60 protein-coding genes (2 of these 60 only partly in view) are annotated in these 57671 nt (G+C 38.2%); 22 read left to right on the forward strand and 38 right to left on the reverse strand.

The features are described from left to right. On the reverse strand, window positions 1-449 hold the 5' portion of the coding sequence (locus RM541_RS10935; RefSeq protein ID WP_311500188.1) for an RNA polymerase sigma factor. It extends 97 nt beyond the left edge of the window; only the first 449 of its 546 coding nucleotides appear in the window; its start codon is at window positions 447-449; the stop codon falls past the left edge of the window. Window positions 450-640: 191 nt separating this feature from the next. On the opposite strand from RM541_RS10935, the gene RM541_RS10940 reads away from it, so the two are divergent. After that, on the forward strand, window positions 641-1228 hold the full coding sequence (locus RM541_RS10940; protein WP_311500189.1) for a DUF2911 domain-containing protein: 588 nt from the start codon (window positions 641-643) through the stop codon (window positions 1226-1228). 543 nt (window positions 1229-1771) lie between these two features. On the opposite strand, the gene RM541_RS10945 is transcribed toward RM541_RS10940, so the two are convergent. Continuing rightward, complete coding sequence (locus tag RM541_RS10945; protein ID WP_311500190.1) at window positions 1772-2197, reverse strand: organic hydroperoxide resistance protein; 426 nt, start codon at window positions 2195-2197, stop codon at window positions 1772-1774. Window positions 2198-2291: 94 nt separating this feature from the next. Here RM541_RS10945 and meaB point away from each other — a divergent pair, with 94 nt between their 5' ends. Continuing rightward, on the forward strand, window positions 2292-3368 hold the full coding sequence (gene meaB / locus RM541_RS10950; protein WP_311500191.1) for a methylmalonyl Co-A mutase-associated GTPase MeaB: 1077 nt from the start codon (window positions 2292-2294) through the stop codon (window positions 3366-3368). On the opposite strand, the gene RM541_RS10955 is transcribed toward meaB, so the two are convergent. The 5 genes from RM541_RS10955 to RM541_RS10975 all read right to left on the reverse strand — a co-directional run bounded on the left by RM541_RS10955 (window position 3354) and on the right by RM541_RS10975 (window position 8565). After that, window positions 3354-3926: a phosphatase PAP2 family protein gene (locus tag RM541_RS10955; RefSeq protein WP_311500192.1), complete on the reverse strand. Its 573-nt coding sequence runs from the start codon at window positions 3924-3926 to the stop codon at window positions 3354-3356. The genes meaB and RM541_RS10955 overlap by 15 nt on opposite strands. A 1-nt stretch (window position 3927) precedes the next feature. Next, window positions 3928-4155 (reverse strand): DUF8828 family protein, encoded by a 228-nt coding sequence (locus RM541_RS10960; protein WP_311494979.1) that lies wholly within the window; start codon window positions 4153-4155, stop codon window positions 3928-3930. A 193-nt stretch (window positions 4156-4348) separates the two neighbouring features. Beyond that, the gene (locus RM541_RS10965) at window positions 4349-5710 is read right to left on the reverse strand and encodes an MATE family efflux transporter (protein WP_311500193.1); all 1362 of its coding nucleotides are present in this window, start codon (window positions 5708-5710) and stop codon (window positions 4349-4351) included. A 516-nt stretch (window positions 5711-6226) separates the two neighbouring features. Beyond that, a complete protein-coding gene (locus RM541_RS10970; protein WP_311500194.1) occupies window positions 6227-7648 on the reverse strand; it encodes a M20/M25/M40 family metallo-hydrolase in 1422 nt (473 codons plus the stop codon). 38 nt (window positions 7649-7686) lie between these two features. Then, complete coding sequence (locus RM541_RS10975) at window positions 7687-8565, reverse strand: PPK2 family polyphosphate kinase (RefSeq protein ID WP_311500195.1); 879 nt, start codon at window positions 8563-8565, stop codon at window positions 7687-7689. A 79-nt stretch (window positions 8566-8644) separates the two neighbouring features. Between RM541_RS10975 and RM541_RS10980 the strand changes: the two genes are divergently transcribed. Continuing rightward, the gene (locus RM541_RS10980; protein WP_311500196.1) at window positions 8645-9259 is read left to right on the forward strand and encodes a hypothetical protein; all 615 of its coding nucleotides are present in this window, start codon (window positions 8645-8647) and stop codon (window positions 9257-9259) included. Here RM541_RS10980 and RM541_RS10985 read toward each other — a convergent pair. The 7 genes from RM541_RS10985 to RM541_RS11015 form a co-directional block, all read right to left on the reverse strand. Next, window positions 9256-10422, reverse strand: coding sequence for a sigma-54-dependent transcriptional regulator (locus RM541_RS10985; protein ID WP_311494973.1), 1167 nt, complete (start codon window positions 10420-10422; stop codon window positions 9256-9258). The genes RM541_RS10980 and RM541_RS10985 overlap by 4 nt on opposite strands. Further along, on the reverse strand, window positions 10422-11327 hold the full coding sequence (locus RM541_RS10990; RefSeq protein ID WP_311500197.1) for a DUF6268 family outer membrane beta-barrel protein: 906 nt from the start codon (window positions 11325-11327) through the stop codon (window positions 10422-10424). The genes RM541_RS10985 and RM541_RS10990 overlap by 1 nt, the downstream gene beginning before the upstream one ends. Beyond that, window positions 11311-12234: a mechanosensitive ion channel family protein gene (locus tag RM541_RS10995; RefSeq protein ID WP_311500198.1), complete on the reverse strand. Its 924-nt coding sequence runs from the start codon at window positions 12232-12234 to the stop codon at window positions 11311-11313. The genes RM541_RS10990 and RM541_RS10995 overlap by 17 nt, the downstream gene beginning before the upstream one ends. 2 nt (window positions 12235-12236) lie before the next feature. Further along, window positions 12237-13535 carry an ABC transporter permease gene (locus RM541_RS11000; protein WP_311500199.1) on the reverse strand — a complete coding sequence of 433 codons (1299 nt, stop codon included), beginning with the start codon at window positions 13533-13535 and terminating at the stop codon, window positions 12237-12239. Continuing rightward, on the reverse strand, window positions 13528-14457 hold the full coding sequence (locus RM541_RS11005) for an ABC transporter ATP-binding protein (protein ID WP_311500266.1): 930 nt from the start codon (window positions 14455-14457) through the stop codon (window positions 13528-13530). Before RM541_RS11005 ends, RM541_RS11000 begins: the two co-directional genes overlap by 8 nt. Window positions 14458-14665: 208 nt before the next feature. Beyond that, a complete protein-coding gene (dnaJ, locus tag RM541_RS11010) occupies window positions 14666-15790 on the reverse strand; it encodes a molecular chaperone DnaJ (protein WP_311500200.1) in 1125 nt (374 codons plus the stop codon). A 31-nt stretch (window positions 15791-15821) separates the two neighbouring features. Beyond that, complete coding sequence (locus RM541_RS11015) at window positions 15822-16418, reverse strand: nucleotide exchange factor GrpE (RefSeq protein WP_311500201.1); 597 nt, start codon at window positions 16416-16418, stop codon at window positions 15822-15824. A gap of 156 nt (window positions 16419-16574) precedes the next feature. Here RM541_RS11015 and RM541_RS11020 point away from each other — a divergent pair, with 156 nt between their 5' ends. Next, window positions 16575-17246, forward strand: coding sequence for a YceI family protein (locus tag RM541_RS11020; protein ID WP_311500202.1), 672 nt, complete (start codon window positions 16575-16577; stop codon window positions 17244-17246). 152 nt (window positions 17247-17398) lie between these two features. Here the strand turns inward: RM541_RS11020 and RM541_RS11025 are convergent, their stop codons facing one another. Beyond that, window positions 17399-18301, reverse strand: coding sequence for a TIGR01777 family oxidoreductase (locus RM541_RS11025; RefSeq protein ID WP_311500203.1), 903 nt, complete (start codon window positions 18299-18301; stop codon window positions 17399-17401). A 64-nt stretch (window positions 18302-18365) separates the two neighbouring features. Then, window positions 18366-19046 carry a tRNA (5-methylaminomethyl-2-thiouridine)(34)-methyltransferase MnmC2 gene (gene mnmC2, locus RM541_RS11030; RefSeq protein ID WP_311500204.1) on the reverse strand — a complete coding sequence of 227 codons (681 nt, stop codon included), beginning with the start codon at window positions 19044-19046 and terminating at the stop codon, window positions 18366-18368. A gap of 173 nt (window positions 19047-19219) precedes the next feature. On the opposite strand from mnmC2, the gene RM541_RS11035 reads away from it, so the two are divergent. After that, a complete protein-coding gene (locus RM541_RS11035) occupies window positions 19220-20287 on the forward strand; it encodes a branched-chain amino acid aminotransferase (protein WP_311500205.1) in 1068 nt (355 codons plus the stop codon). A 134-nt stretch (window positions 20288-20421) separates the two neighbouring features. Here RM541_RS11035 and RM541_RS11040 read toward each other — a convergent pair whose 3' ends face one another. Continuing rightward, complete coding sequence (locus tag RM541_RS11040) at window positions 20422-20958, reverse strand: Gmad2 immunoglobulin-like domain-containing protein (protein ID WP_311500206.1); 537 nt, start codon at window positions 20956-20958, stop codon at window positions 20422-20424. Between the two features lie 11 nt (window positions 20959-20969). Continuing rightward, the gene (locus RM541_RS11045; RefSeq protein WP_311500207.1) at window positions 20970-21356 is read right to left on the reverse strand and encodes a pyrophosphohydrolase domain-containing protein; all 387 of its coding nucleotides are present in this window, start codon (window positions 21354-21356) and stop codon (window positions 20970-20972) included. A gap of 134 nt (window positions 21357-21490) precedes the next feature. Between RM541_RS11045 and RM541_RS11050 the strand changes: the two genes are divergently transcribed. The 6 genes from RM541_RS11050 to RM541_RS11075 all read left to right on the forward strand — a co-directional run bounded on the left by RM541_RS11050 (window position 21491) and on the right by RM541_RS11075 (window position 26401). Beyond that, a complete protein-coding gene (locus RM541_RS11050) occupies window positions 21491-21679 on the forward strand; it encodes a hypothetical protein (RefSeq protein WP_311500208.1) in 189 nt (62 codons plus the stop codon). Between the two features lie 65 nt (window positions 21680-21744). Further along, window positions 21745-22782, forward strand: a complete 1038-nt coding sequence (locus tag RM541_RS11055; protein WP_311500209.1) for an SRPBCC family protein — start codon at window positions 21745-21747, stop codon at window positions 22780-22782. A gap of 6 nt (window positions 22783-22788) precedes the next feature. Then, on the forward strand, window positions 22789-23163 hold the full coding sequence (gene crcB / locus RM541_RS11060) for a fluoride efflux transporter CrcB (protein WP_311500210.1): 375 nt from the start codon (window positions 22789-22791) through the stop codon (window positions 23161-23163). A 394-nt stretch (window positions 23164-23557) separates the two neighbouring features. Beyond that, window positions 23558-23896 carry a P-II family nitrogen regulator gene (locus RM541_RS11065; RefSeq protein WP_311500211.1) on the forward strand — a complete coding sequence of 113 codons (339 nt, stop codon included), beginning with the start codon at window positions 23558-23560 and terminating at the stop codon, window positions 23894-23896. Window positions 23897-23927: 31 nt separating this feature from the next. Beyond that, window positions 23928-25154: an ammonium transporter gene (locus RM541_RS11070; protein ID WP_311500212.1), complete on the forward strand. Its 1227-nt coding sequence runs from the start codon at window positions 23928-23930 to the stop codon at window positions 25152-25154. Window positions 25155-25294: 140 nt separating this feature from the next. Beyond that, the gene (locus RM541_RS11075; RefSeq protein ID WP_311500213.1) at window positions 25295-26401 is read left to right on the forward strand and encodes an outer membrane beta-barrel protein; all 1107 of its coding nucleotides are present in this window, start codon (window positions 25295-25297) and stop codon (window positions 26399-26401) included. A gap of 201 nt (window positions 26402-26602) precedes the next feature. On the opposite strand, the gene RM541_RS11080 is transcribed toward RM541_RS11075, so the two are convergent. Beyond that, window positions 26603-26761: a hypothetical protein gene (locus tag RM541_RS11080; RefSeq protein WP_311500214.1), complete on the reverse strand. Its 159-nt coding sequence runs from the start codon at window positions 26759-26761 to the stop codon at window positions 26603-26605. A gap of 166 nt (window positions 26762-26927) precedes the next feature. On the opposite strand from RM541_RS11080, the gene RM541_RS11085 reads away from it, so the two are divergent. Further along, window positions 26928-28139 carry an MDR family MFS transporter gene (locus RM541_RS11085; RefSeq protein ID WP_311500215.1) on the forward strand — a complete coding sequence of 404 codons (1212 nt, stop codon included), beginning with the start codon at window positions 26928-26930 and terminating at the stop codon, window positions 28137-28139. On the opposite strand, the gene RM541_RS11090 is transcribed toward RM541_RS11085, so the two are convergent. Together RM541_RS11090 and RM541_RS11095 are read right to left on the reverse strand one after the other, a co-directional pair. Then, window positions 28136-29560, reverse strand: a complete 1425-nt coding sequence (locus RM541_RS11090) for a hypothetical protein (protein WP_311500216.1) — start codon at window positions 29558-29560, stop codon at window positions 28136-28138. The genes RM541_RS11085 and RM541_RS11090 overlap by 4 nt on opposite strands. An 82-nt stretch (window positions 29561-29642) precedes the next feature. Then, a complete protein-coding gene (locus RM541_RS11095; RefSeq protein ID WP_311494951.1) occupies window positions 29643-29846 on the reverse strand; it encodes a DUF1328 domain-containing protein in 204 nt (67 codons plus the stop codon). Between the two features lie 204 nt (window positions 29847-30050). Between RM541_RS11095 and RM541_RS11100 the strand changes: the two genes are divergently transcribed. Continuing rightward, complete coding sequence (locus RM541_RS11100; RefSeq protein ID WP_311500217.1) at window positions 30051-30959, forward strand: class I SAM-dependent methyltransferase; 909 nt, start codon at window positions 30051-30053, stop codon at window positions 30957-30959. 22 nt (window positions 30960-30981) lie between these two features. Here the strand turns inward: RM541_RS11100 and RM541_RS11105 are convergent, their stop codons facing one another. Then, a complete protein-coding gene (locus tag RM541_RS11105) occupies window positions 30982-31443 on the reverse strand; it encodes an Lrp/AsnC family transcriptional regulator (protein ID WP_311500218.1) in 462 nt (153 codons plus the stop codon). A 130-nt stretch (window positions 31444-31573) separates the two neighbouring features. Here RM541_RS11105 and RM541_RS11110 point away from each other — a divergent pair, with 130 nt between their 5' ends. Then, window positions 31574-31969 carry a hypothetical protein gene (locus RM541_RS11110; RefSeq protein ID WP_311500219.1) on the forward strand — a complete coding sequence of 132 codons (396 nt, stop codon included), beginning with the start codon at window positions 31574-31576 and terminating at the stop codon, window positions 31967-31969. Window positions 31970-32016: 47 nt separating this feature from the next. On the opposite strand, the gene RM541_RS11115 is transcribed toward RM541_RS11110, so the two are convergent. Further along, on the reverse strand, window positions 32017-32637 hold the full coding sequence (locus RM541_RS11115; RefSeq protein ID WP_311500220.1) for a MarC family protein: 621 nt from the start codon (window positions 32635-32637) through the stop codon (window positions 32017-32019). 190 nt (window positions 32638-32827) lie between these two features. Then, window positions 32828-36259 (reverse strand): methylmalonyl-CoA mutase family protein, encoded by a 3432-nt coding sequence (locus RM541_RS11120; RefSeq protein WP_311500221.1) that lies wholly within the window; start codon window positions 36257-36259, stop codon window positions 32828-32830. A gap of 142 nt (window positions 36260-36401) precedes the next feature. Here RM541_RS11120 and purU point away from each other — a divergent pair, with 142 nt between their 5' ends. The 3 genes from purU to RM541_RS11135 all read left to right on the forward strand — a co-directional run bounded on the left by purU (window position 36402) and on the right by RM541_RS11135 (window position 38374). Further along, window positions 36402-37253 carry a formyltetrahydrofolate deformylase gene (gene purU, locus RM541_RS11125; RefSeq protein WP_311500222.1) on the forward strand — a complete coding sequence of 284 codons (852 nt, stop codon included), beginning with the start codon at window positions 36402-36404 and terminating at the stop codon, window positions 37251-37253. 93 nt (window positions 37254-37346) lie between these two features. Then, window positions 37347-38051, forward strand: a complete 705-nt coding sequence (locus RM541_RS11130; protein ID WP_311500223.1) for a DUF4197 domain-containing protein — start codon at window positions 37347-37349, stop codon at window positions 38049-38051. A gap of 134 nt (window positions 38052-38185) precedes the next feature. Next, complete coding sequence (locus tag RM541_RS11135) at window positions 38186-38374, forward strand: Lacal_2735 family protein (RefSeq protein ID WP_311500224.1); 189 nt, start codon at window positions 38186-38188, stop codon at window positions 38372-38374. On the opposite strand, the gene RM541_RS11140 is transcribed toward RM541_RS11135, so the two are convergent. The 7 genes from RM541_RS11140 to RM541_RS11170 form a co-directional block, all read right to left on the reverse strand. Further along, window positions 38347-39135 (reverse strand): ABC transporter substrate-binding protein, encoded by a 789-nt coding sequence (locus RM541_RS11140; RefSeq protein ID WP_311500225.1) that lies wholly within the window; start codon window positions 39133-39135, stop codon window positions 38347-38349. The two genes, RM541_RS11135 and RM541_RS11140, sit on opposite strands and share 28 nt — an antisense overlap. Window positions 39136-39141: 6 nt before the next feature. Then, window positions 39142-39960, reverse strand: a complete 819-nt coding sequence (pyrF, locus tag RM541_RS11145) for an orotidine-5'-phosphate decarboxylase (protein ID WP_311500226.1) — start codon at window positions 39958-39960, stop codon at window positions 39142-39144. A gap of 149 nt (window positions 39961-40109) precedes the next feature. Next, window positions 40110-41186 (reverse strand): peptide chain release factor 1, encoded by a 1077-nt coding sequence (prfA, locus tag RM541_RS11150; protein ID WP_311500227.1) that lies wholly within the window; start codon window positions 41184-41186, stop codon window positions 40110-40112. A gap of 189 nt (window positions 41187-41375) precedes the next feature. Then, entirely contained in the window at window positions 41376-41765 is a 390-nt protein-coding gene (locus tag RM541_RS11155; RefSeq protein WP_311500228.1) for a hypothetical protein, read from the reverse strand. Window positions 41766-42167: 402 nt separating this feature from the next. After that, the gene (locus RM541_RS11160) at window positions 42168-43346 is read right to left on the reverse strand and encodes an AIR synthase related protein (RefSeq protein WP_311500229.1); all 1179 of its coding nucleotides are present in this window, start codon (window positions 43344-43346) and stop codon (window positions 42168-42170) included. A gap of 183 nt (window positions 43347-43529) precedes the next feature. Beyond that, the gene (locus RM541_RS11165; protein ID WP_311500230.1) at window positions 43530-45716 is read right to left on the reverse strand and encodes a glutamine synthetase III family protein; all 2187 of its coding nucleotides are present in this window, start codon (window positions 45714-45716) and stop codon (window positions 43530-43532) included. Between the two features lie 122 nt (window positions 45717-45838). Further along, a complete protein-coding gene (locus RM541_RS11170; protein ID WP_311500231.1) occupies window positions 45839-46786 on the reverse strand; it encodes a calcium/sodium antiporter in 948 nt (315 codons plus the stop codon). Between the two features lie 249 nt (window positions 46787-47035). Here RM541_RS11170 and RM541_RS11175 point away from each other — a divergent pair, with 249 nt between their 5' ends. The 3 genes from RM541_RS11175 (at window position 47036) to RM541_RS11185 (ending at window position 49482) form a co-directional block, all read left to right on the forward strand. Then, the gene (locus tag RM541_RS11175; protein WP_311500232.1) at window positions 47036-47398 is read left to right on the forward strand and encodes a BlaI/MecI/CopY family transcriptional regulator; all 363 of its coding nucleotides are present in this window, start codon (window positions 47036-47038) and stop codon (window positions 47396-47398) included. Then, window positions 47395-49065: a TonB-dependent receptor plug domain-containing protein gene (locus RM541_RS11180; protein WP_311500233.1), complete on the forward strand. Its 1671-nt coding sequence runs from the start codon at window positions 47395-47397 to the stop codon at window positions 49063-49065. The genes RM541_RS11175 and RM541_RS11180 overlap by 4 nt, the downstream gene beginning before the upstream one ends. Before the next feature lie 264 nt (window positions 49066-49329). Continuing rightward, window positions 49330-49482: an SsrA-binding protein gene (locus RM541_RS11185; protein ID WP_311494927.1), complete on the forward strand. Its 153-nt coding sequence runs from the start codon at window positions 49330-49332 to the stop codon at window positions 49480-49482. A gap of 26 nt (window positions 49483-49508) precedes the next feature. Here the strand turns inward: RM541_RS11185 and RM541_RS11190 are convergent, their stop codons facing one another. The 3 genes from RM541_RS11190 to RM541_RS11200 all read right to left on the reverse strand — a co-directional run bounded on the left by RM541_RS11190 (window position 49509) and on the right by RM541_RS11200 (window position 51173). Continuing rightward, the gene (locus tag RM541_RS11190; protein ID WP_311500267.1) at window positions 49509-50021 is read right to left on the reverse strand and encodes an adenine phosphoribosyltransferase; all 513 of its coding nucleotides are present in this window, start codon (window positions 50019-50021) and stop codon (window positions 49509-49511) included. 41 nt (window positions 50022-50062) lie between these two features. Further along, window positions 50063-50713, reverse strand: a complete 651-nt coding sequence (locus tag RM541_RS11195) for a flavodoxin family protein (protein ID WP_311500234.1) — start codon at window positions 50711-50713, stop codon at window positions 50063-50065. 298 nt (window positions 50714-51011) lie between these two features. Further along, complete coding sequence (locus tag RM541_RS11200; protein ID WP_311500235.1) at window positions 51012-51173, reverse strand: hypothetical protein; 162 nt, start codon at window positions 51171-51173, stop codon at window positions 51012-51014. 662 nt (window positions 51174-51835) lie between these two features. On the opposite strand from RM541_RS11200, the gene RM541_RS11205 reads away from it, so the two are divergent. Further along, entirely contained in the window at window positions 51836-53182 is a 1347-nt protein-coding gene (locus tag RM541_RS11205) for a serine hydrolase domain-containing protein (protein ID WP_311500236.1), read from the forward strand. Window positions 53183-53524: 342 nt separating this feature from the next. On the opposite strand, the gene RM541_RS11210 is transcribed toward RM541_RS11205, so the two are convergent. Then, window positions 53525-54400 (reverse strand): DUF808 domain-containing protein, encoded by an 876-nt coding sequence (locus RM541_RS11210; RefSeq protein WP_311500237.1) that lies wholly within the window; start codon window positions 54398-54400, stop codon window positions 53525-53527. A 144-nt stretch (window positions 54401-54544) separates the two neighbouring features. Next, the gene (locus RM541_RS11215) at window positions 54545-55153 is read right to left on the reverse strand and encodes a phosphatase PAP2 family protein (RefSeq protein ID WP_311500238.1); all 609 of its coding nucleotides are present in this window, start codon (window positions 55151-55153) and stop codon (window positions 54545-54547) included. Between the two features lie 332 nt (window positions 55154-55485). Here RM541_RS11215 and RM541_RS11220 point away from each other — a divergent pair, with 332 nt between their 5' ends. After that, the gene (locus tag RM541_RS11220; RefSeq protein WP_311500239.1) at window positions 55486-55710 is read left to right on the forward strand and encodes a CDGSH iron-sulfur domain-containing protein; all 225 of its coding nucleotides are present in this window, start codon (window positions 55486-55488) and stop codon (window positions 55708-55710) included. A gap of 680 nt (window positions 55711-56390) precedes the next feature. On the opposite strand, the gene RM541_RS11225 is transcribed toward RM541_RS11220, so the two are convergent. Next, window positions 56391-56825: a transmembrane 220 family protein gene (locus RM541_RS11225; protein WP_311500240.1), complete on the reverse strand. Its 435-nt coding sequence runs from the start codon at window positions 56823-56825 to the stop codon at window positions 56391-56393. Window positions 56826-56883: 58 nt separating this feature from the next. Next, window positions 56884-57671, reverse strand: partial view of a c-type cytochrome gene (locus RM541_RS11230; RefSeq protein WP_311500241.1) — the 3' portion only. Its footprint extends 1171 nt past the window's final position; the window shows 788 of its 1959 coding nt (coding positions 1172-1959); the start codon falls outside the window, past its right edge — the gene reads right to left on this strand; its stop codon occupies window positions 56884-56886.

Genomic DNA, 57671 nt, shown 5'->3' on the forward strand with positions numbered 1-57671 from the left:
AAAATTTCTGCGATTTCCTCATGATCGTAACCTTCTATAAGGAACAACATAAGGGGATATTTGTATTTTTCCGGCAATCGCTCAATTTCGGCTTTTACCTCTTCAACTCCTATCCCGTCCTGTACCTGCCAGTTGTCGTCCTCTTCTACTGTGGTCATTGTTCGTTCATTTATGGCGACCATTTCCATTTTTTTCGCTTTAAGCTTATCCAGGCATTTATTGATCACAATCCGCTTTAACCAGGCCCCGAACGTAACTTCACCATTAAATTGATGAAGTTTTGAAAAAGCCTTTATAAAAGCTTCCTGCATCGCATCTTCAGCTTCAAAAGAATCCTGAATAAACCTTAAGGCTACGAAGTACATCCCCTGGCTATACTTATTGTATAGCTTCAGTTGCGCACGGCGATCATTTTGCCTGCAAGCTTCTATTAATTCATTTTGTAACAAACTCTTATTGGTTTTGGTTGGTGTTCACTTTAAAGACGATTTTATTTTTCACATGTTGCAAAATCATATAATTTTTTCAAAAACGAACTTAAGCGCAGCAAATATCATTACTTTCACCTGCTTCCGGAAGAAGTTTTTCTTCTGAATCACATATTTGCACATTTTTTGAACCTCTAGTACCAAAGGTATATATGAATCCTACTCTAAAGAAATCTTTAAAAATAATTGGCGCCATTACTGCCGTAATTCTGGCTATTGCATTCGTCCTGCGTTACGACACAAAGGCGCATAGCCCTCAGGACACGGTTCATTTTAAAAGTAACGGAATAACACTCGAAGTTTTCTACAACCGGCCGTATAAAAAAGACCGGGAGATTTTTGGGGGACTCGTTCCCTATGATGAAGTGTGGCGGACCGGAGCTAACGAAGCTACCACTTTTCAAACCGACAAAGATATTCTGGTAGATGGCTCCCTCTTAAAAGCAGGAAAATACACGTTATGGACTATTCCGGGTAAAGAAACCTGGAAGGTGATTTTCAATTCTCAGATGTATCCCTGGGGAATTGACCTAGAAAAAAAAGCCTATCGCGACCCTCAATATGATGTACTGGTTATAGAAACAGCAGTAAATAAAATTGATAATAACGTAGAACAATTTACTATATCCTTTGAAGAAAGAAATGATCTCATTTTTCTTTTTCTAAGCTGGGATGATACCAGAATTTCACTGCCAATTAAAGAAGCTGAAGGTGTAGAGGTCGCTGAATCCTCTATTTGATGTTCCTTTTTAAAAAGAGAACTGCAGGTCGAAAATTGCCGTTTTGAAGCATTAACTTTTATAGAGGAGAGAGGAAAGAGAAAAGCAAAAATTGAACTCTCCACTTTCTCTGCTGAAAATTATTCGGGAATTCGTCGTAAAAAGGAATACAGGCCGATAATTGGCATCTTGGAGCGTCCATCATATACTGAATCAGGAAACAGTAGACAAGAATAGAAAGATTGCTAAAAGGACTTCTGCGAAAGCATTGTGTATTCGTGGTAAAAAGAAATACAGGCCGATAATTGACATTTTGGAACATTAACTTTTAATGAGAAGAGAGGAGAACAAATATGAACTCTCCACTTTCCACTTTTTCTGCTGGAATTTATTGGTGTATTCGTGGCAAGAAAATCTGTAAGTCGAAAACTGGCATTTTTGAGGCTTGCCTTTAGAAAGAAAAGGTTTGAACTCCGCTAAACCGGATCTCTGAAATACAAAAACCTGTAAAAACAGAAAGGAGCGCTATTTGACGCTCCTTTTGCTGACATCTACTTCTAAAAGCTACTCGTCGAGTAAAAGATTTAAAGTAACATCAATATTATCCATAGTTGCTCTCGAATAAGGGCAAATTTCATGAGCCTCATTCACGAGCTCCTCACCTTTTTCAACATCCACCCCCGGAATATAACAATCAAGAATAACCGAAAGCTCCAAATCTTCTTCTTCAGTTTTCCCTAATTCCACCGTGGCGTTAACGCTGTAATCTCCGAGTTCTACTTTGTGCTTTTTTGCTACCACTTCCAAAGTGCTTCCAAAACAAGCTGAATAACCCGCTGCAAATAGTTGTTCAGGATTAGAATATTCACCACCTTCTCCCCCAAGTTCTTTCGGCATGGCTAATTCCATATCCAAAACTCCATCTTCACTAGTCGTTCGGCCATTCCTACCTCCTGTTGTAGTCACATTGGTCGTATATAATGTTTTCATTTTGATTCAGTTTTTATATTTATTTCTCAGCTTCAATATACAAATAATATTGCCACTCAGAATGAATTCCTAACTTTGTAACAAACCAACTTCCGTGAGCAATAATCCAGAAAAATCAGCTTTAAGTGAATCCGGAAGCACTCCGGGCTCTCGTAATATCAATCCAAATTCGGCTGAACGGATAAAGGCTTTCAGAAAAAATAAATCTTCGGAAAAAGAGCTGCTGAAGCAATTGCTCGGGGGAAATAAAACTGCCCTCGGAAGAAGCATTACACTTGTAGAAAGTAACCAGCAAACACATCAGAAACAAGCGGAATTTCTCGTGGAAGGAGCACTCCCTTATGCTCATAAATCTATTCGCATTGGAATTACCGGAGTTCCGGGCGTGGGAAAAAGTACTTTTATTGAGAGTCTTGGAAGCTTTCTTATAAAAAAAGGAAAAAAAATAGCCGTACTTGCCGTAGATCCTACCAGCAGTGTTTCCGGAGGCAGTATTCTTGGCGATAAAACCCGGATGGAAGAACTGGTGAAAGAGGAAAATGCTTTTATAAGACCTTCTCCCAGCGGAGATTCTCTTGGTGGCGTGGCCAGAAAAACCCGGGAAAGTATTGTTTTATGCGAAGCCGCAGGGTTTGATGTGCTTCTTATAGAAACCGTGGGCGTGGGCCAGAGCGAAACGACCGTCCATAGTATGACAGACTTTTTTTTACTACTGAAACTTGCCGGAGCCGGGGATGAACTGCAGGGCATAAAACGCGGAATCATAGAAATGGCAGATGCTATCGTGATCAACAAAGCTGACGGTGAAAATGAAAAGGCCGCACGGGAAGCGCGGCTGGAATTTAAGAGAGCTCTGCACCTTTATCCGCCAAAAGAAAGCACCTGGACCCCAAAAGTTCTTTTAAGCAGCGCTCTGTATAACACCGGAGTTAGCGAAGTTTGGGAAATGATAAGTGAATATGAGAGTTTAGCCAGAGAGACCGGATACTTTAACCATAACCGACAGGAACAAAATAAATTTTGGCTGCTGCAAACAATCAATGAACATTTAAAGAGCCGCTTTTACAACCATTCTGAAATAAAAACTGCACTTAAAGAGCAACTTAAAGCCATTGAAGAAAATAAAACTACCCCTTTTGCCGCTGCAAAGTATCTCTTAAGCCTGGGATAGATTAAGCTTCAGAAAAATATACTGAAGTAATTTATAAAATAAATACCCCAAAATAGCACCAATTAGTAAACCTGTAATCACATCTGCCGGATAATGAACTCCAAGATAAATTCGGCTATACGAAGATAAAAGCGGCCATATAAGAACCAAATAAATCCATTTAGGATAAATTTTCCGGAAAAGAAGGACTAAAAAAACGGCTACTCCCATAGAATTGGAAGCATGAGCAGAAAAATATCCAAACCGGCCACATCTTACCGCCACAAAACGTGCCTGTTCCATTACTCCTTCCTGCCTGCAGGGCCTTAACCTTTCAAATCCATCTTTAAAGACATTAGCCAATTGATCTGTAGCAGTGATTAGCAGTGTAATTATAACCATACTGGCAAGAGTCCCCTTCCATCCAAAATTTCTGAAAATTAAATACAGAAATAATATGTAAAGCGGAATTCCTGTAAACTTATCGGTAATGGCAAGCCAAAAACAATCCCATGCCGGGTCTCCCAGATTGTTAAGAAACAAAAACAGCTCGTGATCCAGTTCGATTAGTTCCTGCATATTAGTCTTCGTATCGGCTTACTTCGCGGTCATAGAATTTATTTGCCTGGTCAATTAAACCTTCAGCTTCAGTAGTGAGCTCTTCTTCATCACTGGCATCAAAATCTTCCAGCCACTCTACCTCATCATCTTCAAGATTTATAATGAAACGCGGAAATTCAGTATGAATTACAAAAATTGCGTCGGGATAATCTGTATTATCACCTAAAAGGAATTTAGGAAAGTCCATGTTCTTTTTATTTTTTTCAGTTTATGATTTTATATTACTTCACAAGTGCTTTAAATTAACAGTTTGTAGCTCCTGAAAGGTTTCACACTTTTTTGGGTCATCAATCTCACACCTACAAGGTTTTTAAAACCTTGCAGGAGGTACAACGCCGACGATTAATTATTTCATTTAAAAAAACTCAGCTCCAACTTTTTTACTGATGTTTTAATTTCTTATTCAGAATTAGTTTTTTACTTAGAAAATCAAAGCGAATATACAACATTAAGGCCGAAGCCGTTAAGCCGGCGAGCAATCCCAGCCAGATTCCCATGCTTCCCAGCTGATCCTCTTTTCCGAAGTACCAGGAAACCGGAAAGCCGATAATCCAATAGGCTATAAAGCAGATAATTGTAGGAATGCGCACATCCTGAAGTCCCCGCAAAGCTCCTAAAATCACCACCTGCAGCCCGTCGCTTAGCTGAAACAAAGCAGCGACAATGAGTAATTGTGCGGCGAGTAAAACAACTTCAGTATTTTCAATATAAAATTCCGGCAGGATATCTTTAAGTGCAATAAAGCCAATGGCAAAAACTGCTTCAATTAAAAATACGAGCAGGAAAGTAGAAAGTGCTATTCTCCGCAATTCCTTAAACTGACTCAATCCCTTCTGATTACCGACTCTAATTGTTGCCGTCACTCCAAGACCTACCGCCACCATAAACGTCATAGAAGCGAGGTTTAAAGCAATTTGATTGGCTGCCTGAGGATTTGTACCTAAAGTCCCGGCAAGAAAAACCGTTGCTGTAAAAATGGCAACTTCAAACAACATCTGCAAAGCTGTGGGAAATCCCAGTCCAAGCAGACGTTTGAAAATGGCAGTTTTCAGGAACTCTTTTTTTGTCCATTTAAAATATTCAGCGAACTTCTTCTTTTTCCGAAGAATTACCCAGATAAACCACAGCATAAAGAAGCGTGAAATGAGCGTTCCTATTGCGGCGCCTTCCAGCTCCAGCCTTGGAAAAATCCAGATTCCGTAGATAAGAAAATAGTTGAAAATAATATTTACGACGTTGGCCAATAAAGTGGCATACATGGCATATTTTGTTTGCGAAAGCCCATCGGCAAACTGTTTAAAAGCCTGAAAAATCATTAAAGGCAGCATCGAAAAAGCCACAATTTCGAGGTAAGGAATTGCCAAATCCACTACTTCCGGCGGCTGATCCAGGTAGTATAGAATGGGTTTCGACAGGAGCAGTAACAAAAAGAGCAGAATTCCGTTAATGCCGCATAAAATGATTCCGTGATGGAAATAATTTCGGCCTTTTTCAATATCTCCGGCACCATCTGCCTCTGCAATTAACGGAGTAATGGCAAAGGAAAAGCCAATACCCAGCGAAAGTGCAATAAATACGAGGCTATTACCCAAAGAAACTGCTGCCAACGGCGCGGGGCCCAGTTGCCCGATCATTAAATTATCCACCAGGCCTACCATCACATGCCCCAATTGCCCCAACATTACCGGAAAGGCAATCTGCAGGTTTTTACTGAATTCTTTGGTGTAATCTGAAAGGTTCAAATCGAAAAATTTGTGTGCAAAGATAGCAGCTTTTTCAAGCTGAAAAATTTAGAAGCCGTTTATATTTTGGTTACCTTAAATCCTGAAGGAGCAGAAAAAGTGGAGAGTGGAAAGTTCAGTGAATGGTGATTGGTGATTAGTGATTCGTTTCCCTATCTCTAAAAAGTTAAGGCTTCAAAATGGCAATTATCGACCTGTAGTATGTGTCAAGGATACACGAAAAAGTTTTTCAGCAGAAAAAGTGGAGAGTGGAAAGTTCATTTTTCTTTTCTCTTTGCTCTCTCCTCTCTTCTCTCTCTTCTAAAAAATTATGCTTCAAAAATGGCAATTATCGACCTCTAGTATGTGTCACGAATACACGAAAAAATTTCCCAGCAGAAAAAGTGGAGAGTGGAAAGTTTAATTTTCTTTTCTCTTTGCTCTCTCCTCTCTTCTCTCTTCTCTCTCTTCTTAAAAGTTATGCTTCAAAAATGGCAATTATCAACCCCTAGTCCTAAACAAGTGTATTTCTGCGATTTACAATTTTTCTTCTACGTCTGTATTAATTCTTTTTATTCCGTAGTTATCGACAAGATAAACCAGCGAAGCCATTGTTGCCGCTCCAAGTTCAAGTTCCCTCTTATTAACGTGCTCAAAGGTATCGTTGGCAGCATGATGATGATCAAAATAGCGTTGAGAATCGGGACGCAGACCGGCCAGAACAACATCACCCTGCTTTAATGGCCCAACATCTGCTCCACTTCCGCCTAATTCGAAATAATGAATAAGATATGGCTTAAAAAGCTCTTTCCAGCTCTGAATTTGTGCGAATTGTGCTTTATCTGCATCAAAAGAGAAACCTCTGGGTGTAAATCCGCCGGCGTCACTTTCTAATGCAAAAATGTGCTTTTCATTTTTGGATTTAGCTACTTCAGCATATTTATTACCTCCACGAAGCCCGTTTTCTTCATTCATAAAGAGCACCACTCTAATGGTTCTTTTCGGCTTATACCCAATTTCCTTGAAAAGCCTAAGCACTTCCATAGATTGCACCACACCGGCGCCATCATCATGAGCGCCATCTCCAATGTCCCAGGAATCCAGGTGGCCTCCCACAACCAAAATTTCTTCAGGATACTCACTTCCTGTAATTTCGCCAATCACATTGTAAGACTGCACATCTTCATGCTGCTCAGAATTCTGTTTGAAATACAATTGCAGATCCTTATTCATTTTAAGGATTCCGCTTAAATAAGCCGCATCATTTGTACTGATTGCCGCGGCAGGGATCCTTTCTGAAACCGGGGTACTGCCATAACTCATTGATCCTGTATGCGGATAATCGTCCATTCTCAAATTCATCGAACGGACAATTACTCCTGCGGCTCCATACTTCCCAGCTTCTGCTGCTCCGGAATACCGCTGATCCACACAACCGCCATAGGCTTCAAAAGTGCTAATCAAATCCGGACGCATAGGACGATTAAAAAAAACAATTTTGCCTTCAATTTGCTCCCTTCCGTAATGTTCAAGATCTTCTATTCCCTGTACTTCTATCACCTGCGCTTTTGTCCCACCGGCAGGAGTTGCCACCGAACCTCCAAGAGCTGTGATGTTAACAGTCCTGGTAGTACCGGGAGAAGTTTCTACATAAGCAAATTCTTTAGAACCACGGGTCCATTTTGGAACCATCACCGGTTGGAGCCAGACCTTGTCCAGGCCAAGGCTTTCCAGTTCTTCCTTAGTATATTCTACTGCCTGCTGCGCCTGATACGAACCGGATAATCTTCCTCCAATTTTATTGGAAAGATGATCCAGCCAGTCGTAGCTTTTGCCCTGCATTAAAGACATGTCATAAATCTTCCGGAGCATAAGGGAATCTGACTGCTCCTGAGAATTTTGAGCGGTAACCGTATTTATGATAAGTAAACCTAAGACAGTAAAAAATATTTTCTTCATTTCAATTTCTGATTTGGTTGCGTGACGAAAATAGCGAATTATTCCTTTTCCAGCTGCTTCCTGTAATCTTCCAAATTTTTCAGGATTTCTGGTGCAAGACTGGGCTCCTGTACATCTTTGTACTTCTGAAGTTCGTCCAGCATAATCTTTGCAACCAAATAACGTGCCGTTGGTTTATTATCTGCAGGAATCACAAACCAGGGTGCCTTTTCTTTTGAAGTTTTATTTATGGCCTCTTCATAACAATTACGGTAATTATTCCACAATTTTCTCTCTTCAAGGTCGCCAGGAGAAAACTTCCAGTTTTTATCTGGTTTACGCAGTCTTCTTAAAAGTCTTTGCCGTTGTTCCTCTTTTGAAATATTCAGAAAAAACTTAAAGATAATTGTTCCGTTTTGGGATATATGTTTTTCAAAATTACGAATTGCTTCATAACGTTCTTCCCAAAAATCCCGGTTGATATCATAAACAGAATTTACTCCCGGCAGCCGCTCTTTTAAAATATATTCGGGGTGTACTTTTGTTACCAATACATTTTCGTAATGTGTACGGTTAAAAACACCAAATTTCCCTCTTTCGGGTAGTGCGCAATAATGCCGCCATAAAAAATCATGTTTTAACTCTTTGGAAGTTGGAGTTTTAAAACTATGCACCACCACTCCCCTACTGTTAAAGCCTTTAAAAACCTCCCGAATTAGACTATCCTTTCCTGAAGTATCCATTCCCTGAAGGCATACCAGCACTGAATATTTATTGTGGGCATAAAGTTTATCCTGCCAGTCTGCCAGTTCTTTCCTTGTTTGCTTAAGCTCTTTTTCAACCTCCTTCTCACTGGCCCCCATATCTAATGATGTTGGAATTGATTCCAGCTTAATTGGTTCTGATATCTTTAAGTCTTGCGGGTCTACTTCTTTCATAATTCAAATTTTGGATTACCTAAATATACAATCTTTGAAAGACTAATTTTTTTTATCTTCGCTGCTAAACTATAGCAGCTTGAACAAGGAAGAAAAAGAAGAGATCATTGAGAAGGTTAGTACTCTTTTAAAAGAGATTCCATCTTCTATGGACATTGTAAAAAAAGGTCCTGGCAGAGATAAACGATTCCGGTATCTTGCCACTCACATGGTGGAAAAAGCAATAGAAAAAGATGCCCTGGTAATTTCTGAAAACCGCAAGGGCATTGCTATTCTCTTTAAAACAAGTAAGAAAGAAGATTCCTTCTGGAAAGATCTCCTTTCAGAAATAAAGCTTGTATGGCATGTTACAGGAATTACAAATGCTTTTCAAATTGTAAAAAACCAAAGTTACATTAAGAAGCAACGGCCACAGGAGGGCGAATATTTGTATTGCTGGTTTTGGGGAATTCTTTCTGATTCACGAGGCGCAGATACGCAGGTAGGAAAATCTATGAAAGATGAATTTTACCGGCGTGCACGGGAATATAAAATTCCGTTATACGCAGAAACGCGACACAGAAAGAATTCTTTGGTCTACCAGAGATTCGGCTTTGAACTTTTTCACACCTGGGATCATCCCAGTGGCGACACAATGTATTTCTTAAGATATGTTCCTGATAACGCAGAGAGTCCTGCAACCTCAGGTTCTTAAAATTTACTGGCAAACAGCTTTACATCTTCTGCGGTTACTTTTTCACCACCAAGGATAATTAGTCGTTCCACAACATTTCTAAGCTCCCGCACATTTCCACGCCAGTCATATTCTTTAAGAATTTTCAATGCTTCGTCTGTAAACTCTTTTTTATTACTTCCGTGATCACTGGCAATTTTTGCGGTAAAGTGATCTACCAGTAAAGGAATATCTTCTTTACGCTCATTAAGGGATGGCACCTGAATTAAAATTACAGCAAGCCGGTGGTACAAATCTTCCCTAAAATTGTTCTTCTCTATTTCTTCTTTAAGATCTTTATTAGTAGCAGCTACCACACGCACATCTACTTTTATGTCTTTGTCACTACCCACCCGGGAAATTCTGTTTTCCTGAAGCGCTCTCAAAACCTTAGCCTGGGCAGATAGACTCATATCTCCAATTTCATCCAGAAAAATAGTACCGCCATTGGCAGCTTCAAATTTACCGGCGCGATCTTTATTTGCTGAAGTAAAAGCTCCCTTTACATGCCCAAAGAGTTCACTTTCTATTAATTCTGAAGGAATTGCAGCACAGTTCACTTCTACCATAGGGCTCTTTGAGCGATCACTTTTTTGATGCAGCCAATGCGCAACCAGTTCCTTTCCTGTACCATTTGGTCCGGTAATTAAAACACGGGCATCTGTATGTGCCACTTTTTCTATAAGTTCTTTTATACGAACAATAGATTCTGACTCCCCGATCATTTCGTAATTTTTACTGACCTTCTTTTTTAGACGGGAATTCTCGACTACCAGTTCCTTTCTGTCCAGTGCATTTCGCACCGTATTAAGAAGCCGGTTTAGATCTGGTGGCTTCGAAATATAGTCAAAAGCTCCCATTCTCATCGTATTTACTGCTGTATCCAGGTCTCCGTGACCGGAAATCATCACAAAAGGGACCTCAGGTTTTATTTTTTTTGTGGCTTCCAATACTTCAACACCATCCATTTTCGGCATTTTAATATCACAGAGAACAAGGTCGTAATCTTCATCTTTAATTTTCTCCATTCCCTCTAATCCATCTACAGCCTCTTCTACGGAATAAGTTTTATTTTCTTCAGAAAGTATTTTTACAAGAACCCTTCTTATTGCTGCTTCGTCTTCTATTAATAATATTTTTGCCATTACAGTATACTGAATTTAAGTCCACCCCGTGAATAAAAGGTATTGGTATCGTTGATCGTAAGGACATCATCCTTATTTTTATCACGAAAGCGTATGTCGTTAATTAATGTATATCCGGCATAAACATAAAATGATAAATGCTCGGTAAAATTGTATTCGTAACCTAAACCACTAAGCAGAATCGTCATGGAAATATTTTCTGCAATAGCGCTTTGCCCGTTATTGGTTGGAATTACATCAAAATTATCCTGCACATTTGCGAAGAAGCCGTCCAAAGTGACAAATGCCTGCAGCGTACTTTTTTTACTTACGGCATAACGCAAATTACTTTTTGGAACACCTACGGAAAATGACCAGTCGGGACTAAATTCCCTGAAATAATTGATCACCGGCAGCGGAAAAGGGAAACCTCTTGTAGTAGAGTAATTAACACCTAAAATTAACCGCCAGGATTTATCGCCCTCTTCTTCGTCCTTAACTTTAATAAAAAAAATGGCGCCATCATAAATTAAATCATCATTAATGATGTCACTACGCGAAAAATTTGAAGCTATTTTAATTCCTGTTTGAGCTCCAAACCTCCAGTCATTTTTCATCTTAAAGGTATAAGCCAGGGATGCCGTAATGGACTGAAATCTATCAAGATTTGAAGTTTCAAAAAATTCAGGATCTTCATACTTAAAATTCACATTCCTGTACTCTATCCCCGGCACCAGATAAGAACCTTCTTTTTTTAGTTCTATGGGATAATTAAAAAAGGTTCTAAACCTTCTAAAGGAGTTATCAGATTGTCTTTGTGGGAAATAAGTATATTCCACTCTAGCCAGATCTGTTACCTGTGCGTTTGTTTGTTCGAAAAATAAGAAACCAAATATTAAAAAAAGTGACTTAACTGCTTTCTTCATTATCTGCAGGTTTATTTTGTGAATAAAACATATGTACATCCCGCTGCGGAAACGGAATAGTAATATTATTTATCCTAAATTTCTTATCTATATTGAACCTTAACTCACTTTTAACTTTAGGATCTACAAAACTATCAGTAATATAAAAATGCAGACCGAACATTAAAGCAGAATCACCAAAGTCCTCGAAAAGCACGAAAGGCTCCGGTTTTTTTAAAATGCCCTTTTGCTCCTTTGCACATTCCAGGAGAACCTGCCTTACTTTTTCTGTATCGCTCCCATAAGCCACCCCTACTTTTACTGCTTCCCTGGTAGTTTTATGATTTTGTGTATAATTGTAAAGGGTATCACTAATAAATTTATGGTTAGGAATTATCATTACTTTATCATCCCTTGTTAAAGCACGGGTGGTCCTGAGCTTTATTTGAAAGACGCGGCCAACTCTGCCGTCCATCTCTATAACATCTCCAACCAACAGGGATTTATCTATAATTATAAATATACCTCCTATTATATCCTGGAATAATTCCTGAAGGGCAAGACCAAGACCAACAAACAATACGGCAGAAGCAGTAAGGAGGAGGGTTATGTCGATTCCCGCAGTACTTAAAGTAATCAGGATTACCGTAAGGTAAACAAAGTACTTAATAAATTTGAAGACGCTTACAAACTTCATTTGGTCCTCAACGATCAACTTGCTGCTAATAAAAGATCGCAGTAACCGTAGTACAATACTGGTGACAATAAAAACAAAGATTACAAGAAGGACGAGACCTATAGTAATTTCTATAAGAGAACCGTCTTTTACCTCGTAGGAAATAATTACATAGTTCCATATATCCTTTATAGCCCCCCAGATATCCTGCTCAATTATTTCTGATATTTGCTCCCTTGTTCCTTCCTGCATTTTTAATATTTAAGCCATTTGTAAAGCTCCTTGTAACTTGCTTTTTTACCGTACATAAGAATTCCCACTCTATAAATTTTAGCTGCAATCCAAACCACAGCAAAATTTGTAGCAAGAAGAATTGCTATTGATATTACCAATTCCCACCACGGCACATCAAAAGGAATGCGCATAAGCATAACAATAGGTGAAGTTAACGGAATCATAGAAAAAATAGTGGAAACTGTACCGTGAGGATTTTCAATAACTGCAAAGAATCCCACATAAATACCCAACATAAGTGGCAGGATAACAGGAAACATAAACTGCTGTGTATCGGTTTCGCTATCTACAGCTGCTCCTATAGCTGCATATATTGCACTGTATAAGAAATAGCCGGAAATAAAATAGATTAGGAAAAATATGAGAAGACTCAGGATTGGAAGGTTAATAATATCCACCAGCAATTGCTGAATTTCAGGCTGAACCATTTGCTCCATTTGAGCCTGTGCAGGAGTTTCTATTGTGAAAGGGTCGATTCCAAAAAACAAGGAAAGAACAGCCAGCAATAATCCACCTACAACCACCCAAATAGAAAACTGAGTAATACCCGCCAGAGAAGTCCCAATAACCTTCCCTAGCATTAGGTGTATAGGTTTTACTGAAGAAACTATAATTTCAATAATTCTATTTGTTTTTTCCTCAATCACACTTCGCATTACCATGTTGCCGTAGATAATAATAAACATCATAAGCAAATAACCCGCTGCTCCCCCAAAAAACATCTTAATATAATTCGACATTTTTGAACTTCTTTCACCAGAAAAATTCTGAATCTGAACATTCACCTGTGCCCGGGCAGCTTCTATCTGGGAAGTATCAATCCCACGATTCAGTAACTCCTGATCTGTAAGCTTATCTGCTATTATTTTTTCGATGTTTTGCAGCATTCCCATTCCCGGGGATTCCTTCCCATAAAAGCGAACTGCCCCCGCAAGATCATTATCATCAATATTGTCCGGAATATAAATGAGACCGTAATATTCCTGATCCAGGATCATGTTTTTGGCTACCTCCAGGTCTTTTGAAGAATAATCAAGATATTGAACCTGCTCATCATCCTGAAATTCCTGAATAAATTCACCGCTTTTATCATGAATCCCTATAATGCGCTGTTCACTGCTATTAAGCATACTTAGATAAGCTATCAACAGGATCATTCCCACCAGGATAAGCGGACTAAGAAAAGTCATTACTATAAAAGTCCTGTTCCTGACCCGTGCCAGATATTCACGCTGAATGATTAGCTTCAGATTACGCATTTTGAGTAACTGTTTTTATAAAAATATCGTTTACTGAAGGAATTACCTCTACAAAATGGTTAATCTTTCCTTTGGTAAGCAGGTATTCCAGTAAATAATTAGAGGATTCCCCTTCTTTTAATTGTACACTCAGTTTAAGGTCATTATTAATACTTTTAAACTGTGCATTCCCAAGGGTGAATTTGTCCTGAAGCTCTGCCAGTAAGGCCTCTTCATTAGAAGTTTCTACGCCAATTTCGTAGGTGTTGGACTTATATTTCTTCTTTATATCCCGAACTTTACCATCGAGCAGTTTATTGGATTTATGAATTAAAGCCATATAATCACAAAGTTCCTCTACACTCTCCATCCTGTGTGTTGAGAAAAGAATAGTGGCTCCTTCTTCTTTTAACTGAAGAATTTCCCTTTTTATTATGCCGGCATTTACAGGATCAAATCCACTAAAAGGTTCATCAAAAATCAACAATTTCGGGTTGTGCAAAACAGTAATTACAAACTGTACTTTTTGTGCCATGCCTTTTGATAATTCCTGAATCTTCTTATCCCACCACGAGGTTATCTCAAGTTTTTCAAACCAATAGTCAAGTCTTTTCTTTGCTTCAGCTTTGGATAAGCCTTTTAGCCTGGCCAAATAAAGTGCCTGCTCCCCCACCTTCATCGATTTATAAAGTCCCCGTTCTTCCGGAAGATAACCAATATGAACAATATCATCTGGATGTAGGGGCTGTCCATCCAGGAAAACCTTTCCTTCATCTGGCATTGTAATCTGGTTAATGATTCTGAGAAGGGTTGTTTTCCCAGCTCCATTAGGCCCCAGAAGACCAAAAACACTTCCCCTGGGTATACTTATTGAAACATTATTAAGAGCAGTGAATTTCCCGAAACGCTTGTAGATATTTTCGGCCACTAAAAGATTATCCATAGAGAAAAATTCCAGATTAAGTAAATATATATAAAATTGCCAGAGAGTTCGTTGCATCAAGAACTTTTTATAACCACGCTAGGGCTATAAAAACAAAACCCACCCCTAATAAATTAAGGATGGGAAAAAAATTGCTATGAAAAAGAAAAATTATCACTAAAGACTTAGTGATACTCAAATATATAAAAATTTTCTTAAAAATTACTTATTATGAAAACATATCTTTAACTTTTTCAAAAAATGATTTATCGCTCTTCTCTGGATTTGGCTGGAAATTCTCATCATTAGCCATTCTTTCGAAAAACTCTCTCTGTTCTTTATTAAGAGTTTTAGGAGTCCATACGTTAACATGTACTAAAAGATCTCCTTTGCCGTAGCCGTTTAGATTTGATATCCCTTTGCCCCTTAGACGAAGAATCTTTCCCGATTGCACTCCTTCTTCTACTTTGATCCTGACTTTGCCTGAAACTGTATCAATTTCTCTGGAACTGCCAAGTACAGCTTCAGAATAACTTATATAAAGATCGTAATGCAGGTTATCGCCTTCCCTTTGTAAGCTGGGATGCTCCTTCTCTTCAATAGCAACAAGAAGATCTCCCGGTATACCATTGCCTGGTGCATCGTTCCCTTTTCCAGCTACTTTTAACTGCATTCCATCCTCAACACCTGCCGGTATTTTTATAGAAACAGTTTCTTCTTTTGTAATAAGTCCATGTGCATCGGCATCTGCAGGCTTTTGATCAATAATCTGCCCACTACCGCCACACGTGGTACACGGGGAAGCGGTTTGCATTCTCCCTAAAATCGTGTTGGTTACACGTGTAACCTGTCCTGTACCGCTACAAGTGCTACAGGTTTTATATGTAGTTCCAGGTGCCTGTAATTTTCTTTTTACTTTTATCTTTTTCTCTGCTCCATTGGCAATTTCTTCCAGAGTAAGAGCTACACGAATTCTCAAATTACTTCCTTTGGCACGTCGCTGGCCTCCGCCAAAGCCACCTCCAAAGCCGGAGAAACCTCCGCCCCCGAAGCCGCCACCACCGAAAATGTCTCCAAACTGGCTAAAAATGTCATCCATGTTCATTCCGCCACCGCCGCCAAAGCCGCCGCCTTCGAAAGCCTGGTGACCAAACCTGTCATATCGCGCTTTTTTCTCTTCGTTTCCTAAAACTTCATATGCTTCAGCTGCTTTTTTAAACATATCTTCAGCTTTTGTATCCCCCGGATTTTTATCTGGGTGGTACTTTATAGCCATCTTTCGATATGCTTTCTTTATTTCAGCAGATGAAGCTCCTTTGCTTATTCCTAATATCTCGTAATAATCCTCTTTCATGGTTTATTTTTGCGGTTCAAAAAAAGTTGCTCTATTTACCGGTTACTACTTTTGGGTAACGAATAATACGCTCACCAAGTTTATAGCCCCTTTCTACAACGTCAACAATTTTCCCTTTTAAATCCTCAGAAGGCGCGGGAATTTGTGTAATAGCTTCATGAATATCTGCATCAAAGATCTCTCCTTCTTCAACATTCATAGGTTCAAGACCTTTGTTCTTAAGAGTTTCCCTGAATTTATTATTAATAAGTTCAACTCCCTGAAGCAGGTTCTTATCCTCTGTTTTCCGGATTTCATTTAAAGCCCGGTCAAAATCGTCCAGTACAGGCAACATAGCTGTCATTACTTCCTGGTTGGCAGTTTTAAATAATTCCAGCCGTTCTTTGGAAGTACGTCTTTTATAATTTTCAAATTCAGCGAAAAGACGAAGAAATTTATCCTTTTCCTTCTGCACTTCTTCCTTCAATAATTCCGTCTCAGAAAGTCCGAAATCTGAGTCATCCTCTGCATCTTCATTCTTTTTCTCGCTCTCTTCCACCTCTTCTATTGCCTCGTCAATGGCATCCTCTATTTTATCTTTAACAGAACTTTCTTCTGCCTTTATTTTATTATCGTTCTTCTTACTCATTGTTTCGCATTTTTACTAAGCATAAGGGGTCAAAAGTATTGCCAATATTTCCTGAATGTCAAAATGTCACCAGTTAGATTTTAATAATTTATTATGACGCACGTATTCATCTTATTTATACTTTCGCGGCTTAACAAAAATTAAATAGGTATTAGTATGAAAACTAATTTTTTAAACACATTCCTTTTCGCATTCCTTGCAGTTTCGATAGTAGGATGTAAAAATGAAAAAAACAACGAAGTCGAAGTTACAGAAGCTAAAGATGCTGCTGTTGCTCAAGGTGAAGTTGTAGAATATAAAGTAGATACTTCCGCTACAGTTATTGAATGGTCAGGATCGAAACCAACAGGAACTCATACGGGAACGATTAAAGTTTCTGACGGAACATTTTCTGCAAATGACTCTATCGTAGAAAGCGGAAGTTTTACCATCGATATGGTAACTATTGATGTTACAGATCTTGAAGGAGAAGATAAAGAAAATCTTGAAGCACACCTAAAAGGTACTGTAGAAGGAAAAGAAGGAGACTTCTTTAATATTCTTAAGTATCCTGAAGCGACATTTGAAGTAACAGGTATTTCTGACAAAGACGGTCAAAAAATGATGGAAGGTAATCTTACCATTAAGGAAGAAACTAAAAATATTTCTTTCCCGGTAAATATCAACCGTTCTGGAGATGAAATTGAAATTTCAAGTGAAACTTTCACTATTGACAGGACTGACTGGAACGTGAACTATGGATCAAAATCTGTATTTGACAATTTGGGTGACAACTTTGTAAGTGATGACATCGAACTTAAAATTGATCTTAAAGCTACAAAAGCTTAATTAATACCAATTCTTTTTAAGAAGTACAAGAAAAGCTGCCAATGGCAGCTTTTTTTTATAATAGCGTCAAAACGGAAGTCAAATACTAGCTTACATGCCTCCGGAAGAAAATCTACTTTTTTTGAGAGCACGAATTTCAGCTTGATTATCTCCTATAACAAATCTTCGAGGGCTTTAGAAAGGTGGGTGTATTTAAAAACATAACCCGTACTTTCAATTTTTTTATTACTAACCAACTGACTCGAAAGAACGATTGTAGACATTTCCCCTAACACCGTCTTTAAAACAAAAGCAGGCACGTTCGGCAACCAAACAGATTTCCCCATGTGGTTTGCTACACATTTTACGAGCTCTTTGTTAGTAACAGGACTGGGTGCGACAGCATTATAAGTACCGGAAAGTTCCTTCTCCAGGGTGTGGACAAAGATATTAGCCAAATCCTCAATGTGTATCCATGACTGCCATTGTTGACCGCTTCCTAAAGGAGCGCCAACATTAAAACCAACAGGGTCCTTTAACTTTTTAAGAAGTCCGCCGTTGGGAGCAAGCACAAGACCTATTCTTATTTTTGTGACATCTATTCCTATATCCTGAAAATTATTAACTGCACTTTCCCATTTCACCACAACCTTTCCTACAAAAGAATCATCCACTCCATCATCTTCTTCAAAATAAAGTTTCTCAAGCGAACTTGGGTAAATCCCTATTGCACTTGCTGAAATAAATTGTTCTACCGAATGGTCGTTTTGCGATAAAGTATCAAAAAGTAATTTAGCAGTCTCTGTTCTACTTTCTATAATTTCCCGCTTATAATCTTTGGTCCACCGTTCAGCAATACTTGCACCCACAAGATTTATAACCGCATCTACGCCCTTGATGCTGTCAAGATCGACTTCCTGTGTCTTTGGATTCCAGTAAAAACCTTTATAGTTCTCCTTTTTCTCTATTTTTGACCTGCTCGTGGTAAGGTAATGCACGTCAATCCCCTTCTCATGGCATAAGCTGGTTACATGCGAACCAATTAGCCCCGTTGCTCCTGTAATTAAAACTCGCATTTTTTTCTTTTAAGGTACATACTGTAAACTACTGTAGCTAAATTTAATGGCGGTTTAACAAAGACTATGTATGTTTTTTAACTGCCCTTAACATTTCACGTTTTCCAGGTGGGCCGGGCAGTCTTTCCACAGTAAAACCAACTGCCTGCATAGCTCTTCTTACACTACCTTTGGCTGCATAAGTCACCAGGACTCCTCCTTCAATTAAAGCTTCAAACATTTTTTGAAATACATCTTCTGTCCACAGTTCCGGTTGTACTCTAGCACCAAAAGCATCAAAATAAATAATGTGAAACGCCTTTTTCTCCTCTATATCTTCAAATTTTTTCTTTTGCTTTATAAGAACAAAATCTTCTGAAATTACTGTTTTTTCCTCCCACGGAATAGTGTGCATATCCAGGAAAACAGCTGCGCTTTCCTCTGCAGATAGCACCTCAGGATAATTAAGTTTTTCTACCTCTAAAAGATCTACGGGATAGGCTTCTACCCCCGTGTACGCTATTCTTTTCTGAATCCGGTTTAACTGAAGAAAGGTGATAAAAGCATTTAACCCGGTACCAAACCCGATTTCCAGAATTTTCACATCTTCTGTATTGCTGTTTTTCACAAAATAATTCAGCCCCATTTCAATAAATACATGTTGCGCTTCCTGAACAGCCCCATGTTTAGAATGATATTGTTCATCCCATTGTGGTAAATGAATAGTAACCGAACCGTCGCCGGTTCTAATGATCTTCCTTTCCAAATTATTATTTTTCTATTAAAGCACCATCTGCAAGAAACGTCAATTTTCGCCCTGCTTGGTTAGTTGTTCAATTTCGATTTCAAATTTCTAAGTAAAGCTACCAAAATTACCAAAAGTTTAGATTTTGATTCTGTTTTAATTTGGGTAAATTTGCTGGTCAAAATAAACATGATATGAAAACCAGCACCACCCCTGTGGATATTCAAAAAGCCGCAACTTCTAAGATTGAAAATACAGATTTTAATAATCTCGCTTTTGGACAGGTCTTTACAGATCATATGATGATTTGTGATTATAAAGATGGTGCATGGCAAACTCCTAAAATCCAGCCTTACGGACCTTTAGAAATGGATCCTTCTGCCCGGGTGTTTCATTATGGACAGGCCGTTTTTGAAGGAATGAAAGCTTTTAAGGATGAAGAAGATCAAATATGGCTTTTTAGACCAGAAGATAATTTTGAGCGTATTAATAAATCCAGTGAACGCCTCGCTATTCCTGCTTTTCCGAAAGAATTCTTTTTTGCCGGATTAGAAGAGTTGCTAAAACTGGACAAAGACTGGATAAAAAAAGGTTTTGGAAATTCTCTTTATATACGTCCGTTTGTTATTGCTACTGAAGCTGGCGTATCTGCCGCACCCGCAAAGGAATATAAATTTATGATCATTTGCTCTCCCGCACAAGCTTACTACAGCGGGGAAGTAAGAGTTAAATTCTCTGAAGAATACAGCCGTGCAGCAGATGGAGGTGTAGGTTTTGCAAAAGCTGCAGGGAATTATGCTGCCCAGTTTTACCCTACTAACCTTGCAAAAGACGAAGGCTTTCAGCAAATCATCTGGACAGATGCCAACACTCACGAATACCTGGAAGAGGCAGGTACCATGAACATCTTTTTTAGAGTTGGAGATAAATTAATAACGGCTCCAACGAGTGACAGGATTCTTGACGGTGTGACAAGAAAAAGTATCATCGCCCTTGCCAAAGAATTCAATATAGACCTTGAGGTAAGGAGAGTATCTGTTAAAGAAATTGTGGAAGCTGCAAAAAGTGGCGATTTGAAGGAAATTTTTGGTTCGGGTACTGCTACTGTGATAAATCCAATAGTTGGTTTTGGTCACGCAGGTAAAAAATATGATTTGCCAAAACTGGAAGATTCTTATGCCGGTTTCTTTAAGGATAAACTTACAAAAATCCAGTACAACCAGGCCGCAGATAAATTCAACTGGAGATATCAGGTTAAATAGGAGTTTGAAACTAATAGCAATATAAATAGAGCAATTCTCGTAAGGGAATTGCTCTTTTTTCTTTTTCTTCGGAATAAATAAATCTGAAGCATCTCTAAAATTTCACTATTTTTCAACTTCGGAAGAATAAAAAGCTAAATCCCCTCGTTAGTTGAGAAATCTATCGGAATTGTAAGATTTTTATCATACTCTGGCTTGCCTGAAGGGTTTGCGCGATGAAGAATCAAGAATCCATTTTCAAAATTTTGAGCATCAAACTCCAAACTTCCCTGAAACGGAACAAAATCCTCTGTCATCCACTCTCCTTTCGCCTCAATAGTACCGGTGGCAAGCTCTTTTTGGCCATTATCGACTAAAGTGACCGGTGCTGTACCTTCAAAGAACCAGGTTCCTCTTGCTTTTCCCTTTATTTGTAACGGAGAATATACCTTCTCTTCTTTTTTAGGCTGCTCTACAACAATGAGGTTCGAAATTTGCCAATTTTCATCCTCCTCTTTAATGGAATGTCGAAAATTGCCATTTTCAGCATCACTACTTTCCTGTACTGTGTCTTCAATTAGGGCATTATCCTCTGAAGTTTCAGAAGAATTTTCATCCTTCCGGTTTTCACCACAGGAAGTGCAAAGAGGGATCACTATCAATAGGATAAAGAAGTATTTTATGGTGTTCATTATCAGTGTTATTATTTTTTTAGAATCATATCAATATTTGGTTTAAAATAATTTGGACCCTTTAGCACTTTACCATCCTCCCGATAAATTGGTTTCCCATCTGCGCCAAGCTTACTCATGTTGCTTAATTGAATTTCATCAAAAACCTCTTCAATTTTATGCTGCATACCGTGCTCCAATATCGTTCCACACAGGATATAGAGCATATCGCCCAGGGCATCTGCAACTTCAGCCAGATTATTATTATTGGCAGCCTCCAGGTATTCCTCATTCTCTTCCTTCATAAGCTCAAAACGCAGTTTATTTTTATGCTTCCCGAGATCTGCAATAGGTTCTTCATTAAAACCAAGTCCAAAAGCAGTATGAAATTGTTTTACCGCCGCAATTCTTTTCTTCATATTATTTTTGTTCTTTGATGCTCAAATTGAGCTGTGGCCAATTGACCTATTGTGTTCTTATTTGAAATTTACTCCTGTTGCTTTTGCAGCCAGAATCTGCATGAAAAGCTTAACTTTGCTTAAAAATAACAAAAATGTTTAGTACAGGACAGCTAATTTTTGCAGGCTTTTTTGTGGTAGCCTTTGTGGCAGCCATAATTTTTAGCTATCGCAAGGATATTGCACTGCATAGAAAATATTACAAAGGAAGTATATATGTGCTTATTGGCTTTCTCGCCTTTATTGGTATACTTTTTTTGATAAAATTATTTATGAACCGCTAGTAAACACGGGAATTTCTACATAGCAAAGGATTTTATTTATCTTAGCACTAAATAAACGGAATAAAATGAAAATTATTAAATACCTCCTGTTTCTTATTCTTATCCTTATTATAGGTTCCTCTATTTACATTGCCACAAAAGATGGTGATTACCAACTGGAAGAAACGAGGATAGTTGCGGCTCCACAGGAGATGATTTTTAATGAAGTTAATGAATTCCGAAACTGGGAAGAGTGGTTTGCCTGGTTACAGAGTGAAAATAATCCTATTATTACCTACACCGAAGAAAGCAGTGGCGAAGGCGCTGTTCTTTCCTGGAAAAGTGATGAAGTTGGTAATGGAAAAATCACGACTACCGCGGCACGGCCTTTTTCTTCTATAAATCAGGACATGGAATATACCATACCTTTTGGAGAATCCAGCAGTGAAGTATATTGGAACTTTGAACAAACAGAGAACGGAACCCAGATCACCTGGGGAGTGCAGGGAAAACACAGTTTTATGGAAAAACTTGGTTTTTTACTTCAGACTGATGATTTCAGCGATATATGGCGAACCAGGATGCAACAGAGCCTGGATGATCTTGAAAGAATTACGAATGAAAAAATGGCAGAGTACTCCATTAATGTTGATGGTGTGACACAGCATGGTGGAGGATATTATATGTATAGTACAACTGCAAGTAAACTTAGTCAGGTAAATGACCGGATGTCTACTATGATTACGGATATTTCTTCATATATGGAGAAAAACAATATCGAGAAGCTGGGAAACCCTTTTGTTCTCTATAACGAATGGAACAATGGGAATACTACCGCAATCTTCTCTGCAGGATATTTTACTCCCAGCGAAATAATAACTCCGGAAGAGAGTCCGGTTCTCACCGGATTTATGTCTAATCAAAAAGTTGTAAAAACCACTTTAAAAGGAAGTTATGATAACCTGCCCGAAGCCTGGGACAGAGCTCATGCCTATATTCAGGAAAATAACCTGGTGCCGCTGGAAGAATCAGATTCTTTTGAAGTATATAACATCAGGCCTCAGGACACCAAAAATCCTGCGAACTGGATTACTACCATTTATATTCCCATACAAGAACCATAATCTCTTATGAAAAGTGCTTTCCTGGTTTTTTTAGGCGGTGGGCTGGGCAGTGTTTTGCGTTATCAGTTAAGCAAACACCTAAATAATACAGTCATAACCTCTATCCCTTACGGCACCTTGACCGTAAATATCCTAGGTAGCCTTCTGTTGGGTTTTCTTATGGGCATTAGCTTTAAGTACAATAATTTACCTACGGCCTTCAGCCTTTTTTTCGCTGTGGGCTTCTGCGGTGGATTTACGACATTTTCCACTTTTGCTTATGAAAATCAGATTTTTTTAAAATCTGGTGATTATTACAATTTTCTGCTTTACACTTTGGGCAGTCTCTTTTTGGGTGTTTCTGCCGTTATCATAGGGGTATTCCTGTCCAGGTTTTCTTAGAAATCTGTAAGAGATAAGAAAAGCGGTAGCAATTACACATTCACCAATATCCATAATATTTTAAGATTCTCTAATCTTAAACATATAATTCTCCTTATCACCCCCCATAAAACCATACCCTTACTTCAAAAAAGAGATTAAAAGTCATTTTTTATATATATAATACCTCTTTTTTATACTAAATCAACCCATATTTTAAAAGTTTTCTGTCCAGTCTTACCTCAACTATCAACTTTATAGGTAAATATTCCGCATATTTATAGTTTCAAAATATGTACCCCTAAATTTTGGGGGTAATAAATTCTCAATGCCATAAAAGTTACACTATACCCCTATTTTTTAGCGGGGGTTTGTGATATTTTTATAACTTTATCAAAAGTTTTAATTAGAAATTATGAAAAAAATTGAAGCAATTATTCGAAAATCTAAGTTCGATGAAACAAAAGTGGCTCTTCACGATATGGGGGTCACCTTTTTTAGCTATTGGGACGTTACCGGTGTCGGTAACGAAAAAGAGGGGCATGTTTACCGTGGGGTAAGCTACAGCACGGCAGATATCCAAAGAAGATATCTTTCTATAGTAGTAAAGGACTCTTTTGTTCAAAAAACCGTAGACGTAATTTGTAAGACTGCTCATACTGGAAACGTAGGAGACGGTAAAATTTTCGTTTCTCCAATAGATGAAGCTTACCGAATAAGAACTAAGGAAAAAGGAGAGGATTCTCTGAAATAAAATTACTAACTCTATTTAAGCCAAAGAAATTATGGAAGGATTATTAACAGTTAATAACGTATGGATGATGATCTGTACAGGGCTGGTATTTTTTATGCACCTTGGTTTCGCTTTTCTCGAAATCGGTCTTACCAGACAAAAAAACACCATCAACATATTATTTAAAAATATTTTTATTATCACAATGGGCTTGCTCCTATATTGCCTTTTAGGATTCAATCTTATGTATCCGGGAGAATTTAATGGATTTATAGGTTTTGCAGGTTTTGGACTTAGCAGCCCACTGGTAGACGGTTCTCTGGATCTTGCCTACAGTGAAGGATATACTTACTGGACAGACTTTCTCTTCCAGGGAATGTTTGCCGCGACTGCCGCAACCATTGTCTCTGGTGCTGTTGCTGAAAGAATGAAACTGAGTGCTTTTATGATCTTTGTCCTTATATACGTAGGATTGGTTTATCCTATTGCAGGATCATGGAAATGGGGTGGTGGATTCCTTGATGAAATGGGCTTTTATGATTTTGCAGGTTCCACATTAGTACATTCCGTTGGTGGCTGGGCAGCTTTAGTGGCTATTTGGTTGCTTGGTGCGAGAATCGGAAAATTCAAAGATGGTAAAATCGGAGTTTTTCCCGGGCACAGTATGCCTTTTGCAACAGCCGGAGTTCTGATTCTATGGTTAGGATGGTTTGGATTTAACGGGGGATCAGTTCTGTCTGCAGACCCGGAGCTAACTTCCTTAACCCTTGTTACTACCTGTCTTGCAGCTGCAGCTGGTGGAGTTGCCTCTTTTATCTTCTCCACAATGATGTATAAAAACTATGACATCACCATGTTTTTAAACGGAATATTGGGGGGACTCGTAGGTATAACTGCCGGAGCAGATCAAATGTCTCCTACAGATGCTGTATTAATTGGTGCCATCGCAGGGGTTATCATTGTTCTGGGAGTAGCATTAATAGACAAAATGAGACTGGATGATCCTGTAGGAGCAGTAGCCGTACACTTAATCTGCGGAATTTGGGGAACATTGGCCGTTGGAATCTTCGGAAACCTGGCAAGCTTTGACCAGTTTATTACACAGCTTATTGGTGTGGGATGCTATGCAGCTATTTGTATTGTAGGCGCCTTTCTAATATTCTATATCATGAAAGTTACAATTGGTATAAGAGTCTCAAAAGTTGAAGAAACGGAAGGTCTAGATCAACATGAACATGGCATGGACGCTTATGCCGACTTTGGATTAAGACAACATTAGGAAAACAATAGAGAAATGAAAACGGAGCGTTTTGCCGAACGCTCCGTCAATGATCACTCTACATATTTTTCGATTGACTAAACATGATCAATCGAGCCTGGAAGCTAAATCAAATCAAAAAAAATTTAAACAATCTTATTATGAAAGTAATTAAAAATTCAAAATTAACAAAATTCCTGCTTATAGCAGCAGTAGTTCTATCAAGTTCCTATACTTATGCTCAGGAAGACATGGAAATGGAAGCAGAAGAAGAAGTTTCCAACTGGACTCTTAGTGGTACTGTAGATGCATACTTCAGAACTAATTTCAACGGCTTGAACAAAATAGAGTATGATGCAGATGGTGACCCTATAGCAGGACCACAGGCACCTGCCTCTTCTTTTGCCAATGCTCCCGGTTTCGCTTTAGGAATGGCAAACGTAATTTTGGGCTATGAAGGCAGTAAAGTAGGTTTTGTTGCCGATCTTGTTTTTGGACCTCGTGGTGAAGAAGCAGTTTTTAATTCTATTGGTTCAAGCAATATTGTGAACCAGCTTTATGTATACTATAACGTGAACGACGCGTTAACGCTTACCCTGGGTAACTGGAATACGTATCTGGGCTATGAGGTTATTTCTCCAGCTGCCAACTTTAACTATTCTACCTCCTATATGTTCTCATACGGACCATTTTCTCATACCGGTTTAAAAGCTGATTTTAGTTTTGACGATAACTGGACAGGGATGTTAGCGATCATGAACCCTACAGACTTTACAGAGTTTAACCCTTATGGAAAATACTCCTTTGGAGGACAATTGGGATATTCAAACGCATCCGGTAGTGCATTTTTGAACTTACTGTACGGTGAACAATCACCGGTTTCTGATGATGCCACGTTCCAGATAGACTTAACCACAGGTTGGGATCTTTCTGATGCTTTTTACCTTGGCTTTAATACCACATATCAAGACACAGATGGTTTCGGTTTTTACGGAGCGGCAATTTATCCGCAGATTCAAACTTCCGATAGTTTCGCAATAGGTTTAAGAGCTGAATATTTTAAAGAACTGGAAGACGGTGGTCCGGTTTACGGAGCAGATGTAGAAGCACTGGATTTCACTTTAACAGGAAGTTATACAGTTGGTAATTTAATCATTAAGCCGGAGTTAAGACTGGATAGTATTTCTGAAGATGCATTCTTGGATTCAGATTTAAATATGAATGATAACCTTTCTTCATTCCTTATTGCTGCTATCTATGCGTTCTAATTTCTTAAATTCTTAAATACACGGAAATATTTCTGGTACCTAAGCTTAGGAACAGAAATATTTTCGGTTTTAATATTAAATCTTTTTGGGAAATCACCACTCTGGCATTCATATCCAAAACCGTCCGCCGGAGTAGGTGATTTTTTATATTACAATTCATTCTTATAGAATTTTCTTCGAAAATAACTCCTCTCTTTATTTTCAAGAAAACAGTTTTCTAAGCAAATAGTAACACTCAGGATCGATAATTGGCATTTTCAGCATATCACCTTTTATAACAGATTTATTCTGAAGTTGCTCCGTTTCATTTTGATAATATGAAATAACGACTTCTTTATAATCACCTCCTCTTCCATTCATTTCGCACAAAGCTGTTATCTAAAAGTTCACATTTCTAATATCTATTTGCACAATTCGTGCAACAAGACAAGAAATTTTTGGATGCCATCAACTATAAAGACGAATTTAGATTCCTAAACAATAAGCTAAGGGAATTTACCATAATTTAGGCCTCTATTTTCATCCTATGCTTCATCAACTTTATCGTTCCTATACAAATTCTTTTAGTGGCCTGCGTAAAGAAGTCTGGCTTCTGGCTTTAATTACGCTTATTAATCGGGCGGGAACCATGGTTATTCCGTTCCTGTCACTATATCTTACAAAGAGCCGCGGATTTTCACTGGAGGAAGTTGGCTGGATTCTTACATTTTTCGGATTGGGTTCTGTAACAGGATCCTGGCTGGGAGGAAAATTAACTGACAAAATTGGCCATTATAAGACCATGGCCGCAAGTTTGATTCTTTCTTCCTTTCTCTTTGTCTTGCTTCAATTTCCGCAGTCTTTTTGGGGAATATGTACTGGAATATTTCTGGTAATGACGATGGCAGATATGTTTCGTCCAGCTGTTTTTGTGGCTATAAGTGCCTATAGCAAGCCCGAAAACAGAACGCGCTCTGTCACCTTAATTCGGTTGGCGATCAATCTTGGATTTTCTGCCGGACCTGCGATTGGCGGCTTAATTATTATAGGAATCGGCTACAGCGGACTCTTCTGGGTTGACGGAATTACCTGTCTAATTGCAGGAATTCTGTTGCTTAAACTACTTCATCCCAAACGTGCATTAGAAAACGCAAAAGAAATTAACCTGAAGCCACAATCGGTATTAAAAGATAAGCCTTATCTTCTTTTTATTACTGCAATGATTTTGTTTGGCTTCATTTTCCTTCAGTACTTCTCTACTGTACCTCTGTTTTATGCTGAAGTGCATCATCTTTCAGAATTTGAAATCGGAGTCTTGCTGGGTTTTAACGGTTTTATAATTTTTCTGTTTGAAATGCCCCTTATAAAATACCTTGAAGTAAAAGGAAAATCTGCTACAACTTATGTTATACTGGGAATTGCCCTGGCAGGATTAAGTTTCCTTGCAATGAATCTTAGCAATTGGCTGGGAACGCTTGTTATAGGAATGTTTCTATTAACGATTGGAGAAATGATTGCTTTTCCTTTTTCCAACAGCTTTGCCCTGCAACGTGCAGATAAAGGGAAACAGGGATCCTATATGGCACTTTACAGCATTGCCTTTTCCATAAGTCACATCTTTGGACATAATTCCGGAATGCAGCTAATAGGAAAGCTCGGTTATAGCTTCACCTGGAATGTCATGATAGGTCTTGCCCTTTTTTCCTGTTTGTTCTTAGTCTGGCTCAAATTTAAGCTAAAAAGCGAAGCTGCTGCTTAATCCATCTCTGCCTGATAGTATTTCGATTTCCCCAAATATTTATGGATAAGTTCATTATATTCAGGACTTAATTTTAGATCAAGAATCCCGGGAATATCATAAAGCCGCTCCATGTCATCAAACCCTAACTTCAGCAAATCTTCAAGATAAAGTAAGGCAGTTTCATAATCCCCATCATTACCCGCGAGCTTTACAATATTCAAATAAGCTTCAGGATGTTGCTTATCCAGAACAGTCCTTAAAAGGCTCGCGAAAATCTTTATATCCAGGCTGGTACTACTCTTCTGAATTCCTTCATATTTTACGCTGGAATAGTTTTTTAGAAACCCTTCAAGCCTGTGCGCCATCTTTTGCTCTGCTAGACCTCCATCCTCCTGAAGTTTTCTTAGTTCATCTAACTGATACGCCCACCATCCAATATTTTCAAAATTGGCGATAGCAAGATCATTCTCCATGAAGTAAATATAATCCTGCTGCTTAAGCTCTTCCCGCTCCTCTACTCTCCTGTACTCCCTTCTCTGCTTCCTGAAAGCTCTGGTCCTACGTAATTCTCTCTTTTTTTCTTTAAGAATATCGTCAAAATTGTAATTCTCATACTTCTCCTCCATTTGCTCCAGTTTTACAAAGGCAGGATAATATTCCCTTTTTCGTCTCAACCTTTCCGCGTATTCCAATTCATTCTGAAAAATATTATCCACAACTTCGGCATCTCCAAAACGTCTTCCTCTTTCCATTGAATTTAAGGTGAAACCTGCCGCCGCATTTGCAATGACCTGAGGATCTGGCCATTCTTCCGGACTTCCGGAATAATAACTGAGCTCTGCTGGAAAATCTCTCTTTTCAAAGAAATCAACATAACTTTCCAGCTGAAACTTTTGAAAATCCTGCTCACTCACTACTGCATTAAAGAAATATTTATTTTTTTCGACTACAAATTCCGGTTTTAAAACGACATCTCCTATGGCAAGTACACCATCCACATCATTATAGATTATAGGAAGAGCAGCTGCCACCTGTGCACCTTCATCAAGGCCGGCGGTATAAATGTGATCTGTATCAATTGGAATAGCCCTAACTACGCTCCCAATCATTCTAAGAGCCTGGGTAACGTTCTGCTGAAGTGAATCCTGTTTATAGTTAACATTGGAAGCTGCAATAACGTATGACTGTTCTTCCGAAACTCCTCGAAAAAGTTGAGCTGCAAGTCTCCCTCTACCCTCAGGATCGAAAACAAAAATTACAGGATTAGCTTTTTCAGCATCAAAAGACTGAGGAATATAAAGTGCATAGGAACCACCAAGGCTATCCTGAACAGGAATAGAATCTGTAACCCTTCCTTTAACCAGCCGTAATTCCTGCGCTCCTGCAGAAAAGAAAATACAGATTAGGAGTAGAAATAAACAGTTTTTTTGCTTCTTCATAACTATTTGTTCGTTAGTAAATATAAAAAAAAGCCTCTACCCTCAGGTAAAAGCTTTATTAGTGCCATACATTTTCCTAATACTATTTATTCTTAACCCTCTCCAGCCTTACCTGTTGCTGATTTGAGGAAAAAAAGAAACTTGCCAAAATTGTTACTAAAAGTAAATCGGCAAAGATCAGGAACATCACTCTTACTGCAGCTATTCCATCAAAATTCATTCCTGAAAATCCTATAAGACCGGTTAGCAATGTAAACGCTAAAAATATAATTATCTTCTTTTTCATGTTTTCAATTTTTTTAAAAGTAAACTTATAAAGCAATACTTAGTCTCAAAGAAATTATAATTACCACTATATTAACGTGGAAACCACTGCAAGCGGCTCAAATGTTAATATTTTGATAGTATCCTTGGTTTCTAAACAAGAAGTTTTTATTACCCCTGCCTGAGTAAATTATTTATCTTCGCTACTTAAAACTGCAGCGAGATTTTGGGTAAAAAAAATTTAGATAAAGGCCATTCAGAAGAATTTTTTGGAGATTACAGGGATTTCTGGTGGAACAAACCTTTCCTCGATTTGACTGCAGAAAGGCTTAATTTACATACCGTAAGCTCTATGCTCGATGTGGGCTGCGGAAAAGGACACTGGACCAGGATCATGGCACCTTACCTTCGGGAAGATGCTGAGATTACTGCCGTGGATAACGATCAGAAATGGCATTACCAAAACCCTGAATTAGAACATTATTTTTCAGGCAAAGCACAGAATTTTAACCTAATGAAAGCAGATGCTCAAAAATTGCCATTTCCGGCCAATAGCTTTGATTTTGTTACCTGCCAGACCGTACTCATTCATCTTCCCGAGCCTGAAAAAGCTATTAGGGAAATGAAACGGGTTCTGAAAAGCAACGGAATCCTGCTTTGCGTGGAACCGAACAACATTATCCAAAGTCTTACTAAAACGTCCCTTACCAAAAATGATTCCATAGAGGATACACTCGATCATATTAAATATCGTCTCATTATCGAAAAAGGGAAGCGAAAAATGGGCCAGGGCGATAATTCGCTGGGTGATTTGCTGCCCGGCATGTTTGCCATGGAAGAACTAAAAAATATCGAAGTAAGATTATCCGATAAAGCAATTGCCATGTATCCGCCATATGATAATGAAGAACAGGTAGCAACGCTAAAGCAATGGCTTGAGGGAAGTTCCTGGAAATCGAATACTCAGAAGGATATCGATTTCTTTAGTGCTGCAGGAGAGCAATATATGCCATTTTACTTCGAATATCAGGAAAAATATAATTCCAGAGACAGCCACATAATGGGAGCTTTACAGCGTGAACAATTTCATGCTGCCGGAGGTTCTCTTATGTATCTGGTGAGCGCCAGAAAGTAATTTCCGAAGAAGTACTCCTCTCTCAGGGCTTTATTCCAGGCACTCCCGGCTTCTTAATAGGTGCGTCTTCAATTACATTAGATAACACAATATGAGTTTTTGTCTCTCCATAAGTAATCATTTTATCAATAAATTGCTCCAGGTGTGACTGATCCTGAAGAACGACTTCCATAATAATGTTTTCGTTACCTGTAATCCTGTAGCAGTTTAGAACCTCATCAAATTCCTTTACCTTTTCCAGGAAAGCTTTAAGTCTCCCCATAAAAGCTCTCAACGTAATGATCGCTTTTAATTGATGTCCCGCCTGGTTATAGGCAATTTCGGTTCTATATCCTTTTATTAGGCCAGAATCTTCCATTTTCCGGATTCGCTCTGCAACTGCGGGAGAGCTTATTCCCACCCTTCTGCCAATTTCTGCATTGGATTGCCGGGCGTTAAGCTGCAGACATTTGAGTATCTCCCAATTGAGTTTATCGATTTTCATTTTAATAGTTTAAAGCAATAAAAATATAAAAACTAAAGTATATTCGGCATTATACTTTAAAATCGATGTCAATAATAAAAATCTTGTAGTTAAATTTGAAGAGATAATTTTTAAAAATCCTGCTATAAAAATGCCGTTAAATAATTCCAGCAAGACTACTGAAACAGCTATTTATAAAAAAGCTATGGAGATCTTTCGTCTTTCGAGAAGCATTTCGCATTACCTAATGCATGATCTTGGAAATTTGCAGGTGAATGGAAAAGAAAACCCGCATATTTATTTTACAGGTGATCTCGTACGGCAATCAGTTTCTCTCGCCCCTGAAATTTTAAAGGCTGAAAGTAAAACTTTTTCTGAAGAAAGATATCGGCATGTTGCTTCCCTTACGCGCCTGGTGAATCTTTTACATAAAAACTGTGATCGCCTGGAGCTTTCTAATAGTAATGGTAGGGAGTTTGTTCAAATTTTGAGGAGTGAACTCAAGAAGTTCAGAAAACTTCAGCGCACCTGGATGCTAAAAATGTAAGTCACTTCAGTCATCCTTCTGAAATTACAATTTTCAGCAAAAAAATTCTACACCTGTTCGAAGAAAGCGAGATGCACTCCCTCTATAAGCATATTGGTGCCGATAATGGCAATTATTAATCCCATGATCTTTTCAATTACTACAATTTTATTCTGACCGATATACCGCACCAGGTAATCGCTTGAAAGAAAAGCAAGATGATTAAGGAACATAATTAAACCAAACATGGCGACAATTATAACCATGTCTAGGTAACTGGCCGTCGTGGTATAATTCAGGACTGTAACTATAGTTCCCGGACCCGCCAATATAGGAATAGCCAAAGGTGAAATGGAGATACCTTCGTTAAAATCAATTTCAGTCTGGTTATCGATACTGGATTGCTGCGCCCTGATCATTTCAAAACCGACGAAAAAAACCAGGATTCCCCCAGTTATTTTAAAGGCAGGAATAGTTAATCCAAAGAGATCAAATATATATTTTCCCAACAAGACAAAACCGGCAATAATGACAAATGCAGTAAAAGTTGCTTTTTTCGAGATAACTTTTTTCCGCGCACCATCGGCTTGCTTTGTAAGACTCAAGAAGATAGGAATATTGCCCACAGGATTATTTATCGCAAAGAATGCGGTGAAGGCTCCAATGGCATATAACCAGATACTTTCCATAAATGTTTACCTTTTCAACCAGACCATAGCTGATCAAATTTTAAAGTGTGCAAAAGTAATTTGAAAGTTTGGATTTCAAAGCAATAACCTATTAAAGTTTAAGGATTTTCGCAGTTGAAAATCTCTTATAAAAGGAACTATTTTCTGCAAAAGCAGCCTCCCTTTTTTCTAGGGGAGTCTGCTTTTATAACTACATATTTCTTCTATACTGCCCCCCAACTTCAAACAAAGCGGTGGTAATTTGGCCAAGAGAACAAACTTTGGTGGCTTCCATTAAAATTTCAAAAAGATTTTCGTTATTCACAGCAGCATCCTTCAACTTATCCAGCGCATCATCTGCCTTATTGCCTTTAGCTTTATGAAGGGTTGTAAGCGTCTTTATCTGATGTTGCTTTTCCTCTTCCGTCGCTCTTATTACCTCTCCCGGAGTAACCGTAGGAGATCCTGTAGAACTAAGGAAAGTATTTACCCCAATAATTGGAAAATCTCCGTTGTGCTTTAAAGTTTCATAATAAAGACTTTCCTCCTGAATTTTTCCGCGTTGGTACATGGTTTCCATGGCTCCCAGAACACCTCCCCTTTCGGTAATCCTGTCGAATTCCAACAAGACTGCTTCTTCAACAAGATCTGTAAGTTCTTCGATAATAAACGAGCCCTGGATTGGATTTTCATTCTTGGTTAATCCAAGTTCTTTATTGATGATAAGCTGAATTGCCATCGCCCTTCTTACTGAAGCTTCTGTTGGCGTGGTTATCGCCTCATCGTAAGCATTTGTGTGCAGGGAATTACAGTTGTCATAAATAGCATAGAGCGCCTGCAACGTAGTCCTAATATCATTAAAATCTATTTCCTGTGCATGCAGTGAACGACCAGAAGTCTGAATGTGATACTTCAGCATTTGGGCTCGTGGATTAGCACCATATTTGTGCTTTAATGCTTTCGACCATATTTTCCTGGCTACCCGACCAATAACTGCATATTCGGGATCTACTCCGTTAGAGAAAAAGAAGGAAAGATTAGGACCAAATTTGTTAATGTCCATTCCGCGGCTCAGGTAATATTCTACATACGTGAATCCGTTAGCAAGGGTAAAAGCAAGTTGGGTGATAGGATTTGCCCCTGCTTCAGCAATGTGATATCCTGAAATGGAAACCGAATAAAAATTCCGCACTTGTTCTTCAATAAAATATTGCTGAACATCGCCCATTAATCTTAAAGCAAATTCCGTAGAAAAGATACAGGTATTTTGTGCCTGGTCCTCCTTCAGAATATCTGCCTGAACAGTTCCTCTAACAGAACTCAACGTTTTCTGACGAATATCTTCATAAACTTCAGCATCCAAAATCTGGTTTCCGGTTAAGCCCAGAAGCATTAAACCTAAGCCATTATTCCCTTCAGGCAGGTCACCTCTGTAAGATGGCCTGTCAATTCCATTATCATCATAAAGCTCCTTCAGTTTCGCTTCAACTTTATCTTCAAGATTATTTTCTTTGATGTATTTTTCACATTGCTGATCTATAGCTGCATTCATAAAAAAGCCGAGCAGCATTGGCGCGGGACCGTTTATGGTCATACTTACCGAAGTCATTGCATCTGCAAGATCAAAACCGGAATACAACTTTTTGGCATCATCAAGGCAACAAATCGACACTCCGGCGTTTCCAATTTTTCCGTAGATATCGGGACGATGATCAGGATCATTTCCATAAAGCGTCACAGAATCAAATGCCGTGGAAAGTCGTTTTGCAGGCAAACCTAAACTTACATAATGGAACCTCCTGTTAGTACGCTCCGGCCCACCTTCTCCGGCAAACATCCTCGTAGGATCTTCTCCCTGTCTTTTAAACGGATAAAGCCCGGCAGTATAAGGAAATTCTCCCGGCACATTTTCCTGAAGGCACCATCTTAAAATATCGCCCCAGGCTTCATATTTTGGAAGTGCAACCTTTGGAATCTGCGTATGGGAAAGGGATTCAGAATGGGTGTCGATTTTAATCTCTTTATCCCGAACTTTAAAAGAATAAACCGGCTGCCTGTATTTATTTACTTTTTCGTCCCAACGCAGAATGATTTCCCAGTTATAAGGATCCAGATCCATCTTTACCCGATCAAATTCCTTTTTAAGCAGGACTGTAAATTCTTTATTTTCTTCGGAAGTCGCTTCTTCCAAAGCCTCTTCATCAAGACCAAATTTGGTAAGACCTAACTTTACATTGGTTACAGATTCTATGGTTTTGTAAATTCCGTAGAGCTTTTGTGCTACTTCTGCCTGAGATTTGGCTTTTTCGTCATAGCTCCTGTTATTTTCAGCAATTTCAGATAAATAGCGCGTACGTTTAGGCGGAATTACGAAGATTTTCTCGCTCATTTCTCTGGAGATCTCGAAAGTGGAATTCAATTCTGAATTCGTTTTCTCATCGATCTTGTCCATGATGTTTTTATAAAGCGTATTCATCCCGGGATCGTTAAACTGAGATGCAATAGTGCCGAAAACTGGCAATTTTTCAGCATCTTCATGCCATAGCGCATGGTTTCTCTGGTACTGCTTTTTAACGTCCCGCAGTGCATCCTGAGCGCCACGTTTATCGAATTTATTGATAGAAACCAGATCTGCAAAATCCAGCATGTCAATTTTTTCAAGCTGCGTTGCCGCTCCAAATTCGGGAGTCATTACGTAAAGAGAAACATCAGAATGATCCAGTATTTCTGTATCTGACTGTCCAATTCCTGAAGTTTCCAGGATGATCAAATCAAATTCAGCCACCTTAAGAACTTCTACAGCTTCAGCAACATGTTTAGATAACGCGAGGTTAGATTGTCTTGTGGCGAGAGAGCGCATATAAACCCGCGGACTATTAATGGAATTCATTCTTATTCGATCTCCAAGCAATGCGCCGCCGGTTTTTTTCTTGGAAGGATCTACAGAAACTATTCCGATATTTTTCTCAGGAAAATCGGCCAGAAAACGTCTTACCAGCTCATCAACAAGACTGGATTTCCCGGAGCCTCCTGTACCGGTGATTCCCAGGACTGGTATATTTTTTCCGGATTTTTCTACTTCAGAAAAACTCTTTTCAAACTCTTCATGATTATTTTCAGCTAAAGAAATTAGCCTTGCAATGGTGTTTACATTCTTCTCCTTCAGTGATTTTTCTACAGCATTTTCTTTTGGTAGTGCAGGTGTTGAATTATCTACCTGCTTCACCATATCATTGATCATTCCCTGCAATCCCATTTCACGGCCATCATCTGGAGCGTAGATTCGGGTAATTCCGTAGTCCATCAATTCTTTGATTTCTTCCGGAAGAATAACTCCGCCGCCACCGCCAAAAATCTTAATATGACCAGCACCTTTTTCCTTAAGCAGGTCATACATATATTTAAAATACTCGTTATGCCCGCCCTGGTAGGATGTCATTGCAATGGCATGTGCATCTTCCTGAATTGCACAATTCACCACCTCTTCCACACTGCGGTCATGCCCCAAATGAATCACCTCCACACCGGTGGACTGAATGATCCTTCGCATGATATTAATTGCCGCATCGTGGCCGTCAAAAAGTGAAGCGGCTGTGACCATTCGTATTTTATTCTCAGGAGTATATGGTTTCTGTTGTTCCATTTTCAATAATATCAATTTTTTGATGCTGCAATTTACGAAAATTGTAGTTTTTACTGCGCCTCTTTATGAATTCAGTAATACTAAATTCATTAGAAGTCAAAACCCTGTAAAATGCCTATTTTTAGGCCTGAAAACAGCATTTATGAGCAAAATTACGCTTCTTATACATTGTCCTGATGCCTCAGGGATTATCGCCAGCGTTACATCTTTTATTTATGAGCATAAAGGTAATATAATCTACATTGATCAATATGTAGATGTTGAAAACGAGATCTTTTTTATGCGTCTTGAAAGCGAATTTGCTGAAAAAACAGGAATTGGAGCCATAAAAGAGCAGTTTAAGCATAACATAGGAGAGCGTTACCAGATGACGTGGCAGATGTACACCGCAGGCGCACCCCTAAAAATGGCAATTTTCGTGTCTAAGTATGATCACTGTCTTTATGATATTCTCGGGAGGTATAAATCTGGCGAGTTGGAGGTGACTATTCCAATGATTATAAGTAATCACGAGAACCTCAAACCTATTGCTGAAAGTTTTGATATTCCGTTTTACCATGTACCCGTTCTTAAAGGTGAAAAAGGAAAAGCTGAAGCCCGTCACCTCAAATTACTTCAGAAGGAAAAGGTAGATCTTATTGTCCTGGCGCGTTATATGCAAATAATACCACCCAATCTTATCAAAGCTTTTCCCAACCGGATTATAAATATCCACCACTCCTTTTTACCGGCCTTTGCAGGGGCAAAACCTTATCATATGGCCTATAAACGTGGAGTAAAAATTATTGGTGCGACAAGCCACTATGTTACCGAAGAGCTGGATGCGGGACCGATCATAGAACAAGATATTTCGCGTATTTCCCATAGTCACTCTATAAATGACCTGATATTAAAGGGAAGAGATCTGGAAAAAATCGTCCTTGCCCGCGGAATAAAATTGCACATAGCCCGAAAGACACTTGTTTACAATAACAAAACAATCATTTTTGTTTAATCTCTCCAGAGTTCTGCAATTGGAGACTGCCTGCTGAAAAACCTTTCAACATAAAAAGCTTTTATTTTATCCTATCTTTGAAAAAAGAAAACTATGAAAAAGTATTATTCTCTATGTCTACTATTGATTTTCACATCCTGTGCAGAATTGCAGGATATTGCAAGCCAGCTACCGCAAGGAGGATACGGGGTGAGTAATAATGACATAGCAGCAGGTCTTAGACAGGCACTGGACATGGGAATAGAAAAACAAGTAACCAAGCTGACTCAGGAAGATGGTTTCTTCAGAAATGAACTTGTACGTATTACATTACCTCCGGAATTGCAGAAGGTAGACCAGACTTTACGGGATGTGGGACTGGGATCCCTGGCAGATGAAGGTTTAAAAGTACTTAACCGGGCTGCAGAAGATGCAGTTCAGGAAGCGACACCTATTTTTGTGAATGCAGTACAGGAAATCACTTTTACAGACGCACGGAATATATTATTAGGCGCTGATAATGCTGCCACTCAATATTTGAACAATAAAACAGAAACTGCATTATATTCTAAATTTAATCCCGTTATTCAGAATTCTTTAGATAAAGTAGGTGCTACCCAGGTTTGGGGTAATCTTATCCAAAGATATAATAGCTTGCCGCTCACCTCCAGAATAAATCCTGACTTACCTGACTATGTAACGCGGGAAGCCTTAAATGGGGTATTTACAATGATTGCTGTAGAAGAAAAACAAATCAGAGAGCAGGCTGCTTCAAGAACCACCGCCTTACTACAAAAGGTTTTTGCTTTACAGGATTAGCCACAGCTTATTATAAACTTAATGATAATTAACAGGATTCACATTATTCCCCAGCATTTTACCACAATGTTAACTGTAGATTAGTAAATCTTAAGGCAGTAGCCGGTTACCTTTGTAAATGAATAAAATGAATTATGTTTAGAATTTTTACAAAAAAGAATCGGGAGGAGCGGCTTTGTGAAAAATATAAGGAACTTATGTATAAAGCATACAAGTCCGCACTTTACGATAAAGAAGAAAGCAATAAACTCAATTCCCGGGCGAAAAAAATCTTAAGGGAATTGCGTAGATTAAATTACCGGGAAATCGACGCGTGGTCCTGAAGCGTTAAAAAATAATCCAACGCCTTTATAAGTCGGCTTCCATACCAACTAAAGAATTCTCCATCTACCAGTAGTACTTCTGCTTCTATGTCTTTAAATAATTTTTTATGTTTTTCCTTAAAAGGATAAGGTTCTGTAGAAAGAAGAATAAGATCCAAATCAAGATTTTGTAACTCTTCAAGATTAGTTTCGGGATACCTGCCGGAAAATTCATTTTTGAATCCGTTAAGCTCCAGCAATTCGTTTATAAATGTATTATTCCCAGCTACCATTAGCGGATCTTTCCAAATGAAGTAAGCAACTTTTTTTGTTCTCTTTCCTTCAACTTTACGCTCAACTTCTTTTTTCTTATTTCGAACTGCTGAAATCATTTTCTCAACAAGCACTTCCTTTTTAAAAATTTGGCCGTACTGTTGCATTAAATCAAAAGCACCCTTCAGCGTTACAATATCTGAAACATGGACAGGAGCTATTTTTTCAAGTTCCAGTACCATTTTTTCAGTGTTTTCCTCTTTATTGCAGAGAATAAGATCTGGCTGAAGTGCTTTTATCCTCTCCAAATGAACAGATTTTGTCCCTCCAATAATTTTCTTCCTCTTCCGTAAATCTTCAGGATGAACGCAGAATTTAGTAATACCGGAAATATGATCCTCCAATCCAAGATCAATTAACAACTCGGTTTGACTTGGTACTAAGGAGATAACACGTTTTGGATTTTCAGGAATTTTGATCTTCCGTTGGAGTTGATCTGTAAATTCCATAGGAGATTAAAGTTGCTTTAGCTCCTCTTCCATTTGTTTCTGAAGAACTTCTGCCTTGGCACCGGCAACTTCAGCAAAATTGGAAGAATCTGAAGCGTAAATAATCTTTCGGGAAGAATTAACCAGAAGACCTATATTCTTATTCATTCCATATTTACACACTTCTTCCAGCTTCCCACCCTGTGCACCTACTCCGGGAACCAACAAGAAACTATCAGGAACAATTTTTCTTATCTCCTGGAAATATTCGGCTTTTGTTGCGCCAACCACATACATCAGGTTTTCTGAATTTCTCCAGGTTCTGGAAGTTTTCAAAACCTGTTTGTAAAGTTCAAGATCATTAACCTTTTTGGTCTGGAAATCAAAGGCACCTTCATTTGAAGTTAATGCCAGTAAGATTGTATGCCGGTTTTCAAACTCCAGAAATGGCTCTACCGAATCCCTGCCCATATACGGCGCCACGGTAACGGAATCGAAACCCATATCCAGGAGAAAAGTTTTGGCGTACATCCTGGAAGTATTGCCTATATCTCCACGCTTGGCATCTGCTATGGTATAAATTTCGGGATAATTGTCGTGCAGGTAATCTACTGTTTTTTGAAGAGCTTTCCAGCCTTCTATTCCGCAGGCTTCATAAAAAGCAGTATTTGGTTTATATGCCACAGCAAATTGCTGGGTGGCATCAATAATCGCTTTATTAAAAGCAAAAATAGGATCTTCTTCTGATAGTAGGTAAGACGGAATTTTTTCCAGGTCTACATCTAAGCCGATACACAAAAAAGACTTTTTCTTATGGATTTGATTTATCAGCTCTTGAATTGACATAGAAGTTTGTTTAAAGTTTAAGGTTTGAAAAGTTTAAAGTTCCGTTTTGATGATCGTGCATCAAGTTTAATTTATAATAAATCTCACTTTATTCTCTTAGATTTTTCTTTTTTCTGCCCTCTTTTTCTTCACCCTTCACCCTTCAATGTTTAAAAAACGTCTGAATTCTCCTTAAGCTTCTCGGTATTCTCTACCAACTGAAGTTCATCAAGGATCTTCTGAATATCACCGTTAATTATATTAGAAAGGTCATATAAAGTTAAATTGATCCTATGGTCTGTAACCCGTCCCTGTGAGTAATTGTACGTCCGGATTTTTGCACTACGGTCACCACTGGAAACCATCGAATTTCTCTTGGCTGCATCTGCTTCCATCTTCTTCGCGAGCTCCATTTCATAAAGTCGGGAACGTAAAACTCTGAATGCTTTCTCCTTGTTTTTATGCTGGGACTTTTGATCCTGGCATTGCGCTACAAGTCCGGTTGGTTCGTGGGTCAAGCGAACCGCAGAATAAGTGGTGTTGACGGACTGACCACCTGGCCCCGAAGAGCAGAAATAATCTATACGAACTTCCTTTGGATCGATCTCCACATCAAATTCTTCAGCTTCAGGTAGTACCATAACAGTAGCTGCCGAGGTGTGTACGCGACCCTGAGTTTCAGTTTGTGGAACACGCTGCACACGGTGGACTCCAGCTTCAAATTTTAAAGTTCCGTAGACATCTTCTCCGGAAACTTCAAAAATCATTTCTTTAAAACCTCCACTGGTACCCTCGCTAAAATCAACAATATTGTGCTTCCAGCCTCTACTTTCTACATACTTGGTATACATGCGGTAAAGGTCACCCGCAAAAATACTTGCTTCGTCACCTCCTGTACCGGCCCGGATTTCCATTACCACGTTTTTAGCGTCTTCAGGATCTTTTGGGACGAGCATCATCCTGATTTTTTCTTCCAGTTGGGGAAGTTGTTCCTTAGCCTCTTCCATCTGAAGTTTTGCCATTTCAGTCATTTCAGGATCACTCCCGTCGGAAATGATTTCTTCAGATTCCTGGATATTTTGCGTTAGTTCCATGTAAACTTCGCGCACATCCATTAATGCTCTTAGGTCCTTATACTCTTTATTTAATTCAATATATCGCTTCTGATCGGCAATTACATCCGGCTGAATGATCAAATCATTTACTTCATCAAATCGCTGCTTTACTATGTTAAGCTTCTCAATCATATAACCCTTCTGATTTTTGGATTAGCAAATTTACGATAAAAACATAACATTAGCCTGAAGAGGCTTTTGAATTATTTAAAGCCGGGTGCAGGATTTTTTTAGAAAACATTCCTGATTTTTTAAATACCGAAAGGCTAAACCAGAGGAACTTTCGGGTGGTGAAATGCGTATGATAGCATGTTGCAAAACTTACACTTCTAGTACATTGATTTCTTTCTCTTTGTTTTTATAATATAAAAATTTTAACAAAGCTGTTAGTCCGGTGATGTTGGCCACAACGTCTGCCAGATAAAAAACTTTAAATTCTAGATAGGCAGCAATTACATAGGCTAAATCTGAAAAAACAAAGCCTATAATGATGAAAACAAAATAAAAAGAGGATTTATTTGAATAACGGTTATTATAAGATATCCCCAAAGTTGAAGCGAAAATTACTGATATTCCAAAGAGCACTATTAAAATATCTGAAAGAAGATAATTATTATCAGGGGACATCATATTCAGCAACTCAATCAGCAAAAAGATATTTAATCCAACGGCACAGATGAAGATAATTTTCTGAAATAAATTTGATTTCAAGGCTCTTACTTTGGGGAAAATTATCCATCCCAATAAAATAAAAAGGAGCATTCTGGAAAGGAAAATAAACATCTTAAAATATTCATTTTCATAGTTAAACAGAAGGGCGTCACACAATAACAACATACAGAAAATTCCAAGTACCTTCTTATCCGGAAACCTTCTATGCTGAAACAGAAAAAAAACAAAAAACAAAAAAAGTGAAAAAAAACGCATAAGGTTCCCAACCGCTTCTCCAAAAAATAGAATTACAGCGCAGTTAATAGCCAGTAAGCATAGAACTGATACCAGCAATAACGTTTTATAAGCTTTCATTTAAGGTTAAGTTAAAAAAACAATTGGGCAAAATGTTTTTTTTATAAGATAAAGGATTTACAGCTATCTCCTCAATTCTTTCAAGAATTAATAGACAAAGTTCCCATATTTACTGTTAATGCTCAACTTTTTATTTTCAGAAGCTTCCACTCTTCCTATAATTTGTGCATCAATATTAAAAGACCTGGAAATATTAATGATTTCAGGGGCTATTTCTTCATCAACATATAGCTCCATACGATGGCCCATGTTAAAAACCTGGTACATTTCTTTCCAGTCGGTTTTACTTTCTTGCTGAATAAGTTTAAAAAGCGGTGGCACTTCAAACATATTATCTTTTATGATATGCAGATTATCTACAAAATGAAGAATTTTTGTTTGTGCTCCGCCACTACAGTGAACCATTCCATAAATTTCTTTACTGGTAAACTTTTGAAGGATTTCCTTAATAACAGGCGCATACGTTCGGGTAGGGGAAAGTACCAATTTGCCTGTATCCAGAGGAGCGTCTTCTATTTTATCGGTAAGGGATTTTGTGCCTGAATAAACGAGATCTTCAGGAATGCTATTATCAAAACTTTCCGGATATTTTTCTGCCAGAATTTTGGAGAAAACATCGTGTCTGGCAGAAGTCAGTCCGTTACTTCCCATTCCGCCGTTATACTCCTTTTCATAAGTTGCCTGTCCAAAGGAAGAAAGACCTACAATAACATTTCCGGGTTTTATGTTAGCATTATTGATCACATTACTGCGTTTCATTCTGGCTGTGACCGTAGAATCCACAATTATTGTTCTTACAAGGTCTCCAACATCTGCCGTTTCCCCGCCTGTGGAATGAATCTCTACTCCGTACTCTTTTAATTCAGCAATTAATTCTTCTGTACCGTTAATAATGGCAGAGATAACTTCGCCGGGGACAAGATTCTTATTCCTGCCTATCGTTGAAGAGAGCAGAATTTTATCTGTAGCGCCAACACATAATAGGTCATCGATATTCATTATCAATGCATCTTGCGCAATGCCTTTCCAAACCCCGAGATCCCCGGTTTCCTTCCAGTACATGTAAGCAAGCGAAGATTTTGTCCCGGCACCATCGGCATGCATCAACAGACAAAATTCTTCATCTCCCGTAAGATAATCAGGTACAATTTTGCAGAAAGCTTTAGGAAATAAACCTTTATCTACATTTTTAATTGCGTTGTGCACATCTTCCTTACCAGCTGAAACACCACGGCTGGCATACCTTTTACTAACTTCCTGACTCATGAGTAAATCTGAATTTAAGTTTCAAAGATAAGGAGTTTAGTTTTGCCTGTGAAAGATTTATAGAAGCAAAAGTAACTGGTTGGATGCCATATCAAGATCGCTACGAAGAAAAATATCTGCTGTTACAAAAAAAGCCACGGAGCAATTTGCTCCGTGGCTTGTATAAAGATTATGTAAATCAAATTATCTTGTAAACAACAACTCTCTGTACTTGGTTAATGGCCATAATTCGTCATCCACCAATAGTTCTAGTTTATCACAATGATATCTGATCTCATCAAAGTAAGGTCTAACATCATCACAATAGGAATGTGCTTTTTCCTCAGCATCTTCCATTTTGTTAGCTACTTTACGAGCTTCTATCATTTCCCCTACTTTGCTGTTAATAGCAGCAATGTGAGTAGAAATACTTTCGATAATACCCAATTGCTCAGCCGCATATTTCTTGTAGTGTTCTTCGTAGATTTCTTTTATTCCCCTCACGTTCTTAATAAGAACGTTTTGGTAGCGTATTGCTGTCGGGATAATGTGGTTTCTGGCAATATCTCCAAGAATCCTTCCCTCAATTTGAATACGCATTGCATACTCCTCAAGTTCAATCTCGTGGCGGGCTTCAACTTCCACCCTGTTCATTACCTTAAGATCCTCGTAAAGCTTGATAGTTTTTTCTGAAATCTGAACTTTAAGCGCCTGTGGTGTTTTTTTGTTATTACTTAGACCTCGCTTTTCTGCCTCTTTCTCCCATGCTTCGCTATAACCGTCTCCTTCAAAACGAATTTTTTTGGATTCCTTGATATATTCACGAAGAACATTAAAGATGGCATCATCTTTCTTCATTTTCTCATCCTTGATAAGCTTATCAACTTCAGTTTTAAAGTCAATTAACTGCTTAGCCATAATACTGTTCAAAACCGTCATTGGATTTGCACAGTTAGCCAAAGACCCTACAGCTCTAAATTCGAATTTATTTCCTGTAAAGGCAAAAGGAGAAGTCCTGTTCCTGTCTGTATTGTCAAGTAAAATTTCCGGAATTTTACCTACTACGTTTAATTTAAGTTCGGTTTTTTCCTGAGGGGATAACTTCCCGTCAGTTACTTTTTCAAGTTCATCAAGAACCGCTGTTAGTTGAGAACCAATAAATGCTGAAATGATCGCAGGAGGAGCTTCGTTAGCACCCAGTCTATGGTCATTTGATGCACTTGCAATTGCAGCTCTCAACAATTCTTCATTATCATGTACCGCTTTAATAGTATTGATGAAGAACGTAAGGAACTGAAGGTTCTTCATTGGCGTACTTCCGGGAGCCAAAAGATTTGTTCCGGTATCAGTACTTAAAGACCAGTTATTATGTTTACCACTTCCATTAATTCCTGCAAAAGGCTTTTCATGCATCACTACTTTAAAGTTGTGACGCTCCGCCACTTTACCCATAACATCCATGATAAGAGAGTTATGATCTACCGCAAGGTTAGCTTCTTCAAAAATAGGAGCAAGCTCAAATTGATTTGGAGCAACTTCGTTATGCCTTGTCTTCACCGGAATTCCCAGCTTCATGCACTCGATTTCCAGATCCATGATATAAGACAATACTCTGGAAGGAATAGAACCAAAATAATGGTCATCCAGTTGTTGACCTTTTGCCGGAGCATGTCCAAGTAAGGTTCTTCCTGCCAATTGGAGGTCAGGACGTGTAGCAGCTAAAGCAGAATCAATAAGGAAATATTCCTGCTCCCATCCAAGGGTTGCATTTACTTTAGTTACGTTTTTATCAAAATATTTTACTACTGAAGTTGCAGCCTGATCTACAGCCTGCAAAGCCCTTAGTAAAGGAGTCTTATAATCTAAAGCTTCTCCTGTGTAGGAGACAAACACTGTAGGTATACTTAGTGTAGTTCCCCATATAAAAGCCGGAGAAGTTGGATCCCATGCGGTATATCCTCTTGCTTCAAAAGTATTTCTAATTCCACCGTTTGGAAAACTTGAAGCATCAGGTTCCTGCTGTACAAGCGCACCACCACCAAATTTCTCTATTGCCGATCCATCTCCGGTAGTTTCAAAAAAAGCATCATGCTTTTCTGCAGTAGATCCTGTTAAAGGCTGAAACCAGTGAGTGTAATGGGTAGCACCTTTACTGATTGCCCATTCTTTCATTCCGGAAGCAATATGATCTGCTACTGAACGGTCTATTTTAGAACCGTTTTTTATAGCATCAGTCACACTCTTGTGAGCTTCTTTGGTAAGGAACTGCTTCATGGTTGTCAGGTCGAAAACATTGCTTCCAAAAATTTCTGACCTTCTACCAGGTTCTTCAATTTTAACCGTAGTACGGTTAAATGTTTGTTTTAAAGCTTCAAATCTTAAGGTTGACATATTATTTTGGTTTGAAAATTTCTAAATTCGATCGCCAAATTTATTAATTTTTATTCAAACCCCCCTTAAAATCAGCGACCATTTAAAAAAAATTATGTATTCTTCATTATGACCCCTGAATATTAACCTAAAAATGCAATACTCACAAAAATCGAATAACTTACAAATAATATTACACCTTTATACCTTCCCAAAATAAACCTTGTTGGCAAAAAAGCCAGAGGAATTAATACAAATGCCACTCCTATCATCCAAAAGATATCATTGGAAAGAAGTGCTTCAGATTTTAAATAAATAGGCTGAATCAAGGCAGTAACCCCCAATACAGATGCAATATTAAAAATATTTGAGCCTATAAGATTTCCAAGGGACAGCGCCTTTTCTTTTCGTAAGGCAGCTATTACCGAAGCTGCTAATTCAGGAATACTGGTTCCAACAGAAATCATGGTAACAGAAATTACCCTCTCACTTACACCAATCGCGGTTGCAAGGTCCACTGCACCTTCCACCAATAGTTCTGATCCTCCCCAAAGCGCAACGCCACCAATAATTAGCCATAAAATCATCTTGAAGTTCGAGACTGTTTTCAAAGATTCATCTACTTCTTCTATTGCTATGCCCGTTCTCTTACGAGAACGGGTTATAAGTGCAATAAGATATATTACCAGGGCTATCAACAGGCAAAAGCCTTCTAATCTTGAAATATTCCCCCCACTCTTCAAAAGAAAATATAAAGCAATGGAAAAAATCATCATTACAGGCCAGTTAAAACTGTAGAAGTCACGATCAATCGCAAGAGGTGTTATGATTGCCGTTATTCCTAATACAAGGCCGATATTTGCAATATTTGAACCTATTACGTTTCCTAACGATATATCTGAAAAACCATCGAGAGCAGCCTGCAAACTCACCAGCAACTCTGGAGCTGAAGTTGCAAAAGAGACTACGGTGAGACCAATTACCATTTTAGAAAGATTCAGTTTAAAGGATAGGGCGACAGAAGATCGCACGAGGAATTCTCCTCCTACTACCAGAAGAACCAGGCCTAAAAGAATGAAGATTATACTCATTAGTTTTTTTTGCGAAGATAATAGAATCTTTCAAGGTTTATAGTAAACCTCAATTCCATCGAAAACCTAAACTCTCTTAGTATCTTACAAAATGATTACCGGTTTCTTCATAATGTTCAGATCAACCTACCTCCATATATAAATCAGATTTCCAAAAAGTGAAATAACAACTATATTTATAGTTTTTAAACTATTTTTTTCGTTAATTTGAAAAATCGCCAAAAGTTCGATTATTAAATCATTCATTCTATGGAGAAATTAACCAATAAAGAAGAAGAAATCATGCGGATCTTGTGGAAGCTGGAAAAAGCATTTGTAAAGGAAATTATTCCTGAAATAAAAGATCAAAAGCTCCATTACAATACCGTTTCTACCATAGTAAGAAATCTTGAGGAGAAGGGTTATGTTTCACATAATACTTTTGGTAATACTCATCAATATTTTCCTGTGCTCTCCAGAGAATCCTATCGCAATCAATTTATGAACCTGGCGACCAAGAAGTTTTTTGATAATTCTTATAAAAGCGTCGTTTCCTTTTTTGCCAAAGAAGAAAAAATTAGCGCCGAAGAATTAAGAGAAATACTGGAGATCATTGAGAAAAAGGAAAAATGATGGAAACTACTATAATATATCTTCTTAAAAGTGCAGGCCTGCTGTCAATTTTCTTTTTATTCTATCAATTACTACTAGAAAAAGAAACAGCTTTTAGCCTGAACAGGAAATTTTTAGTCGGAGGAATCTTTGCTTCCTTTATACTTCCGGCCATTTATTTTACCCGAAAAGTATTTATAGAAGCGCCTATAGTTAATGCTGAATTTTCTCCGGAAATGTTTCCCAGCACGTCTCTTATACAGGAAACACAAATAAACTGGTGGAATTTAGCCGGGATAATTTATTCAGTGAGTGCCGGATTACTGCTCTGTCAATTCGCGATTAGGTTGTTCGCTATTCTGAAGTTGATAAAAACTCATCATTTTAAAAAAGCTGAAGGTTTTAATTTTATTAAAATTAATCGCATTACAGGACCATTTTCTTTTTTCCACTATATCATTTACAATCCCGCATCACATTCTCAACGCGATCTAGAGTTTATTTTACAGCATGAAAGAGTGCATGCTGCACAGCTACATTCATTAGATATTATCCTCGCCAACCTAACTACCGCCATTCTTTGGTTTAATCCCTTTAGCTGGTGGTATAAAAAAACTATAGAACAAAACCTGGAATTTCTTGCAGACCGGGAGACGGTCGCTGCTGCCGGATCGAGAAAAGCGTACCAACATGCGTTGATCAACGTCTCGGTTCCTGAATTTCAGCCTGCTTTAACTAATCATTTTTATCAATCATTTATTAAAAAACGAATCGTTATGCTAAACAAAAAACAAGATAACAAGCCGAAAATGTGGAAAATTAGCCTCATACTTCCAGTCCTGATGCTCTTTATGTTTTTCTTCAATGTAAAAACAGAGGCCCAAATTTTACAAAAAGAAGAGAATTCTTCAGAAAAATCAAGTGAGACCCAAACTTTAGATTCTTCTACACACGAGGAAAATAAAGAAAGTCCACTTTACGTGTTAAATGGTGCACCTTCAAAAAAGGCAATTATCGATACTATTCATCCTGAGAATATCGAAAAGGTAGACGTATTAAAAGGTGCAAAGGCTACTGCGCTGTATGGTTTTTCAGGCAGGAACGGGGTCGTTTTAATCAGCACAAAACCTTCGGAATCAGCTAGTGAATCACAGAATAGCAATTCTGAAAATGTAGTAAAAATAAAGAAGATTTCAGGAATTACAAACCAGGATGCGAAGCTTATTATTGTTAACGGTGAAATAAAAGAAGACGACTTTGACCTAGATTCTATAGAACCCGAAACTATTGAGCGGATTGAAGTGGTAAAAGGAGAAAAGGCAATTTCCGGCTACGGAGAAAAAGCTAAAAACGGTGTAATAAACGTGGTTCTCAAAGATTCTGAGAGAAATTCTTCTTCCGAAGCAAAAACTATGAAGATAACAAAGCAGAGAAATAGTACTATTTATGGTACAGGTAAGAAAACTACAGATAATTCAAGCAATCAGCAGGAGGAAAAACCGCTAATAGTCCTGGATGGAAAAGTTATGCCGCAGAGCTACGACTTTAATGAATTAGAACCTTCTGAAATCGCCTCCATAAATGTTCTTAAAGGAGCAAATGCAACTGAAAAATATGGCGAAAAAGGTAAAAACGGAGTTGTTGAAATTATTACGAAAACTAATAAGGAGAGTAATTCTCCTGATTAAAATTCTAAATCGTTTTCCATTACCCCGGAATCCACTTCTAATGAATGGTGTTCCTGATGGTCAAATAAGCTGGAATGACAAGGGTAGCATTTCCATTAATTCAAAAGACTGAAATTTAAAAGGCCAAAATTCTGAAGGAAAAATAAAATTATTGACATCATGCAAAAAGCCATCGTTACTGATGACTTTTTTGTTCTGCAATACCTATAAACAGATAGGCCAGACATTTATAATTTAATATCTTTGGGAAAAGGATACATAATTATGAAGAAAACTTTCTTTAAAGCCCTCGCAAAAGCAAACAAGAAGATCTTCCCCAGCTACTCCCAGCAACAGCTGGACCTTCAGAAAGCTACTAATGTCCAAAAGGCAATTATCGGCTGGAAACTTTGGGTTACAAAAAATTCTCTGGATTAATATTCTTCTGGACAACCCACACTAACCTAATACTGAATGAGCGACTCAACGGGAAACTGCGAAAGTTTCTTTCTTCCGTTTAGAAAACCAAGCTCAATAATAAAATTGCACTGCACTACCTTCCCCCCCAGCCTTTCGACTAAATTACAGGCCGCACGAGCCGTTCCTCCGGTAGCGAGAACATCATCGTGAACAAGCACATTCTGGCCTTTTGAAATTGCATCCTTATGGATTTCTAATACGTCAATCCCGTATTCCAGATCATAATTTTCTTCTAAGGTTTCTGCAGGCAACTTTCCTTTTTTCCTTACCGGAACAAAACCCGCATTCAGTTTTTGAGCGAGTAAAGGCGCAAAGAAGAATCCGCGGGATTCAATCCCAACAACAACATCAATATGCTGACTTTCAAGCCTTTCAATAAACAAACTGACCGCATGATCCATAGCCTTTGGATCCTGTAGCATCGGAGAAATATCTTTATATGAAATTCCCTCCTTCGGAAAATCTTGTATTTCCCTAATGTAATCTCTTAAATTAATCATGGCTGCAAGATAAAAAACTGAGCCCGTATTTGCATTTTTTACTTACTCATTTTCTCCGCTTTCTCCTCAAGTTTATTCACCTGGGTAGGATAAGGATTTTCCTTTAAAGTCTTTGCAAGGTGTACCATATTATGCGCCATGAGAAGGATCATATTATTTGTAAATTCATGTTTATGCCCTTCGGCTTCTATATAAGAAGGTCCGGGACCAGCTTCGCCAACGTAATATGCAAAAGCATTCACAGGAACTGTAAATCCGTGTTCAGAAAGATCGAATAGCATGCTGGAAATTGCCTTTTTCGCACCATCTTCGTTTCCATCTATCATTACGCCGGCTACTTTATTATAGGTAGGATATTGGCCATTTTCGTCATTACCTTCAGACATTATGCCGTCAAAGCGTTCTGCGACCATTTTAGCAACAGAGCCACGATCCCCACGCCAAATTGGTGTTGCCAGGATAAGCATGTCTGCTTTTTTCACTTTTTCAAGAATTGAAGGCCAGGCATCTCCGTCACCTTCATCAGAGGTCACTCCAAAATGCACATTGTGATCTACCACCCTCACAATTTCAGAGGTTACGCCAAGATCTGCGAAAACTTTTTCAGCATTTTTGATAAATGCTTCGGTATTTGAAGTTTCTGGTGATTTTTTAAGGGTACAATTAAGAAATAGAGCTTTTAGTGCCATAATTGATTTTTTAAATTAATACTTAGCTGAACTTATTTAAATCTAATAATAAAAGCAGTTAATAAGAGGTTAAAGGAGCCTGTAAAAACAGTCATTCAGCATATTTTATTAGATTTTTAAGGAATGTGGAACACAAAACGAATCGTTAATCTGAATTTTCAGTTCTAAAAATTGTCTGTTTAGGAATGAAAATTCCATAAAAAAAGAGGCTGCACAAAAATGACAATTTTCGACCTACTGAAATTTCAGTATCGGATTTTCACTTTTGAACAGCCCCTGGAAATTTCTTCAGAAAACGTTATTCGTTTTTTTGTTGCTTATTTTTGTCTTCTTCAAATTTATCGTGCCGCTTCGCATCTTCTTTTCTTTGTTCATCGCGGTTGGCATTCTTCCATTCCGGACTTTTCTTCGCATCTTTCTCGTCCTGAAATTCTCTTCTATCTGATTCTTTATTACTCATGACACATTTTATTTATACAGTTGTTATTACTTTCTCTTAAATATAACGAATTCGAAAAAGTTCAAATAGCTGATTAAAAGTATTTTAACAGGGATTTATAATGTATCATAAAAAGCAAAAGAGTTTCAAGTTCAGTTTTTTCGAAAGCAAATTGCTCCACAGGCGGTCGATAAAAATTATTTACATGAAGATGTAATTGCTGACCTAAAAAGCCGACTATCTGCTCATCATAAAGAATGCCAGCTTGAAGCCTAAGCATGACCCTACTCATGCTTAAGCTACAAATAAGCTGGCATTCGAATTTTCTTCAGGATTTCGCTATTTTCTTAGATAAATCTACTAGGAAGTCCGTGGATCTTCTTTTCAAAAACCTTCAGGAGCAATGGATGTAATTCCATATTTCGAAAACTCCTTCTTCCATTACAAATAAAAGACCAGGTAACGCCAAAACAAGTCGTCGATAAATAAGTTGATCGTATCAGTAGAATTCACTTCCGAAGAAAATATGTTTCGAAGCCAATCTCTTATAATAACAATTTTCGGCTTTGAGAGAAAACAATGATAGAATGAATTGGAACTTATCATCTATGGTATTTTCAAAGGAATTTTATATAACACGGCTGAATAATCCTTAATATTGCTGAATAATTCCAGCCTACTTCATGAACAAAAAATTAAAATACGGACTCCTTCTTGGTTTCCCTTCCTTAGCTTATTTTGTCTACCGCAATTTTCCAAAATTGAACATTCTCACCGGTTTTGCTGCCAAAAATGTATGTTCCTGCACATTTGAAGCAGGACGGGAGCTAAAATCCATAGAAGCCGGGGACAATAACTTCCTTCCGGTTTTTTACGCTAAAAATGAGATAAATTATGAGGCAAAATCGGTTTCCTCGACTATTTTCGGGTTAAAAAAGAGAACATCGGTTTACAAAGAAGGTATTGGCAGCATTCTTTTACCTGAAAACACTCCTGAAGCTGTTCCGAAGCTTCCAGTTCCTAATCGCCAGAATTTTAATTTAGACTTACCTTATCCTTTTGGACAGCGGCAACCTGAAAATGCCAATTTTCGGACTATAAACCGGGAAGCGCTGAAGCTTGCTGTGGAAAATGCCTTTGATGCCGAAGACAGCAATTACCAGAAAACAAGGGCTGTATTAGTGCTTCACAAAAATAAGCTTATTGAAGAAAAATATGCGCCAGAGTTTTCATCAAATACAAAATTCCTGGGTTGGTCCATGACAAAAAGTGTTACAAGTGCGATTTTGGGAATACTTGAGAAAAAAGGGAAAATTTCGCTCTCCCAGGATCATCTTTTCAAAGAGTGGGAAGATGATGAACGTTCAAAAATTACTCTGAACAATTTACTGCAAATGAACAGTGGCCTGGAATGGGAGGAAGATTATACCAAAATTTCTGATGTTACAAAAATGCTCTTTATAGAAGGGGACATGCCCGGCGTACAGATAAAAAAACCGCTAAAAGGTGAACCTGATAACAGCTGGAACTATTCCTCTGGAACTACAAATTTATTATCACGTTTTATTCGGGATCAATTTGCCACGCACCAGGAATACATGGATTTTTGGTATAGCGAACTTATCGACAAAATCGGGATGCACTCCATGACCATAGAACCAGATTTAGAAGGTAATTACATTGGCTCCTCCTATGGTTGGGCTACTGCCCGGGATTGGGCAAAATTTGGATTACTTTATCTTAACAAAGGAAACTGGAACGGCGAACAAATTTTAAATGAATCCTGGGTTGATTATACTGCACAGCCTACCCATGGTTCGAATGGTGAATACGGTGCCCATTTTTGGTTAAATGCTGAAGCTCTATATCCCGATGTACCGAAGGATATGTTTTCCTGCAATGGTTTCCAAGGACAGTATATTTTTATAATTCCTTCAAAAGATCTTGTGGTAGTAAGATTTGGCTTAACGGAATCTCCTGACTTTGATATCAACAATTTCCTGAAAGAAATAATAGATGCTTTTAAGTAGTGATCTCTTAAGTCTATAGAGGATTTAACTGCAGAAAATATCGCGGAAAACAGTCGGGTTCAGAATCATGAAATCGAAACATAAAATAAAAGCAGGACATGCCCCCAACATAATCCTGCTTTTTATTTTCAGAAGAAGGTTTACCCCTAAAACTTCCTCTTCTAATATAAACGAAAAGTAGATAATAAAAACGGTTCTTAACATACCTAAAAAGTGGTATTTTTTGATTTGCGACGAAAGGTTGTTTCTACCACTTCATTTTCACTGAATTTGGTGATTGTCGAGCGTTTTAAGGAAAAGTAGAACCTCTACATTTAAGGACTTATCTCATCCCGTGGTGAGTTAGCCGGCAACTTTTTTCCAAATTTTGGTACCTGATTTTATAATAAGCAATACAAGAAAACCTACAATTAGCCCAATTACAAATTCCACTATAATACCCGGAATATTTTCAAACATGCCGTGCAGGAAATGGATATTATGAACAAAAATCCCTCCTGAAACCAACAATAACGCGATAGTACCAATAACCGACAGGCTTTTAATCACTTTAGGAAGAGCACTTACCAGAAATTTCCCGATTTTATCTGAAAAGCTATTTTCCCTTTCGTTTAAATCAATAAGTTTAGCTCCAAATTCATCCATCCTTATAATAAGCGCCACAATCCCGTAGACCCCCACGGTGGCCACGAGCGCAATAAGCGTAACAACAATAATTTGCGTCAGTAATGCTTCCGTTCCAACGCTTCCCAAAGCGATAATTATGATTTCTACGGAAAGTATAAAATCTGTTAAAATTGCTGATTTAATTTTCTCCTTTTCCCTTGCCAGGACTTCTTCTTTAGAAAGTTTTTCAAGCTTGGGAGTTTCATCTGCGTGAGCATGCGGGAAAAAGAATTCATATATTTTTTCAGCACCTTCGTAAGCGAGATATAATCCACCAATTAAGAGAATAACTGTAATAGCTGGAGGCACAAAAGCACTTAGCAAAAATGCCAGGGGCAGAATGATAAGCTTGTTTAGAAAAGATCCCTTTGTGATTGCCCAGAGCACCGGAAGTTCCCGGGAAGACATAAACCCGGAAGCCTTTTCTGCATTCACCGCCAGATCGTCGCCTAAGATTCCTGCTGTTTTTTTTCCGGCGACTTTACCAAGTACCGCTACATCGTCCATTAAAGTTGCAATATCATCCAGAAGTGCAAAAAAACCTGAGGCCATAAATTGATTTTTATTTGAGGAACAAGATAGGTGTATTTGATAACTTGAAATTCATGAATTGCAGAAATAATCTTTTCGTTCAGAAATTCAATATCGTGACAATTGTTTTATTTAAAACAAGCTTCTTACTATTGGTGCAAAAACTTAAAAAGTGTACTGAAAGCCCAGCAAATAATGTTCATCTGAACTGCTAAAAGTGAGTTGCATATTCTCTTCTTTACGAGGATTTGTAAAAAACCAGGTACTTCCTATACCTACAACAGCCCCTGCCAAGACATCCCAGCCATCATGCCTGGTGGCATGAATTCGGCTAAAACTGGCATAACCTGCGAGAACATAAGCAGGAATGCTGTATTTGAAGCCGTACCTGCGATGAAAGAACGAAGCCCCCTGGAAAGCTACAGAAGTATGTCCAGAAGGGAATGCATAGTCGCCGCCTTGCAAAGGGCGCTGCTTATTAATCAAGACTTTGGCTGCACCTGTCACGGCAAGATTTAGAGCAAAGCTTTTGGTGAACTGCCAAGTTCCCTTGTAATCTTCAACAATAAGGGTCGTCGCAGCTGCTGATATGGGTAATAAGAATACAGTTGCATCACCGGAATTTTCTATAAAAGAATCCTCAGGGTTAAAGAACTGGCTGTGGCCTTCTGTAGGAGATAAGAAGAAGATAAAAAACAGACATAATAAAAAACTCTGCCGCAGCTTTATCCAACAGATTGTGGGGTGGAATTCTGTAGTAATATGTGTTTTCATCAAAACAGGAGGATTTTAGAATTGGAACTTTTATTTTAGCTTCCGGTCAAAATACAGGTTGAAGAAGTTCTTTCAAAAAGTTTTAATAGGCTTTAACCCTGTTTAACAAATTTTTACCTGAAGATGACGAAAGTTCTCCGTAGATTTTCAAAAACATACTTTTATCCACAGAGCTTATCCCGAACCTTAGATTTGCTCATCGATAACTGAAAGCGACAATCACCAAAGAAAAAAGAGAAATTCAGTTAAAAAAACCATTGATTTCAATTTTATTTTTAGCTTTCATTCTATTAATAAAACCGTAAATTGTTTTACTAAATAAATATATATACATGGCCAAAACAAAAATCAAAGTAAATAACAATGGATCGCTAATTGTTGCGGGAGATATTGAAATAGTAAATAAAAACGGAAATGTTTACGACCTTGGAGGCCGCGAACAGGTGACGCTATGTCGCTGCGGATTATCCAGCAACAAACCTTTTTGTGACGGATCTCACAGAAACCATTTTGAACATGAAGCTATAGCTTTTGATCTACCTCCAAAGAAGGTATAGGGCTAAAAAAGCGGAAGAGGTGACCTGGTAAATTGAACCCTTTATTTTATGTCTATACTATAATAGAATACCTTTTTAAATCAAATAGAATCAAATTAAATGATTCTCCAAAATCTAAAAAACCACGCTAATTCTAAGATTTGCGTGGTTTTGATACGATTTGCTATTCGTAAGAGTGACCTTGCCATGATTCAAACCTTTTTTGCTCTTCCCAGGTTTAGCAGCAGATTCAGCCGATATTGGTTTCAAGGGAACCTTTTAGCTACCCTTAAATTTGAACTTATATACTACTAATTGACTTCAACTTTATAAGGTTACGAGAAAAAACTTTTTTATCATTAGATAAAATTTAAAAACATATTGATTACTGTTGTTGTAGCACGTTATATTTATCAATCGTTACTTTTATTATTGTAACCGAAAGTTTTATAATCAAACATATAAATTGTCCTTTTAAGAAATTATAGTTTTCATATATGGTTGCCACGGATTTTAAGCTTATAAAACTTTAATTGTTAAAAAAGAAATTAATAATCCGAGGATTATTAGGAAAAATAAATTTCGCTCCCAATCTTCTCTTGTTTGCTCTTCTTCAAGTTCAGTTTTTCCACATACTCCCGCTATTCCTGTGCTTAGGAGTTAAAAATTTGATTTGGAATATGTTAGAGAAAATTCTCTAGCTATTCAGGAATAGCTTTACGTTTTTCACACCATCCTTTATATGCAGCCAATCCCATTACTATAGAGAAAATAAGTAATCCGAAAAACTCTCGTGTTTCTTCCATTTCAACAGTTTTCATAGAAAGATCTGCTTGCTGCCATTCCTGGCGGAGCCATTCAAAAACAGAATTGGGAAAGAAATACAAACTCCCTATAAATCCAAGAACAGATGCGAAAATAAGAAGAGGAATATAGAAACGATAAACAGCAGCCAGACCGCACATTAAGGCAGCAAAACTGTAAATGCTCATCCATATTACAGGATCTGGATCATTCCATTGCCAATAACAAAAAAGAAGAAACAAAAAGCTCCATAGACCAAAGAAAACCTGCGATACTCTGAGTCTAAAACTCCTCTTAGCGTGTGCTGGTCGGGAAAAATTTTCCTTATTCATAGCTTTAGGGTTGATAATTCTCAAAGTGCCTAGCGTTTTATAGCTTCAGAACCTTTACTCAATCGTTTAACGAGTTTATATAGGCTGCAATTTTGAGAGCGTCTTCTTCGGAAACCTGTGGCATTGGAGGCATTGCTATAGCATAATCCGGCCAGTTTTCAGGTTCTGGATTATGAATAAGCTCAACAATTCTTTCATTGCTATAATTTCTTTTTGCTACTTCCATGTAAGAAGGACCAACCTGCTTCTTATCCACAGCATGACAGGCAAAGCATGTATTCTTTTGCAAAAGAGGTTGTACAGCTTCAAAATCAGGTACCTGAGATCCTTCAGATATGGCGCCTGATGCTCCCGCTTCTAAAGAAGCCGCCTGGCTCGTATTAGCGCCTGAGTTTTTTGTTGTGGCAGGTTTGTTCAAATCTGTTAAAGCAAGTTTTTCTCCTTTGGGAATCTTGTTTAACGTGTAATATGCCGAAGGATGGACTAAGGAATAATAATTTTCCCTGGCCCTAACCCCAGGAAGAGAAATGTGATGAATGAAATTTTCGCGGAGATTATCAACAGCTATACGCGCTCTCATTCCATCGTCTGAAACTTTCACTCCTTTTATAGGATTCTCTTCCTGTTTTACAGGAGGACTTCCATAAACCGGATGGTACTTATATATAAAACTCTCAACCGAATAAGAAGAAATGTCTTCTGCAGACTTTTGGTCTACAGGCAAAGTAAATTCAACTTCAAAACCATCGGGCATGGCACGAATTGCTTTCATTTCAAAAGGCACCTGCTTATTCCACACAAGGCGCTCTAAACCCTGACTGGCATCCCCGGCAGATCCCCATCCTC

Source organism: Autumnicola psychrophila (assembly GCF_031846645.1).
Taxonomy (GTDB): Bacteria; Bacteroidota; Bacteroidia; order Flavobacteriales; family Flavobacteriaceae; genus Autumnicola; species Autumnicola psychrophila.

Excerpts from the sequence above, each read along its gene's own strand:
- RM541_RS11195 (WP_311500234.1), bottom strand. The coding sequence starts at position 50,713 with ATGGCACTAAAAGCTCTATTTCTTAATTGTACCCTTAAAAAATCACCA.
- RM541_RS10985 (WP_311494973.1), bottom strand. The coding sequence starts at position 10,422 with ATGGCAAAAATATTATTAATAGAAGACGAAGCAGCAATAAGAAGGGTT.
- crcB (WP_311500210.1), top strand. The coding sequence starts at position 22,789 with ATGAAAAGTGCTTTCCTGGTTTTTTTAGGCGGTGGGCTGGGCAGTGTT.
- RM541_RS11170 (WP_311500231.1), bottom strand. The coding sequence starts at position 46,786 with ATGAGTATAATCTTCATTCTTTTAGGCCTGGTTCTTCTGGTAGTAGGA.
- RM541_RS11015 (WP_311500201.1), bottom strand. The coding sequence starts at position 16,418 with ATGAGTAAGAAGAACGATAATAAAATAAAGGCAGAAGAAAGTTCTGTT.
- RM541_RS11090 (WP_311500216.1), bottom strand. The coding sequence starts at position 29,560 with ATGAAGAAGCAAAAAAACTGTTTATTTCTACTCCTAATCTGTATTTTC.
- RM541_RS11210 (WP_311500237.1), bottom strand. The coding sequence starts at position 54,400 with ATGGCCTCAGGTTTTTTTGCACTTCTGGATGATATTGCAACTTTAATG.
- RM541_RS11050 (WP_311500208.1), top strand. The coding sequence starts at position 21,491 with ATGTTTAGTACAGGACAGCTAATTTTTGCAGGCTTTTTTGTGGTAGCC.
- RM541_RS11160 (WP_311500229.1), bottom strand. The coding sequence starts at position 43,346 with ATGAGTCAGGAAGTTAGTAAAAGGTATGCCAGCCGTGGTGTTTCAGCT.
- RM541_RS11175 (WP_311500232.1), top strand. The coding sequence starts at position 47,036 with ATGGAGAAATTAACCAATAAAGAAGAAGAAATCATGCGGATCTTGTGG.
- RM541_RS10945 (WP_311500190.1), bottom strand. The coding sequence starts at position 2,197 with ATGAAAACATTATATACGACCAATGTGACTACAACAGGAGGTAGGAAT.
- purU (WP_311500222.1), top strand. The coding sequence starts at position 36,402 with ATGAGCAAAATTACGCTTCTTATACATTGTCCTGATGCCTCAGGGATT.
- prfA (WP_311500227.1), bottom strand. The coding sequence starts at position 41,186 with ATGATTGAGAAGCTTAACATAGTAAAGCAGCGATTTGATGAAGTAAAT.
- RM541_RS11020 (WP_311500202.1), top strand. The coding sequence starts at position 16,575 with ATGAAAACTAATTTTTTAAACACATTCCTTTTCGCATTCCTTGCAGTT.
- RM541_RS11130 (WP_311500223.1), top strand. The coding sequence starts at position 37,347 with ATGAAAAAGTATTATTCTCTATGTCTACTATTGATTTTCACATCCTGT.
- RM541_RS11105 (WP_311500218.1), bottom strand. The coding sequence starts at position 31,443 with ATGAAAATCGATAAACTCAATTGGGAGATACTCAAATGTCTGCAGCTT.
- RM541_RS11110 (WP_311500219.1), top strand. The coding sequence starts at position 31,574 with ATGCCGTTAAATAATTCCAGCAAGACTACTGAAACAGCTATTTATAAA.
- RM541_RS10955 (WP_311500192.1), bottom strand. The coding sequence starts at position 3,926 with ATGCAGGAACTAATCGAACTGGATCACGAGCTGTTTTTGTTTCTTAAC.
- RM541_RS11215 (WP_311500238.1), bottom strand. The coding sequence starts at position 55,153 with ATGAAAACACATATTACTACAGAATTCCACCCCACAATCTGTTGGATA.
- RM541_RS10960 (WP_311494979.1), bottom strand. The coding sequence starts at position 4,155 with ATGGACTTTCCTAAATTCCTTTTAGGTGATAATACAGATTATCCCGAC.
- pyrF (WP_311500226.1), bottom strand. The coding sequence starts at position 39,960 with ATGTCAATTCAAGAGCTGATAAATCAAATCCATAAGAAAAAGTCTTTT.
- RM541_RS11080 (WP_311500214.1), bottom strand. The coding sequence starts at position 26,761 with ATGAATGGAAGAGGAGGTGATTATAAAGAAGTCGTTATTTCATATTAT.
- RM541_RS10940 (WP_311500189.1), top strand. The coding sequence starts at position 641 with ATGAATCCTACTCTAAAGAAATCTTTAAAAATAATTGGCGCCATTACT.
- RM541_RS11120 (WP_311500221.1), bottom strand. The coding sequence starts at position 36,259 with ATGGAACAACAGAAACCATATACTCCTGAGAATAAAATACGAATGGTC.
- RM541_RS11035 (WP_311500205.1), top strand. The coding sequence starts at position 19,220 with ATGAAAACCAGCACCACCCCTGTGGATATTCAAAAAGCCGCAACTTCT.
- dnaJ (WP_311500200.1), bottom strand. The coding sequence starts at position 15,790 with ATGAAAGAGGATTATTACGAGATATTAGGAATAAGCAAAGGAGCTTCA.
- RM541_RS11205 (WP_311500236.1), top strand. The coding sequence starts at position 51,836 with ATGAACAAAAAATTAAAATACGGACTCCTTCTTGGTTTCCCTTCCTTA.
- RM541_RS11115 (WP_311500220.1), bottom strand. The coding sequence starts at position 32,637 with ATGGAAAGTATCTGGTTATATGCCATTGGAGCCTTCACCGCATTCTTT.
- RM541_RS11055 (WP_311500209.1), top strand. The coding sequence starts at position 21,745 with ATGAAAATTATTAAATACCTCCTGTTTCTTATTCTTATCCTTATTATA.
- RM541_RS10970 (WP_311500194.1), bottom strand. The coding sequence starts at position 7,648 with ATGAAGAAAATATTTTTTACTGTCTTAGGTTTACTTATCATAAATACG.
- RM541_RS10995 (WP_311500198.1), bottom strand. The coding sequence starts at position 12,234 with ATGCAGGAAGGAACAAGGGAGCAAATATCAGAAATAATTGAGCAGGAT.
- RM541_RS11005 (WP_311500266.1), bottom strand. The coding sequence starts at position 14,457 with ATGGATAATCTTTTAGTGGCCGAAAATATCTACAAGCGTTTCGGGAAA.
- RM541_RS11185 (WP_311494927.1), top strand. The coding sequence starts at position 49,330 with ATGAAGAAAACTTTCTTTAAAGCCCTCGCAAAAGCAAACAAGAAGATC.
- RM541_RS11040 (WP_311500206.1), bottom strand. The coding sequence starts at position 20,958 with ATGAACACCATAAAATACTTCTTTATCCTATTGATAGTGATCCCTCTT.
- RM541_RS11085 (WP_311500215.1), top strand. The coding sequence starts at position 26,928 with ATGCTTCATCAACTTTATCGTTCCTATACAAATTCTTTTAGTGGCCTG.
- RM541_RS11225 (WP_311500240.1), bottom strand. The coding sequence starts at position 56,825 with ATGAATAAGGAAAATTTTTCCCGACCAGCACACGCTAAGAGGAGTTTT.
- RM541_RS11165 (WP_311500230.1), bottom strand. The coding sequence starts at position 45,716 with ATGTCAACCTTAAGATTTGAAGCTTTAAAACAAACATTTAACCGTACT.
- RM541_RS11075 (WP_311500213.1), top strand. The coding sequence starts at position 25,295 with ATGAAAGTAATTAAAAATTCAAAATTAACAAAATTCCTGCTTATAGCA.
- RM541_RS11180 (WP_311500233.1), top strand. The coding sequence starts at position 47,395 with ATGATGGAAACTACTATAATATATCTTCTTAAAAGTGCAGGCCTGCTG.
- RM541_RS11000 (WP_311500199.1), bottom strand. The coding sequence starts at position 13,535 with ATGCGTAATCTGAAGCTAATCATTCAGCGTGAATATCTGGCACGGGTC.
- RM541_RS11045 (WP_311500207.1), bottom strand. The coding sequence starts at position 21,356 with ATGAAGAAAAGAATTGCGGCGGTAAAACAATTTCATACTGCTTTTGGA.
- RM541_RS11200 (WP_311500235.1), bottom strand. The coding sequence starts at position 51,173 with ATGAGTAATAAAGAATCAGATAGAAGAGAATTTCAGGACGAGAAAGAT.
- RM541_RS11135 (WP_311500224.1), top strand. The coding sequence starts at position 38,186 with ATGTTTAGAATTTTTACAAAAAAGAATCGGGAGGAGCGGCTTTGTGAA.
- RM541_RS11095 (WP_311494951.1), bottom strand. The coding sequence starts at position 29,846 with ATGAAAAAGAAGATAATTATATTTTTAGCGTTTACATTGCTAACCGGT.
- RM541_RS10990 (WP_311500197.1), bottom strand. The coding sequence starts at position 11,327 with ATGAAGAAAGCAGTTAAGTCACTTTTTTTAATATTTGGTTTCTTATTT.
- RM541_RS11140 (WP_311500225.1), bottom strand. The coding sequence starts at position 39,135 with ATGGAATTTACAGATCAACTCCAACGGAAGATCAAAATTCCTGAAAAT.
- RM541_RS10975 (WP_311500195.1), bottom strand. The coding sequence starts at position 8,565 with ATGAAAGAAGTAGACCCGCAAGACTTAAAGATATCAGAACCAATTAAG.
- RM541_RS11025 (WP_311500203.1), bottom strand. The coding sequence starts at position 18,301 with ATGCGAGTTTTAATTACAGGAGCAACGGGGCTAATTGGTTCGCATGTA.
- RM541_RS11220 (WP_311500239.1), top strand. The coding sequence starts at position 55,486 with ATGGCCAAAACAAAAATCAAAGTAAATAACAATGGATCGCTAATTGTT.
- RM541_RS11065 (WP_311500211.1), top strand. The coding sequence starts at position 23,558 with ATGAAAAAAATTGAAGCAATTATTCGAAAATCTAAGTTCGATGAAACA.
- RM541_RS11070 (WP_311500212.1), top strand. The coding sequence starts at position 23,928 with ATGGAAGGATTATTAACAGTTAATAACGTATGGATGATGATCTGTACA.